The organism is Streptomyces sp. NBC_01283 (genome assembly GCF_041435335.1).
Taxonomy (GTDB): domain Bacteria; phylum Actinomycetota; class Actinomycetes; order Streptomycetales; family Streptomycetaceae; genus Streptomyces.
This window is the reverse complement of record NZ_CP108430.1, coordinates 4135198-4191643: the sequence shown is the minus strand read 5'-3', so window position 1 is coordinate 4191643 and position 56446 is coordinate 4135198. Positions and strand designations below refer to the sequence as shown.

Sequence of the window (56446 nt, the reverse complement as noted above, 5' to 3'; positions counted from 1 at the left end):
TCGACGGCTCGAAGGTCTACCTGATCGGCCAGGGCTACGCGCCGACCGTCACCGTCCGGGACGGCAAGGGCAAGGTCGTCTCCAAGATGTCCGTGCCGCTGCTGCCCATCGACTCCAATGGCACGGCCACCGGCGCCATCAAGGTGCTCGACGGCTACCGCGACAAGAACGGCAAGAAGGAACAGCTCGGCTTCAACGCCTTCTTCGTGCCGACGTTCGCCGGCGAGGGCCAGGGCCAGATGTTCTCCCAGTTCCCCGCGCTGGACTACCCCGTGCTCGCGCTCTCCGCGTACCACGGAAGCCTCGGTGTGGACTCCGGTCTGCCGCAGAACGTCTATCAGCTGGACACCAGCAAGATGGAAAAGTTCAAGGACTCCAAGGGCGAGCTCCTCAAGCAGCGGATGCGGCCCGGCGAGACGATGAAGCTGCCCGGCGGTGCCGGCTCGATCACCTTCGAGAAGGACATCAAGCGCTGGGCGACCTTCCAGGTCTCCCAGCAGCCCGGCTCCATGTGGGCGCTCGTCGGGGCGGTCTCCGCCATCGTCGGCCTCGCCGGATCGCTGTTCATCCAGCGCCGCCGCGTGTGGGTGCGGGCCGTCCGTGGCGCCGACGGCGTCACCGTCGTCGAGATGGCCGGGCTCGGCCGCAGCGAGTCCGCCAAGTTGCCCGAAGAGCTGGGCGACCTCGCCGCGCACCTCTACGAGAAGGCGCCGAGCGCGTCCGAAACAGACCCCGCCGATCAAGCCGATCATGCCGTTCCCGCAGCTCAAGCAACTGCCGCGCATGGCGACTCCACCCCCCAAGATGTTCCTGCCGAAGGGGCTGAGAAGTGAATCTCGCCACCACCCTCGCCGCCGAACCGAACGAGAACCTCGCGCACATCAGCAATGTGCTGGTCTACTCCGCGATGGCCGTCTATCTCCTTGCCTTCTTCGCGCACATGGCGGAGTGGATCCTCGGCAGCCGCAGCAAGGTCGGCCGCACGGCCGCCGCGCTGACCCCCCGGACCGAGGCCGCCGCCAAGGCGCCCGCCGTCACCGTCAAGGCCAAGAACGGCACCGGCACCGCGGTTCTCGACCGCCCCGCGTCGGCCCCCAAGGTCGTCACCCGCTCCGTCACCGGCACGCGCGACGTGCCGGACGGCCCCGGCGCCTCGGGCGGTGACGAGAAGGGGGACCTCTACGGCCGTATCGCCGTGTCCCTCACCGTGCTCGCGTTCCTCGTCGAGGCCGGTGGTGTGCTCACCCGCGCGCTGTCGGTGCAGCGGGCGCCGTGGGGCAACATGTACGAATTCAACCTGACGTTCTCCACCATGGCCGTCGGGGTGTACCTCGTGCTCATGGCGCTGAAGAAGAACGTCGGCTGGCTCGGCCTTCCGCTGGTCACCACGGTCCTCCTCGATCTCGGTCTCGCCGTCACTGTCTTGTACACCGCCAGTGACCAGTTGGTTCCCGCCCTTCACTCGTACTGGCTGTGGATCCACGTCTCCACCGCGATCTTCTGCGGGGCGACGTTCTACCTGGCCGGCGTCGCGACGATCCTCTACCTCTTCCGCGACTCCTACGAGAACAAGCTGGCCGCGGGCGGCAAGCCCGGCCGCTTCGCCTCCTCCGTCCTGGAGCGCCTGCCCGCCGCGGCCACCCTCGACAAGTTCTCGTACCGCGTGAACGCCGCCGTCTTCCCGCTGTGGACGTTCACGATCATCGCGGGCGCGATCTGGGCGGGCGACGCATGGGGCCGCTACTGGGGCTGGGACCCCAAGGAGGTCTGGTCCTTCATCACCTGGGTCGCCTACGCCTGCTACCTCCACGCCCGCGCGACGGCAGGCTGGAAGGGCCGCAAGGCCGCCTACCTGGCCCTGATCGCCTTCGGCTGCTGGCTGTTCAACTACTACGGCGTGAACATCTTCGTCACCGGCAAGCACTCGTACGCCGGGGTCTGACCCGCAGCGCCCGTAAGCACCCGCCGGGAGTGCGGAGTGGTCCGTGTCGGGTGAGGGTTGTGGCATGACCGCGTTGATCGGGCAGGGTACGAGCTGGACGGACGGCTCCACGCAGCATCTCCGTTACGCACTTCACCTTCCCCACCCTGTGGAAAAGGTCTGGGCGGCGGCGGCCACCCCGGAGGGGCTTCCGGGGTGGCTGGCCGCCGCCGACGTGTTCGAGCCGAGGCTCGGCGGAGCCGTCACGCTGCGGTGGCTCAACGGCGACGAGTCGGCCTCCCACTCCGGGCACATCACGGAGTGGGACCCGGAGCGGGTCGCCGAGTACACGATCGACCTGCACGGGCGGTGCCGCTTCCACCTGGAGGCGGCCGACGGGAAGACCGGCACCACCCTCCGCTTCACCAACGAGTTCGACGGCGACGACGCGCTGCGACTCGACTGCCTCGCCGGCTGGCACAACCACTTCGAGTTCCTCGTCGATGCCCTCGACGGGCGGCCCAAGGACTGGTCGACGTGGAGCCTGGAACCGTGGCGGGAACTGCGCGAGACGTACCGGAAGCAGTGACCGGACGGCCGGGCGCGAGTCAGCTGTAGTCAGGCTGCGGTGACCCTCAGAAGCAGCTTTCCCGTGCTCGTGCGGTTGCCCATCAGGCGGTGTGCCCCGGCGGCATCGGCCAGCGGGAACTCCGCCGTCACCGGCAGCGTCACCGTCCCGTCGGCCACCTTCGCGTAGGCCCGTGCGGCGATCTCGCGCAGGGACTGCGGCGCCGACGCGGCGAGCGACAGGATCGAGAAGCCGAAGACGCCGAGGCCCGCCGGGTACAGCTCGGGCTGGCCCACCCGCCACGGCTCGGCCGAGCTCGCGTTGCCGAAGGAGACGAGCCGCCCGAAGACGGCGAGCGCGTCGAGGCCCCCGCGCAAGGCGTCGCCGCCGACCGGGTCGAGAGCGAGGTCGACGCCGCGTCCGCCGGTGGCGGCACGGACCTCGGCGGCGAAGCCGTCGCCGGAGTCCCCGACGAACACCTCGTCGTATCCGTGTTCCAGGGCGTACTTCGCCTTGGCCCCGCTCGACACGACGCCGTACACCGCGCCCGCGCCCGCCGCCTTGGCCAACTGGCCCACCACCGTGCCGACCCCGCCCGCCGCGCCCTGCACGAGGACGCTCTCGCCCGCGCGCAGCCTGCCCACCTCGTGGAGCAGGGCGTGCGCGGTGGGCAGGACCGTGGGCAGGGTGGCCGCCGTGCGCAGGTCCACGCCGTCCGGCAGGGGGAACACCGTCGCCGCCGCGGCGACCACGACCTCCGCGTACGCGCCGCCCTCGGTGAGCGCGACGACCTCCTGTCCGGCCGTGAACCCCTCGACGCCCGCGCCGACTTCCCGGACGCGCCCGGAGACCTCAAGGCCGGGTACGTAGGGGAGCGAGGGCACGCGGTAGCCCTCGGAGCGGGCCTTCAGGTCGGCGAAGTTCACGCCGGTGTACGCGACGTCGATGCTGATCTGGCCCGCCGCGGGCGCGGGGACGGGAGCCTCCGTCACCGTGAGGACCTCGGGGCCGCCGTACTCCTGGAACTGGATCGCGCGCATGGTGGGCATGGCTGTGCACCCTTCGAGTGGCCAGACAGGTGTCCGATGGAGTGTTCAACAGAAAGCGAACACTCAGGAGTGTATGGTTTTCATCGAACACTCGGCAAGGGTCGAGCGGAAACCCGGCAAGGGCCGAGGTGAAGGGAGTCCGGTCGTGGCGAACACGCACCACCGCGCGGCGCCGGTGCACGTCCATCCCGACGAGGTGTCCGTGCTGGCCGCGCTCACCGCGCTCGGCGACCCCGTACGCCTGGAACTGGTACGGGAGTTGGCCTCGTCCCCCGACTGGGCCCGCAGCTGCGGCAGCTTCGACGTGCCCGTCGGCAAGGCCGCGCTGAGCCATCACTTCGGGGTACTGCGGGGAGCGGGGCTCGTCGAGCAGCGGGACGAGGGGCCCAAGCGGGTCAACCGGCTGCGCCGGGAGGAGTTCGAGGCGCGCTTCCCCGGACTGCTCGCCCTGGTCCTGCGGCCGGACCGGCCGGACTCCTCGGCAGCCGGGCAGGCCGGGCAGGCCGGCTAGTCGAGGCCGATGTCCTCGTGCCACAGCTCCGGCCGTGCCGCGACGAAGTCCCGCATCATCGTCGCGCACGCCGGATCGTCGAGGATCACGACCTCCACGCCGTGCTCCGCCAGCCAGTCGTGTCCGCCCTGGAACGTCCGCGCCTCGCCGACGACCACCCGCGAGATCCCGAACTGCCGCACCAGGCCGCTGCAGTACCAGCACGGGGAGAGCGTCGTGACCATCGTCGTCCCGCGGTACGTGCGCTGCCGTCCCGCGGCCCGGAACGCCGATGTCTCCGCGTGCAGGGACGGATCACCCTCCTGGACGCGGCGGTTGCGCCCGCGCCCCCACAGGGCCCCGTCCGTTCCGTACAGCGCGGCGCCGACCGGAACGCCGCCCTCCGCGAGGCTCAGCCGTGCTTCGTCGACGGCGGTCGCGAGCCATGCGCGGGCCTGTGCCTGATCCACCGGTGTCTGATCCATCCGAGCACCTTTCGTCAGGGGCCATCGTCCCCGCCGATGAGCCCATCGGCAGGACGCCCCACTGGCTCGTGGACCAGCGCATACGCCCGCTCGTAGCTTCATGGGCATGACCTCAGAGAACAAGGGCACGGCCCAGCTCACCGCCGCGATGGTGCTCTCCGGCACCCTCGGGATCTTCGTCGTCGAGTCAGGCGCCTCGGCCTTCAACGTGGTGTTCTTCCGCGTACTCTTCGGTGCCCTCGCCCTGGGGGCCTACGCCTTCGTCCGCGGCTACTTCCGCGACCACGGCCTCACCCCCAAGAAGCTCGGACTCGCCGCGCTCGGCGGCGCGTTCATCGTCTTCAACTGGGTGTTCCTCTTCAAGGCGTACGAGGCGACCTCGATCTCCCTGGCCACCGTCGTCTACCACACGCAGCCGTTCCTGCTCGTGCTGCTCAGCGCGGTCATCTTCCGCGAACGCCTGACCAGGCATCAACTCCTGTGGCTCGGCACCGCGTTCGCCGGGCTCGTCCTGGTCTCCGGTGTACGGCCCGGTGACCTCGGCTCGCTCACCGGCATCGGCCTCGCACTCGTCGCCGCGCTGCTCTACGGCCTCTCCACGCTCGTCACCAAGCGCATCACCGGCGTACGCCCACATCTCATCGCCCTCGTCCAGGTCCTCGTCGGCATCCCGCTGCTGCTGCCCTTCGCGAACTTCGGTGCGATGAGCGGAACGGGCGCCGGCTGGGGCTGGCTCGTCGGGCTCGGCGTCATCCACACCGGCCTGATGTACGTCCTGATGTACGCGGCGTACGCGAAGCTGCCCACCGCCAAGATCGCCGTACTCGCCTTCACCTATCCGGCGGTCGCGATGGTCGCCGACTGGGCCGTCTACGGGCACCACATCGGCTTCGTCCAGGCGCTCGGCGTGCCGCTGATCGTCCTCGCGAGCCTGAAGGTCAACCGCGCCAAGTCACAGAGGACCGTGGCTACTTCGACGCCTCCGCTGCCTGCTCCCGCACCAGCCGCACAGACTGCTCGATGAAGAGCCGCACATGGGCCGCGAGCCGCTTGCCCGACCGCCACGCGAGCTGCGTGTGCAGGATGAACGGTGGCTCCCACGGCAGCGCGACGAGCACCCCCGAGGCCAGCTCCTCGCGCACCGCCATCCGCGGAAGCAGCGCCACCCCGAGGCCACCGGCGACACCCCGCTTGGTGGCCTCGATCGTGCCGAACTCCATGAAGGGCGGCGGGGTGCCGTTCCGCACCCGCAGCTCCTCCTCGAACAGATCCCGGTAGGGGCAGCCCGGCTCCGTACCGACCAGCTGCACCGACGCCAGATCGCCCGTGGCGAGCGAGTCCGCCCCGTGCGCGGCGGCCAGCGGATGCGTCGGCGCGCAGACAAGGACCAGCGGCTCCTCGGCGAGGACCTCGGTCTCCAGGCCCGCGTGCTCGGTCTCCCGCTCCATCAGGAACCCGACGTCGTACGCCCCCTGCCGCAGCGCGTGGCGGGTCTCGTCGCCCAGGGTGGGGCGCAGGGAGAGCTGCACCTTCGGGTAGCGGTGGTGGAAGAGTTCGAGCAGCGGGGGCAGGCGGTAGGAGGTCAGCGATTCCATCGTGCCGACCGCGATGGCGCCGCTCGGCTCCCCGGCACCGACGACCGCGGAACGTGCCTCGTCCGTCAGCTCGATGATCTGCCGGGCGTAGGGGAGCAGGCGCTCACCGGCCTCCGTCAGGCGGATGCGGCTGCCGAGCCGGTCGAAGAGTTCGGTGCCGAGCGAGGACTCCAGGGAGCGGACCTGGCTGGTGACGCTGGACTGGGCGTACTTCAGCTCGGCCGCGGCCTGAGTGAAGCTGAGTACGGACGCGACCTTTTCGAACGTGACGAGCAGCCGCAGTTCCATCATCAGCTCTCCGTGCCCTTGTCCCGCTTCTTGTCGTCGGGGTCCTCGTCCCTGAGGGACTTCAGGAACTCCGGGTTGTCGTCCGGCGCCACCCACTGCCCGCCGCGCACGCCGCGCGGACCGCCTCCGGCGGGAGCGTGGCGCACCTTGCCCGTGACGAACCAGGCGATCGGACCGAGCAGAACCTCGCCGAAGAGCAGCACGATGATGACCCAGACCACCTTCGGCAGATGCCTGATCTCCTTCTCCGGAGTGTTCAGGACATCGATGAAGGCATAGATCCACACGGCCAGGACCAGCAGGAACGGCAGATACCTGAGCATGGTGGCGCGATTCCCCAAAGGACGAAGGGAGGGCGGCGTGCGAACCCCGGTGACCCGGCCAGGGTAGCCCGTGACCGATACTGGAACGCATGGCTTATGACGATCTTCGCTCCCTGCTCCGTGCACTGGAGCGCGAGGGCGATCTCAAGCGCATCAAGGCCGAGGTCGATCCGTATCTGGAGGTCGGCGAGATCACCGACCGGGTGCAGAAGTCCGGCGGCCCCGCGCTCCTCTTCGAGAACGTCAAGGGCTCGGCGATGCCCCTCGCGATGAACGTGTACGGGACGGACCGGCGCCTCCTGAAGGCGCTCGGCCTGAAGTCGTACAGCCAGATCAGCGAGAAGATCGGCGGCCTCCTCAAGCCGGAGCTGCCGCACGGCTTCGTCGGCGTGCGCGAGGCCTTCGGGAAGCTCGGCGCGATGACGCACGTACCGCCGAAGAAGGTGAAGTCCGACAACGCGCCCGTGCAGGAGGTCGTCCTCACCGGCGACGACGTCGACCTGGAGAAGCTGCCCGCGCTCTTCACCTGGCCCGAGGACGGCGGCTCCTTCTTCAACCTGGGCCTGACCCACACCAAGGACCCGGACACCGGCGTCCGCAACCTCGGCCTGTACCGCCTCCAGCGCCACGACAAGCGCACCATCGGCATGCACTGGCAGATCCACAAGGACAGCCGCAACCACTACCAGGTGGCCGCCCGCAGGGGCGAGAAGCTGCCGGTCGCGATCGCCTTCGGCTGTCCGCCCGCCGTGACGTACGCGTCGACCGCGCCGCTGCCCGGCGACATGGACGAGTACATGCTGGCCGGGTTCATCCAGGGCAAGCGCGTCGAGATGGTCGACTGCAAGACGGTCCCGCTCCAGGTCCCGGCGCACGCCGAGGTCGTCATCGAGGGCTGGCTGGAGCCGGGCGAGATGCTCCCGGAGGGCCCCTTCGGCGACCACACCGGTTTCTACACGCCGCAGGAGCCGTTCCCCGCCCTGAAGATCGACTGCGTGACGATGCGGAAGCGTCCGCTGCTCCAGTCGATCGTGGTCGGCCGCCCGCCGACGGAGGACGGCCCCCTCGGCCGCGCCACCGAGCGCTTCTTCCTGCCCCTGCTCAAGGTGATCGTCCCGGACATCGTGGACTACCACCTGCCGGAGTCCGGCGGCTTCCACAACTGCGCGATCGTCTCGATCGACAAGAAGTATCCGAAGCACGCGCAGAAGGTCATGCACGCCATCTGGGGCGCCCACATGATGTCGCTGACCAAACTGATCGTGGTCGTGGACAAGGATTGCGACGTCCACGATCTGCACGAAGTGTCCTGGCGCGCGCTCGGCAACACCGACTACGCGCGCGACCTGACGGTGGCCGAAGGTCCCGTCGACCACCTCGACCATGCCTCCTACCAGCAGTTCTGGGGCGGCAAGGCGGGCATCGACGCGACGAAGAAGCTGCCCGAAGAGGGATACACCCGGGACGGGGGCTGGCCGAACATGGTCGAGTCCGACCCGGAGACGGCGTCGAAGGTCGACCGCCGCTGGAAGGAGTACGGGCTCTAAAGATGAGTGCTGATTCAGCGACTCCGGAACTCTTCGGGCCCGAGCCCGCCCCGCCCGGCAAGGTCAAGGCGTTCCTGCGCCTCGTCATGATCGAGCACTCGGTGTTCGCCCTGCCCTTCGCCTACATCGCCGCGCTGACCGCGATGTTCCAGCTGGACGAGAACATCCACTGGGGGCGGCTGCTCCTGGTCACCATCTGCATGGTGGGCCTGCGCACGTTCGCCATGGCCGCCAACCGCATCATCGACCGGGAGATCGACGCCCGTAACCCGAGGACCGCCCACCGCGAGCTCGTCACGGGCGCGGTCTCGGTGAAGTCCGCCTGGACCGGCGCGCTCATCGCGCTCGTCGTGTTCCTCGGCTCGGCCGCCCTGCTCAACCCGCTCTGCCTGGCGCTGGCGCCCATCGCGGTGATCCCGATGGTCGTCTATCCCTACGGCAAGCGGTTCACGAACTTCCCGCAGGCGATCCTCGGCATCGCCCAGGCCATGGGCCCGGTCGGCGCCTGGATCGCCGTCACCGGCGAGTGGTCGGGGCAGGCCGTCATCCTCGGGCTCGCGGTCGGCGTCTGGATCGGCGGCTTCGACCTGATCTACGCCTGCCAGGACGTGGAGACGGACCGCGAGGTCGGCGTGCTCTCGGTGCCCGCCCGCTTCGGCATCCCCGCCGCGATCCGGGGCGCGCGCGGCTGCCATCTGGTGACCACGCTGCTGCTCGTCTGGTACGCGGCGTCCACCGGCGCGGGCGTCTTCTTCTGGCTCGGCCTCGCGGTCGTCGCCGGCGCGTTCGTCTACGAGCACTCCATCGTGAAGCCGCACGACCTCACGCGCCTCAACCGGGCCTTCTTCCAGGTCAACGGCTTCATCGGCATCGCGCTGTTCGTCTGCGCCCTCCTCGACCTGCTGGTGCGCGGACTGACCGTCTAGGCTCACAGCGTGAAGCCAGGAGATACGCAGCGTAAGCCTTGGATCGTGGGGGTGTCGGGGGCCTCGGGTACTCCGTACGCCACCGCCGTGCTGCGGGCGCTGCTCGCGGCGGGGGAGAGCGTCGACCTGGTGGTCTCGCGGGCCTCACGCCTGACGATCCTCGACGAGACGGGCATCTCCTTCCGGGACGCGCACTGGCAGGAGGACCTGCGGGAGTGGCTCGGGCGGGGTGCCGACGGCAAGCCGGCGGCCTTCGACGTGCCGGTGGACGACGTGCGGTACTGGGCGGCCGGGGATCTGGCCGCCGGTCCTTCGTCGGGGTCGTACGCGACCAAGGGGATGCTGATCGTGCCCGCGTCCACGGCGTGCGTGGCCGGGGTGGCGCTGGGGCTCTCGAAGGATCTGCTGCAGCGGTCGGCGAGCGTGACGCTCAAGGAAGGCCGGAAGCTGGTCGTCTGCGTACGCGAGACACCGCTCAACGGACAGACGCTGAAGCACTTGGTGACGCTGGACGAGGCGGGCGCGATCGTGCTGCCCGCCTCTCCGGCGTTCTACGCGGGGGCGACGCACATCCAGGATCTGGTGGACTTCGTCGCCGGGCGGACGCTCGACGCGGCGGAAGTGCCGCATCGGCTGTACCGCCGCTGGAAGGGAGAGCTCGGTGGAGGCTCTGCCCCTTCGGGGGGTTAGCGCTTCTTGGCGGCGCGCTTCGTGCGGCGCTCGGCCTGGTGCGCGGTGGTCTGGTGGGCACGCGAGCGGTTGGCCAGGTCCTGCAGCTCGCGCATCCGGGCGTAGGCCATCTCGATCGAGTACACGGGGTGTCTCACTCCTGAGGTGTCGTTTGAAACGCAGTGTGGTTTGAAGAATCGACGCCAAGTGGCGGAGATTCCGAAAGATTCACAGGGCTTGGACCCTGTTGCACCTTAGATTCTACACATAGACTCGCGGTATCGCTGAATAATGAAAGGCATCGCACCTATGGACGCCGTGGACAGGCAGCTCATCCAGGCCCTGCGCGAGAACGGCAGGGCCTCGTACGCCGAACTCGGCCGGCTCGTCGGCCTCTCGGGACCGAGCGTCACGGACCGGATCAACCGCCTCGAAGCGGCGGGTGTCATCACCGGCTACCGCGCGACCGTGGACTCCGCCTCGCTCGGCCTGGGCGTGATCGCCCTCATCGGCATCTCCCTCTCGGACGCCGCCGACCACGAGGACGTGGCGCGGCGCCTCAAGGACCTGCACGAGATCGAGGACTGCTGGTTCATCGCGGGCGACGACTCGTACATGCTCAAGATCCGGGCCACCGACGTGGACGGCCTGGAGAAGACGATCCGCAGGCTGAGCGGCACGAAGGGCGTCTCCAGGACGCGTACGACGATCGTGCTCTCCACGAAGTGGGAGAACCGCGTCGGGGAGCTGCCCGAGGAGTCGCAGGGGTAGAGGCGTACCGTTGGCGAGGCTCGATTTACGCAGGCATATAGACATGGAGAGGCGGCCGGGGTATGGACGCTGGGCTCAAGCGCGAGCTGGAGCAGAAGGTCCGGGACGGTGAGCGGCTGTCCCGCGAGGACGGCATCGCCCTCTACGACTCGGACGACCTGGCCTGGCTCGGCGGTCTCGCCCACGAGGTGCGCACGCGCAAGAACGGCGACGTCGTGCACTTCAACGTCAACCGCCACCTCAACATGACGAACGTGTGCACCGCCTCGTGCGCGTACTGCTCGTTCCAGCGCAAGCCGGGCGAGAAGGACGCGTACACGATGCGCATCGAGGAGGCCGTCCGCCTCGCCAAGGCGATGGAGGGCGAGAACCTCACCGAGCTGCACATCGTCAACGGCCTGCACCCCAACCTGCCGTGGCGCTACTACCCGCGTTCGCTGAGCGAGCTCAAGAAGGCGCTCCCGGACGTGTCCCTGAAGGCGTTCACGGCCACGGAGATCCACCACTTCGAGACGATCTCGGGGATGTCGGCGTCCGACATCCTCGACGAGCTGATCGAGGCCGGTCTTGAGTCGCTGACCGGCGGCGGTGCGGAGATCTTCGACTGGGAGGTCCGCCAGCACATCGTCGACCACCGCACCCACTGGGAGGACTGGTCGCGCATCCACCGCCTCGCGCACGAGAAGGGTCTCAAGACCCCGTGCACGATGCTGTACGGCCACATCGAGGAGCCCCGGCACCGGGTCGACCACGTGCTGCGGCTGCGTGAACTGCAGGACGAGACCGGCGGGTTCCAGGTCTTCATCCCGCTGCGCTACCAGCACGACTTCGTGGACATGAAGGACGGCAAGGTCCGCAACAAGCTCCAGGCGCGCACCACCATGGCGTCCGGCGCCGAGGCCCTGAAGACCTTCGCGGTCTCGCGCCTCCTCTTCGACAACGTCCCGCACGTCAAGGTCTTCTGGGTCATGCACGGCCTGCAGACCACGCAGCTCGCGCTGCAGCACGGCGCGGACGACATGGACGGCTCGGTCGTCGAGTACAAGATCACGCACGACGCGGACAACTTCGGCACGCCGAACAAGCTGACCCGCGAGGACCTGCTCGACCTCATCCGCGAGGCGGGCTTCCGGCCCGTCGAGCGCAACACGCGCTACGAGTCGATCCGTGAGTACGAGGGGCCGGACCTCTCGCTCCGGGAGACCCCGCAGGCGATGCGGGTCTGACCGCCCGCCGTGCACCACGCGCGAGCCCCGGCCCCATGGGCCGGGGCTCGCTGCGTCACGGGTGCTGTCCGGGATGCGGAACGCGGTTGAGGCCCGGTAGATGTAATGGTTAGCCTTCGGCTATGACACTTACCTTCCGCCTGGACCCCGAGATCGATCCCGCTCTGCGCGACGGCGTGCTCGCGCTCTGGGCGGACGTGTCCAACGCCGGCGGAGCCGTCGGTTTCGTGCCGCCCGTGACGGTCGACGACATCCGTCCCGAGTGGGTCAAGCGCCTGACGCAACTGAGCGAGGGGCACACCCGGCTCCTCGTCGGGTACGACGAGGACGGCACCGTCGCCGCGACCGCCTTCCTCGCGTACAACACCCACCGGCTGATGAGGCACTGGATCTGGCTGTACGTGGTGATGGTGCACCCCAGGCATCAGGGCAAGGGGTACGGGCGCGACCTGATGGCCGCCGCGGCGGACGCCGCCCGCGGGCTCGACGGCATCGAGGCGATCCGGCTCACCTGCCGGGGCGGCACGGGAGTCGACCGGTTCTACGAGTCCTGCGGATACAAGGAGGTCGGACGCGTGCCCGGCGCGATCCGGGTGGCCCCCGGTGACGACCGCGACGACATCACGATGCTGCTCCCGCTCGGCTGACGGTTCACCGGAGGGCTCACCCCCTTGCTGAGCGCGCCCCCTCCCATGCTTCACTGGAGGGGCTCGTCCTACTCGGGCCCATTTCGGAACGGAAGAGTGGATTGACATGCTCCGCTACACGCTGATGCGCCTCGGGGTCTTCGTGGGCTGCTTTTTCGCGGTCTGGGGACTTGTCTACGCCGGGATCCTGCCGAAGGGGCTCGGGGACTCCAACCTCCTCTGGGTGATGCTGCTCGCGCTCGTCATCTCCGCGCCCATCAGCTTCGTGCTGCTGCGGGGGGAGCGGGACCGGGCGTCGATCCAGGTCGTCGAGCGCGTGGAGCGCACCAAGGCCAACCTGGAGGCGAACCGCACCCAGGAGGACCTCGCGGACGACGCCGCTCGCGCGAAGTCGTAGCCTTCGTCCGCGAAGCCGTCGTCTTCGTCACACACGTAACTCGACCCCGGCACCGGAGCACCTGCTCCAGTGCCGGGGTTTCGTGCGTTTCATGGGTTCCTGTGGCATCTCTGCCTCGGATTGGCCCCGTCTACCTCAAACAAGACCTTTGATGTTCCCAAAGTTCAAGTGTTAACGTGTTCGACATGAAGACAGCAGCCGCGCACCGCATCCCCATGAGCGTCCCGCTCGTGGCGCGCCTGCATGTCGATCTCTGCCGCTGCATGTCCGCGGCCTGTCGTCGCCGTCTCTGAGTTCTCCCGAGTTCTCCGCGAACAGCGCGAACGACAAGCACCAAGTGACATCTGCACTGCGGCGGCACCGTCAAGGCCGTTCCGTCTGACCCCCTCGCGGTCGCCGCTCCCTCACGTCCCCCGCCATTACCCGGAGTGTGTCCGTGTCCGCGAACTCCCCCGTATCCCCGGCCCCCACGGCCGAGCAGCCGAAGTCCGGCTCCCGGATACCCGCGTTCCTCAAGCTGCCCTTCTGGGCCCAGATCCTCGGCGGTCTGGTCCTCGGTGTCCTGCTCGGCTGGCTGGCCCGCAGCCAGGACGTGTCCTGGCTCGTCACCACCCTGGACAAGGTCGGAAGCACCTTCATCGGCCTGCTGAAGCTGGCGGTCGCCCCGCTCGTCTTCTTCGCCATCCTGGTGTCGATCACCAACCTGCGTAAGGTCAACAACGCCGCCCGGCTCGCCACGCAGACGCTGATCTGGTTCATGATCACGTCGCTGATCGCGGTCGTCATCGGCCTCGCCATCGGGCTCATCACGAACCCGGGCGCCGGCACCGGCCTGACCCCGAAGGACGGCTCCAAGCCGGAGACCTCGGGCTCCTGGCTCGACTTCCTCACCGGGATCATCCCGACGGACGTCGTCACGCCGTTCACCGAGCTCAACGTCCTGCAGATCGTCTTCATGGCCGCCGTCGCCGGTATCGCCGTACTGAAGATCGGCGAGAAGGCGCAGCCCATCCTGGAGCTCAGCGAGTCCGTTCTCGCCCTCCTCCAGAAGGCCCTGTGGTGGGTCATCAAGCTCTCGCCGATCGGCACCATCGGCCTCATCGGCTTCGCCATCGCCGACTACGGCTGGGACCTGATCAGCAAGTACGCGACGTTCACCGCCGACATCTACGTCGGCTGCGCCCTGGTGATGTTCGGCGTCTACCCGCTGCTGCTCTCCACGGTCGCCAAGGTCAACCCGCTCCAGTTCTTCAAGGCCGCCTGGCCCGCGATCCAGCTGGCCTTCGTCTCGCGCTCCTCGGTCGGCACGATGCCGGTCACCCAGAAGGTCACCGAGCGCCTCGGCGTGCCGAAGGAGTACACGTCCTTCGCGGTGCCGTTCGGCTCGACCACGAAGATGGACGGCTGCGCCGCGATCTACCCGGCGATCGCCGCGATCTTCGTCGCGCAGATCTTCGACGTGCAGATGGGCATCAAGGAGTACGTCCTCATCGCCTTCGTGTCGGTCGTCGGCTCGGCCGCCACGGCCGGTCTGACCGGCGCCACGGTCATGCTGACGCTGACCCTCTCCACCCTGGGTCTCCCGATGGAGGGCGTGGGCCTGCTGCTCGCCATCGACCCGATCCTGGACATGATGCGCACCGCCACGAACGTGGCCGGCCAGGTCGCGACGCCGTTGATCGTGGCCGCGCGGGAGAACATCCTCGACCGCGACAAGTACGCGAAGGCCACGTCGTCCCCGCTCGACGGGTACGACGAGGAGCCCGCCGACGAGCGGCAGCCGGTGCCCGTCGCCGCCTGACGTCCCCCCGCTCGTGACGAGCGTGCCCCGCACCTGGATTCGTTCCGGGTGCGGGGCACGCTCGTTTCTTGGCCGGGTGGCTTCATGACTGGGTGGTGGCGACCGGTGTCGGGGGCTACTTCGGGTCGCGGTTGAAGACCTTCTTCGACCAGTGGTAGCCGAGGGCGGAGAGTCCGAGGCACCAGGCGAGGGTGATCCAGCCGTTGTTGCCGATGTCGGTGCCGAGGAGGAGGCCGCGGAGGGTTTCGATGGCGGGGGTGAAGGGCTGGTATTCGGCGATGGGCTGGAACCAGGTGGGCATGGAGTCGACGGGGACGAAGGCGCTGGAGAAGAGCGGCAGCAGGATCATGGGCAGGGCGTTGTTGCTGGCGGCCTCGGCGTTGGGGCTGACCAGGCCCATGCCGACGGCGATCCAGGTCAGGGCGGTGGCGAAGAGGACCAGGAGGGCGAAGGCGGCGAGCCATTCCAGGACGGTGGCGTCGGTGGAGCGGAAGCCGATGGCCACGCCGACGGCGCCGACGAGGACGACGCTGGCCACTGATTGCAGGACGCTGCCGATGACGTGTCCGATGATGACCGAGCCGCGGTGGATGTTCATGGTGCGGAAGCGGGCGATGATGCCTTCGGCCATGTCGGTGGAGACGGAGACGGCGGTGCCCACGACGGTGCCGCCGATGGTCATGAGCAGGATGCCGGGGACGATGTAGGCGATGTACTGGGCGCGGTCGGCGCCGCCGCCGCCGATGCCCGCGCTCATCACGTCGCCGAAGAGGTAGACGAAGAGCAGTAGCAGCATGATCGGTGTGAGCAGCAGGTTCAGGGTCAGCGAGGGGTAGCGGCGGGCGTGCAGGAGGTTGCGGCGCAGCATCGTGGACGAGTCGCGCACGGTGAGGGAGAGGGAGCTCATCGGACGTTCTCCTTGGGCTGGTTGGGGACGGCGGCCGGGCCGGTGAGGGCGAAGAAGACGTCGTCGAGGTCGGGGGTGTGCACGGTCAGTTCGTCGGCTTCGATGCCTGCGGAGTCCAGCCAGTCGAGGAGGGAGCGCAGTTCGCGCTGGGTGCCGTCGCTGGGGATCTGCAGGGCCAGTGCTTCGTCGTCGCGGGTGACTTCGCGCAGGGTGGTGGCGGCGGACTGGTAGGCGTCCGGGTCGTCGAAGCGCAGGCGTACGTGGCCGCCGGGGATGAGCCGTTTGAGCTCTTCCGCGGTGCCTTCGGCGGCGATCTTTCCGTCGTTGAGTACGGCGATGTGGTCGGCGAGTTCGTCGGCCTCTTCAAGGTACTGGGTGGTGAGGAAGACGGTGACGCCGTCCGTGACGAGCTCGCGGATGATGGTCCACATGTTGTGCCGGGAGCGCGGGTCCAGGCCGGTGGTGGGCTCGTCGAGGAAGATGATGCGCGGGCTGCCGACCAGGGTCATGGCGATGTCCAGGCGGCGCTTCATGCCGCCGGAGTAGGTCGAGGCGGGCTTCTTCGCCGCTTCCACCAGGTCGAAGCGCTCCAGGAGTTCGGCGGCGACCCGGCGGCCCTCCTGCTTGGGCAGGTGGTGCAGGTCGGCCATGAGGAGCATGTTCTCCTCGCCGGTGATCAGGCCGTCGACGGCGGAGAACTGCCCGGTGACACCGATCGCGGCGCGCACCTTCTGGGGGTGTGTGGTGAGGTCGTGGCCCGCGACCTGGGCCTGTCCGCCGTCGGCGGTGATGAGCGTGGAGAGGATCTTGACGGCGGTGGTCTTGCCGGCGCCGTTCGGGCCGAGCAGCGCGTACACGGAACCGGTGGGGATGCGGATGTCGACGCCGTCGAGGACGGTCCTGTCGCCGTAGGACTTGCGCAGCCCGACGGCGGAGACGGCGGTCGATGCGGGGTGACCGTTGTTCTGGTTGGATGTGGACATGACAGATGAAGGCATGGGGCCCTCCCGATAGAAGGCTGAGGTGATGGGGGGAAGAGGCTTGCGGGGCTCCGGTCCCGGCCGCGGCCGGGGCGCGGTCAGGCGCGGGGGCGGCGGAGGTCGATGTTGCCGTGCTTGGTGCGGGCGCGGATCTTGACGGTGTCCTCGGTCTCCGCCGGGCCCTCGGCCGCGGTGAGCGTGTTGCGCACCTGCCCCTTGTCGGAGCTGACGTCCAGCCAGGCGGCCGTGCCCTCGCGGATGCCCACCTCGATGGCGCCGTAGTTGGTCTCCAGCTGCACCGTGCCGCGGGCGACTTCGCCGACCCGCAGGGTGCCGTGAGCGTTCGTCGCGGTGACCGAGCCCTCGGCGCGCAGGATGTCGATGTCGCCGTTGGCGCCGCTCACCCGCAGGTCGCCGGTGACGGCGCCGATGGTCGTGCTGCCGTGCGAGTTCTTCAGTACCGCGGGGCCGTCGACGAGGCCGACGCGCATGCTGCCGGAGCTGGTGGTGATCTCGGCCAGGCCCTCGACCCGGTCGACGGTGATCGAGCCGTGCGAGACGGTCAGCTGGAGCGGGCCGGTCGTGTCGAGGCGTACGTCACCGACCGAGGCCTTCACGTGGGCCTTGCCGAGCCGGCCCTCGCCGTACACCTGGGTCCAGGAGCCGGTCACCTCGACGTGCGAGCCCGTGGGCAGCTCGACCGTCACGTCGACGGCGCCCGCGGGGCCGATGAGGAAGCGGTCCTTCGTCCTGATGGTCAGGACGCCGCTGCTGTACGTGACCTCGGTCTGCTCGGCGGCCCGTGCGTCCTTGTCCTTCTTCGGGTCGTGCGGCTTGACCTCGACGACCGTGTCGGGCCGGTCGCCCGCGACGAACTGGATGGAGCCCGCGCCCACGTGCGCCGTGGCCGAGATCGGTTCGGGAGTGTCGAAAGAAGGCATGGCTGTCCCGTCCTCTTGGGTCTTGGGGGCGTCCCCGCTGGTGGGACGTGGTGTCGGTGACGTGCTGGGTGGGGCGGGGCGTGGCTAGCGCACCCAGCCCGTGATGCTCTGTCCGGTCGTGCGGGCCTTCTGCGGCGTACGCGGCCGGGCGTCACCGTCGACCGCGGCCGACACGGCGCGGATCAGCCATGCGTTGACCGAGAGGCCCTCGCGGTTGGCCGCCTCCTCGGCGCGGGCCTTGAGGTGGGCCGGCAGGCGCAGGTTGACGCGGGCGGTGCCGCCCTCGTCGCCGTCGGCGGGGGCCTGTGACTTGAACGGTTCGGCGGGGGCGTACGAGGGCGCGTGTGCGGGTGCGTCGTTCGGGTCGGTGGTGCCACTGTCGGTGGGCGGCAGCGTCACCACGAAGTCGGGGTCGAGCCCGCGCAGCCGTACGTCGACCGAGCCCGGGGCGAGCTCGCGGGTGATCTCGTCCATCGCGGCCGAGAGCACGTTCAGCATGGTCAGCCGGGTCGCCGACTCCAGGGGAGCGGTGAGCCGGTCGGCCAGCTCGCGAGCGTCTTCCCCGCCGGCTTCGGCGGCCACCGCGAGTTCGCGGCGGAGGGTGTCGACATACGGGGTGAGGTCCATGACGTCATCATGGCACCATCGTGGCGCCACCCGCAAGCCCGCTGGCGCCTTGGGTGGGGTGGGTGATGGGGGTGGTTTGGGTTCTGGGTGCTTGACCTGCAGAAATGAAGATCTGGTGTGCCGGGTCATGGTGGCGCCAGGGTCTGGCGCCAGTTGGTGCCATGTGGTGTCGGGGGCGCTGGCTGCCGTGGGGGTTCGAGGGGCTGGTCGTAGGCTGGCCCTTCTGTGCACAGGCTGTGGGGAAGGGGGCGCCGGGGTGGGCGACGGGGCGGGTGACGTGAAGGTCGGGACGGCCGGTGGTGCCGCCGGCCGTGCGGCGGGGAAGCGGCAGAAGCGGATGCCGCGGGCCGTGCGGGAGCAGCAGATGCTGGACGCGGCCGTGCGGATCTTCGGGCAGCGGGGGTACCGGGCGGCTTCCATGGATGAGATCGCGGAGGTCGCGGGGGTCTCGAAGCCGCTGGTCTACCTGTATCTGAACTCCAAGGAAGAGCTTTTCACCGCGTGCATCCGGCGGGAGTCCGCGGCATTGGTCGCGGCGGTGCGGGGCGGGGTGAGCGGGAGCGGGTCCGCCGACCGGCAGCTCTGGGCCGGCCTGCAGGCCTTCTTCACGCATACCGCGGAGCGCCCCGACGCGTGGGTGGTCCTGCATCACCAGGCGCGGACGCAGGGGGAGCCGTTCGCCGCCGAGGTCACCGTGATGCGCGAGGAGATCGTGGCGTTCGTGACGTCCTTGATCGCGGAGGCGGCACGGGAGGCGCACCGGAAGCCGGAGCTCGCGGAGCGTGAGGTCGCAGGGCTCGCCCAGGCGTTGGTGGGAGCCGCGGAGTCGCTCGCGGGCTGGGCGAACGGCGACGCTTCGGTGTCCGCGAAGGAGTCTGCGGCGACGCTGATGAACTTCGCGTGGGCGGGACTCGGGAAGCTGATGGAGGGGCGGCGCTGGGCGCCGTGACGGTGGGCCTTGCCGCCTAGCTGGTGCTGAGGGGGCGGAGGGTTCCGGTGATGTGGGTGGTGCCGCTGCGGGCGTCACGGAGCTGGAAGTCCGGCCCGTCGGCCGCGTAGGTGACGGTGCCGGGGAGCAGTACGGGGGCCTTGAAGTCGGCCTGTACGTAGGCGGATTCGGGCGTGCCGTACTCCGCAAGGCAGCGGGCCACGGTCCACATGCCGTGCGCGATGGCTCGGGGGAAGCCGAGGAGGCGTGCGGTGAGGGGGTACAGGTGGATGGGGTTGCGGTCGCCGGAGACGGCGCCGTAGCGACGGCCGAGGTCGCGGGCGATGGGCCACTCGGCGAGGGCGGGGAGCGGGGCACTGTCGGGCTGCGCCCGGGGGCTTGTGGGGGTGGCGGTTCGGTGGCGGGCCAGGTAGGTGCTGCTGGACGTCCATACGATGCTGCCGTCGACGCGGGCCTCGGTGACGAGGGTGGCTTCGGTGCCGCGCCGGTGGGGCGCCAACCGGGATGCGTGCACGGAGAGTTCGAGGGTGTCGGCGGTCGTCGGGGCGCGATGCTGGGTGATCTCGATGGACGTGTGGACGAGACCGAGCAGCGGCAGCGGGAAGGCGCGGGTGGTCATGAGCCGCATGGCCAGGGGGAAGCTGAGGACGTGGGGGTAGGTGAGGGGGAGGGTGTGCGGGGCGGTGCGGAACCCGCAGAGGCGGGAGTAGACGGCGAGGTGTTCCGCGCTGGGGCGTACGTCGCTGAGGGTGGGGCGTGAGGTGGGGAGGGGGGCGTCGGAGCGGGCCCGCTTGAACGGGGAGAGGATCGCGCCGCGGAGGAGCAGGGGGGCGAGCATGGGGGTCGTCCTTTCGGGGTTCCGTGTTGCGGGGGCTGCGGGGCCCTGCGGGGCTTGGCGGGGGCTGCGGGGCTGGTTCGTGTGTGGGTGCGAGGCCGGTTCGGTTGGGGCGCCTTGCCCTTCGGCGGGCCAGGCCTGCGGGCCGTGCTTCGGGCGGGCGTCCCGCCGTGCCTGCGGCTGCGGGGCCGGCTCGTCTGTGGGTGCGGTGCCGCGCCGGTATGTCCGTCCTCGCTATCGTCCGGTGGCCGCGGGGTTGCTTCGGGGCTGGAGTGCCGCGAGCCGTGCTCCGGGCGGACATACCGCCATGTCCCCTCGGGTCTCGATGCCGACTGCGGGTGCTTGCCGGTGCGGTGCGGTGCGGTCCGGTTGTGGGTGCGGTGCCGTGCCGGTATGTCCGTCCTCGCTATCGTCCGGTGGCCGGTGGGTTGCTTCGGGGCTGGAGTGCTGGGAACCGTGCTCCGGGCGGACATACCGGCACGTCCCCTCGGGTCTCGATGCCGACTGCGGGTCCTGCCCGGTTGAGGTCCCCGCCCGCCCTCGCCTTTGGTGCGCGGAGCTAGCGGCGCGTCCCCCTCGCGAGCGTTGCCGATTGCGGCCGCTCGTTGGCTGATCGATGGTGCTGCGGGGTAATCGGGTGGGTGGGCGGGAAATTCTTGTTCGCTCGGGGCTGGATGCGGGGCAATCGGGCGGGTGGGTGGGGAAGGCTTGTTCGGGGAGGGGCCGGTGCCGGGCCACCGGAGGCTCGTTGGGGCGAGGCTATGCGCCGAGAAGGCTCTGGCCGCAGACCCGGATCGTCTGGGCGTTCACGGCCGCTGAGGCCGGGGAGGAGAGCCACGCCGTGGTCTCGGCCACGTCCACCGGAAGACCCCCCTGCCCAAGGGAGTTCATCCTGCGGCCGGCCTCGCGGATGAAGAGCGGGACCGCCGCCGTCATCTTCGTCTCGATGAACCCGGGGGCCACCGCGTTGACGGTCACCCCGTACTCCGCGAGCGCCCCCGGCGCCAGAGCCCGCACCAGGCCGATGATCCCCGCCTTGCTGGCGGCGTAGTTCGTCTGCCCGGCATTCCCCGCGATCCCCGCGATCGACGCCGTGGCCACGACGCTCCCGCCCCGGTTGAGCGTCCCGGACGTGAGCAACGCGTCCGTCGTGCGCAGCACGCTCGTCAGGTTCACGTCCAGGACCGGGTTCCAGCGGTCCGCCGGCATGTTCGCCAGTCTGCGGTCCCGCGTGATCCCCGCGTTGTGGACGAGGACGTCCAGGCCCCCGGGGGCGAGCGCCGACGCCATGCGTTCCCCGGCGTCGTCCGCCGTGATGTCCAGCGGCAGCGCCGTACCGCCCAGCCGTTCCGCGACCCGCGCCAACTCCCCCTGCGCGGACGGCACATCGAGTACGACCACATGCGCCCCGTCCCGGGCAAGGATCTCGGCCACCGCCTCGCCGATCCCCCGCGCCGCCCCGGTCACGAGCGCCGTGCGGCCCGCGAGGGGGCGGGCCCAGTCGAAGGGCTCCTGTGCCGCGGGCTCCCCCACCTCGATCACCTGGCCGCTCACATACGCCGACCTCGGCGACAGCAGGAAACGCAGCGTCGATTCAGCGGCCGCCGCCGACCGCATCCGGACCAGCGTCGCCGTGCGGCCCTTGCCCAGCTCCTTGCCCAGGGAACGTACGAAACCCTCCAACGCCTGTTGCGCCGCCGCCTGGTGGTGGTCCGACGGCGAGATGGGGGCGCCGAGCACCACCACGCGGCCGTTCTCCGCCACCGAACGCACCACGGGGTGCAGCGCCGCATGCACGAGGGCGAGGTCAGGGGTGTCGCCAATGCCCGTTGCGTCCAGTATCACCGCCGTCGGGTGGGTGGACTCGGACACGAGCTTGAGGGGCGTTCGCGCCAGCGTCGATGCCAGTTCCGGCTGGTGAGGGGAGGTACCGCCTGTCGTCAGGTGCAGCAACTCGCCCTCCAGGAAGGGGCTCTCCGGGGTCCAGCGGCGCAGCGTGGACGGCTGGGGCAGGCCGAGCCTCCGGGTGAGGAAGCGGCCGGGTGCGGTGCCCGTGAAGTTCAGATAGCGGTCGGCCATTGTCCAACTCCCAGCTCGGTCGTAAATTTACTTCAGAGTAAGGTTACTCAAGGGTCAGGAGCTGGTCGAGACATGAAACTGCCCACCACCCGCCGCGTGGCGGTCATCGGCGGCAGCCGCATCCCCTTCGCGCGCTCCGACGGTCCATACGCGACCGCTTCCAACCAGGAGATGCTGACCGCCGCGCTCGACGGACTCGTCGAGCGGTACGGGCTCGACGGCGAAGGCGCCGTGGGCGAGTTCGTCGCCGGTGCCGTGCTCAAGCACAGCCGGGACTTCAACCTCGCCCGCGAGACCGTCCTCGGATCGCGGCTCGCGCCGACCACACCCGCGTACGACATCCAGCAGGCCTGCGGCACCGGGCTGCAGGCCGTCATCGCCGCCGCCAACAAGATCACGCTGGGGCAGACGGAGTCCGCCGTGGCGGGCGGCGCCGACACCGCGAGCGACGCCCCGCTCGGTCTCAACGACTCCCTGCGGAAGATCCTCCTGTCCGCCCGCCGCGCCAAGTCCGCCGGAGGCCGCGTCAAGGCGCTCGCCCGCATCCGGCCCTCGCACCTCGTGCCCGACATCCCGCGCAACGCGGAGCCCCGCACCGGGCTTTCGATGGGCGAGCACGCCGCCGTGACCGCCCAGAAGTGGGGCGTCACGCGCGAGGCGCAGGACGAGCTGGCCGCCGCCAGCCATCAGCGGCTCGCCGCCGCGTACGACAGGGGGCTCCTGGACGGGCTCGTCGTGCCGTTCCGCGGTCTTGAGCGGGACCAGAACCTGCGGCCCGGGTCGACCGTCGAGAAGCTGGCGAAGCTTCGGCCCGTCTTCGGGATGAAGGGGCCCAACCCCACCATGACCGCGGGGAATTCGACCCCGCTGACCGATGGCGCCGCCGTCGCCCTGCTCGCCGGTGAGGAGTGGGCCGAGGCGCGCGGGCTCGAACCGCTGGCCTATCTGACCGCGTACGAGACCGCCGCCGTCGACTTCGTCGGCGGCGATGTCTCGGGCGGCGAGGACGGGCTCCTGATGGCGCCCGCGTACGCCGTGCCGCGGATGCTGGAGCGGGCCGGACTCGGGCTCGCGGACTTCGACTTCGTCGAGATCCACGAGGCGTTCGCCTCGCAGGTGCTCGCCACGCTGGCCGCCTGGGAGAAGCGGGGACTCGGGACCGTCGACCGGGACCGGCTCAACGTCGCCGGGTCCTCGCTCGCCACGGGGCACCCCTTCGCCGCCACCGGCGCGCGGATCGTCGCCACCCTGGCGAAGCTGCTCGCCGAACGGGGCACCCCCGGGCGCGGGCTGATCTCGGTCTGCGCGGCGGGCGGACAGGGGGTGACGGCGATCCTGGAGCGGTACTGATCCGCCGCGGGCCCTCCCCGACCGGAGTGCCCCGCAGCCGGCTCCCCCCACAGTCGGCAGCCCCTTACTGAACCCCGGGCGCCCCTGAAATCCGCCCGCCCCACACCGACAAGGAGCCGCCACCCATGTCACCCGTCTCGCCCCAGCCCGCCCTGGTGGAACCGCACTTGCGGCACCTCGACGGCGTCGTACGCGAAGTGTCCGTGCCGCCGTTCGCCGCCGCCGTCCGCAGCGGGTCCCTCGCCGACATCCCCTTCGACAACGCCCGCGAGGCACCCGCCGAAGCCGTGCTCTCCCGCAAGGGCGACGACGGGCGGTGGCGGGACGTGTCCGCCGCCCAGTTCGCGGAGGAAGTGCTCGCCGTCGCGAAGGGGCTGATCGCCGAGGGGCTCGCTCCGGGGGACCGGCTCGCCATCATGGCGCGTACGACGTACGAGTGGACGCTCCTCGACTTCGCGGGCTGGGCCGCCGGGCTCGTCACCGTGCCGGTCTATCCGACCTCCTCCGCCTACCAGACCCGGTGGATACTCCAGGACTCCGGCGCCGTCGCACTCGCCGTCGAGACCTCGGCGCTCGCCGCCTCGCTCGGCCCCGAGCGGGACCGGATGCCCGACCTGAAGCACCTGTGGGCCTTCGAGAAGGGGGACGTACGGCGGCTCGCCGAGCTGGGGCGGAAGGCGGGAATCTCCGACGTGGAAGTGGCGGGCAGGCGGGCCGAGCTCGGGCCCGACTCCGTGGCCACGCTCATCTACACCTCCGGCACCACCGGGCGGCCCAAGGGCTGCGTCCTGACCCACGGCAACTTCTTCGCCGAGGTCGACAACGCGATCGAGCTGCTCCACCCCGTCTTCAAGTCCGTCAGCAAGGAGCCCGCCTCCACGCTGCTCTTCCTGCCGCTGTCCCACGTCTTCGGGCGCATGGTCGCCGTCGGCTGCCTGCGCGCGCGGGTACGGCTCGGGCACGCGCCCAGCATCCAGACCGAGGACCTCCTGACGGATCTGAGCGGCTTCCGGCCCACCTTCCTGCTCGCCATCCCGTACGTCCTGGAGAAGGTCTTCAACACCGGGCGCGCCACCGCCGAGAAGATGGGCCGCGCCTCCTCCTTCGACCGTGCCGCCCGCATCGCCGTCCGCTACGGCGAGGCCGTCGAGGCGCGGCAGCACGGCACGGGACCCGGCCCGGCGTTCGGGCTCCGGCTGGCCCGCGCGCTGTACGACCCGCTCGTCTACCGGCGGATCCGCGCGGCCCTCGGCGGCAAGGTGCGGTACGCGATCTGCGGCGGTTCACCGCTGGGGCGCCGCCTCGCCGCGTTCTACGCGGGGGCGGGCATCGAGATCTTCGAGGGGTACGGCCTGACCGAGACCACCGCGGCGGCGACCGTGACCCCGCCGCTGAAGCCGAGGCTCGGCACGGTGGGCTGGCCGCTGCCGGGCACGCGCGTGCGGATCGCGGACGACGGCGAGGTGCTGCTCGCCGGGGGCCAGGTCTTCGGCGGCTACTGGGACGGGCAGGCCCGGCGCGTGGTGCCCGCGAGGGCGGAGTGGTTCGCGACGGGGGACATCGGCGCCCTCGACGCCGACGGATACCTCTCCATCACCGGGCGCAAGAAGGACATCCTCATCACCACCGGCGGCAAGAACGTGGCGCCCGCCCCGCTGGAGGACTGGCTGCGCGCCCACCCGCTGGTCGGCCAGTGCATGGTCGTCGGCGACGACCGGCCGTACATCACCGCGCTGATCACGCTGGAGCCGGACGGCATCGCGCACTGGTGCCGCATGAAGAAGAAGGCGCACACGGGCCCGGGCCTGGCGGACGACCCCGACCTGCGCGAGACCCTGCAGCGCGCCGTGGACGAGGCCAACAAGCTCGTGTCGCGGGCCGAGTCCATCCGGCGGTTCGCCGTGCTGCCGGTGGATTTCACGGAGGAGAGCGGCCATCTGACCCCGTCCCTGAAGCTGAAGCGGGACGCCGTCGAGCGGGACTTCGCGGCGGAGATCGAGGGCCTCTACGGACACGCACGGTAGCCGGTGTCACGCACGGTCACCTGAACGGGCGGGGTCGCCGCCCCGCGCTTAGGGTGATCGAGGGGCAGACCCAGGGAGGTTGCCGTGCGTGGAGCTGTGGCACTCGCCGGCGTGACAGCGCTGGCCGTCGTGGGGACAGGAGCCTGGCTGCCGGGCGAGCGCGCGGCGGCCGGGCGCGCGGTGGCCAAGCCCGCACCGGACCCGTCGTCATCCTCCTCATCCTCGTCGCCGTCGTCGCCGTCCGCGCCGTCGTCCTCGCACTCGCCCGACCTGTCCCGGTACTACACGCAGAAGATCAAATGGGGGGCCTGTGAGGGGGCAGGGGCGGACCTCATGTCCGACTCCGACGCCACCGCCGTGCCCAAGGACAAGAGCATCCAGTGCGGCAGGATCACCGTCCCCCTCGACTACGCGAAGCCGGGGCGCGGCAAGGTCAAGCTCGCCATGATCCGCATCAAGTCCAGCGGCAAGCCCCGGGGTTCGCTCCTGCTGAACTTCGGCGGCCCCGGCGGCGCGGGGGTGTCCGGGCTGCTCGCCGCGCAGAAGGAGTTCGAGTATCTCGGCAAGGGGTACGACGTCGTCTCCTTCGATCCCCGCGGTGTGGGCGAGAGTTCGCCCGTGAGCTGCGGCGACGCCGGTGAGCGGGAGCCGGAGATGGAGGGGGACTCCGACGACCCGGGTGCCGTGCTGGACGAGATGCGCAAGATATCCGAGGAGTGCAGGAAGAAGTCGGGGCCCGTCCTCCCCTACGTCGGAACCGTCAACGTCTCGCGCGACATGGACGTCATGCGCGAGGTGCTCGGCGACAAGAAGCTCAATTACCTCGGCTTCTCGTACGGGACGCGGCTCGGTGCCGTGTACACCGCCCAGTTCCCCAAGAACGTCGGACGGATGGTCCTCGACGGCGTGGACACGCTGACCGAGGACGTCGCGGAGCAGGCCCTGGTGAGCGCGGAGGGCCGGCAGACCGCCCTCGACAACTTCATCAAGTGGTGCACGGGAAACGCCGGTTGTGTCCTCGGCACCGACTCGCGCGCGGCACGCGGCAACATGACCGAGCTGATCAAGGGCCTCGACACGTACCCGCTCCAGTCATCGGACGGCGCGGAGTTCACCGGCCAGGACGTCGTCGACGTACTCGGGCAGGCGCTCTACAGCAGGCAGTCGTGGCCCGCGCTCTCGCAGGCGCTCGGCGCGCTCCTCGCGGACGGGGACCCCAGGGCGATGCTGCGGATGAGCGGATCCCTGGCCGAGCAGACCCGCGGCGGCGGGGTCGCGAGGGTGCGTGGGCGGGCGCCGCAGGACGTGCCCGCCGACAACATGGCTGCCGCGCTCATGGCCGTGAACTGCGCGGACGACCCGGACCGCCCCGACGAGGACAGCATCGAGAAGGAAGTCGGCAAGCTCCAGGAGGAGTTCGAGTCGACGTCCGCCATCTTCGGGCGTTCGATGCTGATGCCGGTGCTGTTCTGCTTCGGGCGGCCCGCGGGCACGGACTACATCCGTGACGACGTACGCGACGTGAAGAGCCCCGACTTCCTCCTCGTCGGCACCCGCGGCGACCCGGCCACGCCGTACCGCTGGACCGAGGAGACCGCGAAGCGGCTCGGCTCGGCGGCGGTCGTCCTGGACAACAAGGGAGACGGCCACACCGGTTACGCCGGGTCGAAGTGCGTGCGGGACAAGGTGGACGGGTTCCTGCTGTACGGGGAGATGCCCCGGAACGGGAGCTCGTGCGGGGTGGACGAGGAGGATTAGGGGGGATCGGGAGACCAGGAGGGCTACGAGCGGGCCGCCGGGTCAAGCCGGAGCATCGCGTCCTCGGTCTCGGTGCCGACCGGGGCCTGGTAGCTGACCAGGCGCTGGCCGCCCGTCCTGGCGAGCTGCATCGTCTCGTACGTCAGGGTCATCGTGCCGACCTTGGGGTGCGCGAAGGTCTTGACGCCGCCGCCCCGCTCCTTCACGTCGTACCGCTCCCACAGGCGGGCGAAGTCCGGTGACTTCAGGAGCAGTTCGCCCACCAGGGCGGCGAGCTCGGGCGAGTCCGTGTCGAGCCCGCCGACCGCGCGCAGATGCGCAACCGAGTTGGCGACGGTCTCCTCCCAGGGCACGTAGAGGGCGCGGCCCACGGGATGCAGGAACAGATAGCGCGTGATGTTGCGCTTCTCCGGCGGCCAGTCCCAGAGACCGGGCAGGAGGTTGCGGCCGGGCGCGTTGGCGGCGAGCAGGTCGTTGTGGCGGCTGACCACGTACGCGGGGAGCGGACGCAGGGCCTCCAGCATCCGCAGGATGGAGTCGCGGACGGTGCGGTCGGTGGTCGGGCGGGGCTCCGTGAGGCGGCCCGACGCGAGTTCCGCCAGGTCGTGCAGCCGCTCGTGGGCGTCGCCGCTCAGGCGCAGGGCGCGGGCCAGGGCGTCGATGACGGAGGCGGAGGGGTTCGTCTCGCGGCCCCGCTCCAGGCGCGTGTAGTAGTCGACGCTGACCCCGGCGAGGGTCGCGAGCTCCTCGCGGCGCAGCCCGGGGGTGCGGCGCAGGCCGGTGCCGACCGGCAGCCCCGCGTCGCTGGGGCTGATCTGCGCCCGCCGCGCGCGCAGGTACCGGCCGAGCTCTGTTCCCTCTGGTGCTGCCATGCGTCCATTCTCCCCGGTGGGCGGCGCGCGTGGGGGGCCGTGTCAGGGCCAGGAACGGTGCGGTCTGCCGGGGCGGCGGCAAGGGGCGGAGTCTTTGGTGTGCGTCCGGTGCCGCCGGTGCCGCCGGTGCCGCCGGTTCTTCGCCCCGCCCCGACCTTCCCCCCGCTTACACGACTCGCAGGAGTAATCCCATGCCGCTCACGGACAACGCAACCGTCACCACTGCTGCCTCTGCCGCCACCGCACGGCCCGCCCGCGGCGCACACGTCCCAAGCCCCGCCCGAAGCGACAGAAGCACCCGAGATACCGGTACCGGCCCCGGCCCCGGGCCCGGCCCCACCCGCTCCCGGACCGCCGCTCTCCTCGCGTCCCTGCTCGGCTTCACCGTCATCACCGTCGACGTGTCCGCCGTGAACATCGCGCTGCCCGCCATCCGCACCTCCCTGCACGGCGGCATGGCAGGCCTGCAGTGGGTAGTCGACGCGTACACGCTGATGTTCGCCGCCCTCATGCTCTCCGCGGGCGCCCTCGCCGACCGGGCGGGAGCGCGCCGCGCCTACGTATGGGGCGTCGGGCTCTTCACCCTCGCCTCGCTCGCCTGCGCACTGGCCCCCGGCATCGGCGCGCTCATCGCCGCCCGCGTCGCGCAGGGCGGGGCCGCGGCCATCGTCATGCCCGCCTCGCTCGCGCTGATCCGGCAGGCGTACGACGACCCGCGCCGCCGCGCACGTGCCATCGCGCTGTGGACGGTGGGCGGTTCGGTCGCCATGGCCGCCGGGCCCGTACTGGGCGGAGTGCTCACCGAAGCAGCAGGCTGGCGGGCGGTGTTCCTGCTCAACCTGCCCGTCGGGGCCGTGATCCTGGCCCTCCTCGCCCGCACCGCCCCGTCCACGCGCCGCCCCGCACCCATCGACCTCGCGGGTCAGGCCACCGCCGTGCTCACCCTCGCGGGCCTTGCCTTCGCCGTGATCGAGGGCGGGCACCTGGGGTGGACCAGCGCGCCGGTGCTCGGCGCGGTCGCCGTGGCCGTCGTGGCGGGCCTCGGCTTCTACGTCACCGAGAAGCGGCACCGCGCGCCGATGGTCCCGCTCGGCATGCTGCGGGACCGCCGGGTCAGCGTCTCGCTGGCGATCGGCTTCGCCGTCAACGCGGGCTTCTACGGGGTCGTCTTCCTGCTGGGCCTCTACTTCCAGCAGCTGCGCGGGATGTCGGCGATCGCCGCCGGTCTGATGTTCGTGCCCCTGGCCGCCATCATCACGTCGACGAACCTCGTCTCGCCGCGCATGGCGGAGCGGATCGGCCGCCGCCGGGTCATCGTGGCCGGGCAGGCGGTGCTCGCCCTCGCGATGTTCGTGCTCCTGCCGCTCGCCGCCGACACCCCGCTCTGGCTGGTGCTCGTACTGCTGATCCCCACCGGAATGGGCGGCGCGTTCGCGGTCCCCGCGCTGACGGCGCTGCTGATGGACGCGGTCCCCGCCGAGCGTGCGGGCACGGCGTCCGGGCTGCTCAACTCCCTGCGCCAGACGGGCGGTGCCATGTCCGTGGCCCTGTTCGGCGCACTCCTGGTCTCCGACGGTACGACGGGCTTCTCGGTCGGCGGGATGCGGGAAGCGCTGCTCGCGGTGGGCCTGCTGCTGTGCGCGACGGCGGCACTGGCAGCCTGGCTGCTGCCGAGGGACGGCCGCTGAGGCGCTGACGGGGCGGGGCGTTGCAGGAAAATCCCGGGGGGAGTGCGGTGGTGAGGGGCGGTGGGGGGTGGGTGACGGCTCGTGGGTGGGAGTTTCTTGCAGCGGGCGAGCGGGTGAGCGGGTGAGCGGGCGAGCGCGGCAGAGGGTGAGCGGGCGTGCGGGCCAGTGCGGCAGCGGGAGAGAGGGCATGCGGGCCATTGAGCCGGCGCGCCCACGCGCCAGCAGCCCGCGCGTCAGCGGCCCACGGGGTGAGCGGGTCACCGCGCCCCATGTGCTCACGTGACAGTGGCCCATGAGGTGAGCGGGCGTGCGGGTCGCCGTGTCTAGGTGCCAGCGGCCCACGGGCCATCAGGCGAGCGGGCCTCCGCGCTTCCGCGCCCACGCGTCAGCGGCCCCGGAGGTGAGCGGGTCACCGCGCCCATGTGCTCACGTGACGGTGGCCCATGAGGTGAGCGGGCGAGCGGGTCGCCGTGTCTACGTGCTAGCGGCCCACGGGCCGCCAGGCGAGCGGGCCCCCGCGCTTCCGCACCTCCGCGCCCGCGCGTCAGCGGCCCACGGGGTGAGCGGGTCACCGCGCCCATGTGCTCACGCGACAGTGGCCCATGAGGTGAGCGGGCGAGCGGGTCGCCGTGTCTTCGTGCCAGCGGCCCACGGGCCATCAGGCGAGCGGGCCCCCGCGCCCCGGGGCGAGCCGCCCCCCGGCCGGCCCCCACCGCGAGCCGGAAAAGACGGTGGGGTCCGAGCCGGTCCGCGGTTACCGTTCCCGGATGCGCCGACAAGCCGAACAAGATGCCGCCAGCCCCGGCCCCGTAACTCCCGACGACCTCGACCAGGTCGTCCAGCTTGCCCTTGTCGCTCTCCGTGAAGCGCCCCCGGACGCCTGGGGCGGCAAGGCGGGGGCGTTGGAGTGGGACTGTTGGGAGACCGTGGAGCATCTCGCGGATGATCTCTTCGCGTACGCCGCTCAACTCGGCCCGCGGCAGCCGCCCATGGACAGTGAGGTCCCGTTCGTCTGGGAGCCGCGCAGGCCGGGCGGCCCGTCCAACGCCATCCACGCGGACCGTGCCGCCGGCCCCGCCGGGCTGCTCCAGGTCCTGGAGGCGAGCGGGGCCCTGCTGATCGCCATGGTGCGCACGACGCCGCCGACGACCCGCGCGTACCACGGCTTCGGGGTCTCGGACCCGGAGGGCTTCGCCGCGATGGGGGTCGTCGAGACGCTGGTCCACACCTACGACCTCGCCGAGGGCCTGGGGCTGAAGTGGGCCCCGCCCGCCGACGTGTGCGCCCGGGTTCTCCACCGCCTGTTCCCCGATGTCCCTTCCGGCGACGACCCCTGGCCGACGCTGCTGTGGGCCACGGGCCGCGGCGAGCTCCCTGGGCAGGCGCGGCGTACGTCGTGGCGCTGGTACGGGGAGCCCCGCGGGTAAGGCGACGTGCTGAAGGGGTCCGGGAAACCGGGTGCGGCTTCCCGGACCCCCTCCGCCTGGCTCAGGCGGTCGGCGTGGCCGACACCTCGGGGGAGAGGGCGGACTCAAGGTCGTCCTCGTTGACGGTGGCGACGGCGTAGTAGTACTTCGTGCCGCCCGTCAGGCCGCGGTCCACGTACTCCGAATCGGTCGTGAAATGCGTGAACTCGGCGTTCTCCTTCGTCACGCCGGGCTTGGTGGAGCGGTAGACGCGGTAGCCGGCCACGGGTGAATCGCCGTTGCCGTACGGGGCGATGTACCAGCTGAGCCGCACACTGCCCGCACCCGGCGTGACGTCATAGATCTGCGTGGCGCCCGGCGGCTTCGGCTCCGAGTACGTCGGCCTGACCGATGCGGAGGCGGGCGAGGCGACGGAGTGCTGGGACGTGGCGACGACGGCGTAGTAGTAGCCCCGCTCGCCCTCGTCCTCGCCCACGGTGGCCGTGTACTCGGTGCGCGTCACGTCGGCCACGCGGTTGGCCGGGTCGGTGATGTCGACCGGCGAGGTCTTGGAGCGGTAGACGGTGTAGGAGGAAACCGGCACGTACGGGCTCTGCGACCACGACAACGTGAGCCGCTTGCCCACGAGTTGGGCGTTGCCGAGGGCGGGGGCCATGGGCGCGGTGGCGTCGGTGACGGTCTTGGTGCCGTTCACGATCTCCGACGACCCGGACTCGTTCCCGACGGCGTCGACGCCCCGCACCTCGTAGAAGTACATGCGGCCCGGGTCGCCCTTCGTGTCCCGGAAGGTCAGCGACGTCGTCGAACCGACCTTGACGCGGTGGGCGTTGGGGGATTCGGCGCGGTACACCACGTACTTCACCGAGTCCGAGTCGCCGGTGCGCCACGTCAGCGTCACACCGCGCTCGTCCTCGCGGACGCGGGTGAGGTCGCGCGGCGCGAAGGGCGCGACCGTGTCCCGGGTGCCGCGGACGGACTCGGTGTACGGCGAGACGTGACCGGCGTCGTCCAGGGCGCGGACCTTGTAGGCGTACGCGACGTCGGGGTCGGCGCCGCTGTCCACGTACGAACTCGCGGGCCCGGTGCCGAGCAGCTCGTAGGGGCCGACCTCGTCCGGGTCCGTCCCCTCGGCCTCGGCGCGGTACACCTCGTAGGCGGTGGCCGCGGAGAGCGGGCTCCAGGAGAGGGATATGGACTCGCGCCCGGATTCGACGCGGAAACCCTCGGGGGCGTCGTACAGGGGGTTGTCGGGCTGGTCCGGGTCGTCGCCGACGCCTCGGTCGGCGGAGCTGGGGGCCGTGGCGGACGCGGCGGCGTGGGCGGTGCCGGTTAACCCGAGGGCGAGGACGACGACGGCGGCCGCGGAGGCGACGGCTGCGGGTCGGAGATGACGGCGTTGAGACACGGCTTGCGTTCCCTTTCCGGTGGAACCACGTACGGACGTACGGGGGTACGGGATGCACTCGTGGGGGGAGTTGGTGGCGCTGTGGTGGTGCTGTGGCGCTGTCGCTCTGTGGTGCCGTGGGGGCAGGAAACTGTAGCCGCACATGACCGGTGGCCGGGAGGCGGCTCACCGTCAGCGCGACCCGGTCCGGACGGTGCGACCTGACCGGCCCGACCCGATCAGCCTGCCTCGACCCGACCCGACCGGGCACAGGATGTCGGGTCCGGCAGGGTGTGGTCTTCCTAGCGTGAGGCGTGAAAGGGAAGGAGTCCGGGGTGCTTGAGCGGTTGAACCAGGCCATGGAGCACATCGAGGCCCGCCTCGACCAGCGGATCGACGTGGCCGAGCTCGCGCGGATGGCGGTGACGTCGGAGTACCACTTCCGGCGGCTGTTCTCCGCGCTGGCGGGGATGCCGCTGTCGGAGTACATCCGGCGCAGGCGGCTGACCGTCGCGGGAGCCGAGGTGATCGCCGGGGAGCGGACGCTCCTGGAGGTCGCCGTGCGCTACGGCTACTCGTCCGGCGAGGCCTTCGCGCGGGCGTTCCGCGGGATGCACGGCGTCGGGCCCGGCGAGGCGAGGCGGGGCGGCGCGACCCTGCGCTCCCAGCCGCGGATGTCCTTCCGCCTCATCGTCGAAGGGAGCAGCAGCATGCGGTACAAGGTCGTCGAGAAGGACGAGTTCCGGGTCGTCGGCAGGAAGGCGCGTGTCCCGCTCGTGCACGAGGGCATGAACCCGGACATCGCCGAGTTCATCCGGGGGATCGGGCGGGAGACGCTGCAACGCATCGAGAGCCTGTCGGACCAGGAGCCGCAGGGAATCATCTCGGTGAGCGACAACCTGGACGAGAGCCGCGCCGAAGGGACCGAACTCGACTACTACCACGGTGTGGTGACCGGCGCGGCGGTGCCCGACGACATGGACGCGCTCACCGTGCCCGCCGGGTCCTGGGCCGTTTTCGAGAGCGCGGGGCCGTTCCCGCAGACGCTCCAGTACATGTGGCGGGACGTGTTCACGCAGTGGTTCCCGTCGAACCCGTACCAGAGCAGGCCGGGACCGGAGATCCTGCGGACCCGCCTCTCGGACGACGGCACGCGGGCGGACGCGGAGCTGTGGATCCCTGTGGAGCGGACGGTGGTCTGAGCGATGGTGCGCGGCGGCTTCCCGAAGCCGCCGCGCACCAATGAACTCGGTCCGGTCGGTCAGCAGTTGCCCCGCGCCGACTTGCCCGCGAACCGCTCCGCGAGCCAGTTCGCCGCCAGCGGCGACTGCGTGATCACCCCGGAGACGTGCTCGCCCAGCGGAACCGTGTGCCACTCGACGTTCGCACCCTTGGCGCACCAGTCCGTGCGGACCTGCTTGCCCACGCCGTACGGGATCAGCTCGTCGGTGATCACGTGGTACTGGTACACCGGCGCGTCCGGAGCCCGCGTGCCGACCGTCGACTCGCGAAGACGCTGCTGCCAGTCCGGCTGGTCGAGGGGGTTCCGCACCGTCATGTCGGAGATCTTCTTGAAGGAGCCGAGGACCGCGCCGTCCGCCACACAGCTGTCGCGCAGCGTGCCGATCAGCTTCTTGCCCGTCGGGTTCAGGTACGACTCCAGGTTCAGTTCGGGGAAGGCCGCGTCCTGGCCGATCGCTGCCATGAAGACCAGGCCCGAGCCGTACGAACCGTCGTTGAAGGCCGCCACCTTCTTCAGGTCGCCGGGGATGCCGCCGGCCGCCGTGCCCTTGACCTTCAGGTCGGGGGCGTACGAACCGTGCAGCTCGGCCGCCCAGCTTGCGGCCTGGCCGCCCTGCGAGTAGCCCATGATGCCGACCGGGGTGTCCTCGCCGAGCCCCGCTTCCGGGAGACGGATCGCGGCGCGGGCCGCGTCGAGCATGGCCTGCCCCTCGGCCCTGCCGACGGTGTAGGTGTGGTCGCCCGGGGTGCCGAGACCCTCGTAGTCCGTCACGGCGACCGCCCAGCCGCGCAGGGTGAGTTGCTGGATCAGATTGGCTTCCATGGTCGTCCCCTTGGGGAAGCCGGCGCTCGGGGCGCAGTGGTCGCCCATGCCGATCGTCCCGACGGCGTACGTGATGAGGGGGCGGGGTCCCTTCCGGCCGTCCTGCGGCACGATGACCGTGCCGGAGACGGTGTTCGGCTCGCCCTTCGCCGTCGTCGACCGGTAGTCGATCTTCCAGGCCTTGGTGTTCGTCGGCTGGCCCGGCAGCGGGTGGAAGCTGCTCGGTGCGGAGCTGACGATGTCTCCGGGGGCGGCGGCGTCCGACGGTGCGGCCTGCGCCGTCACCGGGGTGACGGCCGACAGGCCGAGCGCGGCCACCACGGCCAGGGCTCTTGCGCTGGAACGAACGTGCATGCGGCTCTCCCGACTGTGCTCAGTGGGTGGGGTCACTGTCCTCAGGGGCTGGGGCGTCATTCTGTGTGCGCCGTGCAGGCGTTGACGGTAGTGACGCGCGAGCGGGTCGAGCGCTGACGGGAGCGCTCACCTTTGTTGACTCCGGAGAATCCCCCCCGGGTCTGGGGCATACGTGAGTGGGCCCTACGCCAGCTCGGACCCCAGCTCCCACGACTCGTCGTAGGGGTGCGCCACCCGATAGGCCCCCGGCGTCGTGCCCGTCCAGCGCCGGAACGCACGGTGGAAGGCCGTGTCCTCCGAGAAGCCGAGCCGCGCGGCGAGCTCGGCGATGGGCTCGGCACCCTCCGCGAGTCCGGCGATCGCCGCGTCACGCCGGACGGCGTCCTTCAACTGCTGGTACGACGTGGACTCCTGGGCCAGCCGGCGGCGCAGCGTCGCGGGACTCACGGCGAGGCGGGCGGCGATCTCGCCCAGGGAGGGCAGGCGGGGAGAGGTGCGCAGCGCGCGGGCGAGGGCGCGCCGCACCTGTTCGGCGACCGTCGTCCCGTACTCGCGCCGCGAGAGGAGGTCGAACGGCGCACGGCTCAGCATCCCCTCAAGGGCCTCCTCGTCCCGGATCAGCGGCGCGGCCAGCCAGCGCTCGTCGAACCCGGCGCCGGTACGCGGCGCACCGAAGCGGACCGGACAGCCGAAGAGAAGTCCGTACTCATCCTTGTGCGGGGGTGGCGGATGCCCGAACTCGGCCCAGTGCAACGGGATGCGGCGCCCGATCAGCCAGCTGCACAGGCGGTGCCAGATGATGACGAGGCACTCGGCGAGGAAGTAGTCGCGTTCGAGGTCGTTGCGTACGGCGAAGACGGCGCTGCCCGTCCCGCGGTGCTCAAGGGTGAGGTCGGGGCCGCCGGGGAACAGCCCGTAGAAGGTGACGCCCCGCTCCATGGCGGCGCCGAGATCACGGCAGCCGAGGGACGCGTGGCACATCATCGCGAAGGTGCCGGGCCTGCTGACGGCCGCGCCGAGGCCGAGGAACTCGTCGCCGGTGGCGCGGTACAGCTCCCGGAAGAGGCGGGCGAACTGGACCTCGGTGATGCGGGACCGGTCGTCGCCGAGCAGGAGCGGGGGGATCTGGGCGGTGCGGAGCAGCGGGACGGTGTCGATTCCGCGGCGCTCGGCGCCGTGCAGCATGGCACGGACGTGGTGGACGGTGATGGTCCGGCTCGACATGGGGTTTCCTTGCCCCGGCCCGCCCCTTGCCGAAACGGCACCGCCCGATCCGGCCGGCCACCTGAGGCGGGTCATGACGTCGCGGGCCGACCACCCCCCTGAGCTCCGCGGCCAACCCCGCTGACGCTTCCCGTCATCCCTGGACGGCCCGCACTGTCCCTAGCGTCGTACGCATGCAGCCGACGGAGCGCCCCGAGACCCTGGCCGTCCTCACCGAGTGGGCGGCCGACCGCCACGGCAAGCTGCCGGCCCTGCGCTTCAGGTCCGCGGCGGGCGGGACGTGGGAGGAGGTCTCGTACGAGCAACTCCGGGAGCGTGTGCGGGGCTTGGGTCAGGAACTGCTCGCGCTCGGCGTCCGCCCGGACGACCGCGTGGCGATCCTCGCCGAGACCCGCCCCGAGTGGACCTACGCCCACTTCGCCGTCTTCGCGGCGGGCGCGGTGGTCGTCCCCGTCTACCCGACGGCGGGCGACGAGGAGGTCGAGTGGGTCACCGGGGACTCCGGCACCTCGGTGGTGATCTGCGAGGACGCCGCACAGGCGGCGAAGATCGAGCGCCTGCGGCAACGGCTGCCCGGTGTCCGGCACGTGCTGCTCATGACGGACCGCGAGGAGGACGCCCCGCTGGAGGCCCCACCGGAAGCCCGGCTGAACGACCCCCTGGACACCCTGCTGGACCGCGCCCGGACCCGCACCCCCGCCGACCTGGCCACCATCATCTACACCTCCGGCACCACCGGCCTGCCCAAGGGCTGTCTCCTCACCCACGGCAACCTGGGCGCCGTCCAGTCCGCCACCCTCCCGCTGATCCAGGGCGGCCCGGGCGACTCCACGTACCTCTACCTCCCGCTCGCCCACCTCCTCGCCCAGCTCATCGAGTTCACGACCCTCATCGAGGGCGGCGAGCTCTGCTTCTTCGGCGGGAGGATCGAGAACGTCGTCGCCGAACTGGCCGAGGCGCGGCCCACGCATCTGCCGTCCGTGCCGCGCCTGTTCGAGAAGGTGTACTCCGTGGTCCTCTCCCTGGCGGAGTCCCAGGAGGGCGGCCGGGAGCGGTTCGAGGAGGCGGTACGCATCGGGGTCCTCGCGGCGGACGGCGCCTTGCCGCCCGACCTCCGGGACGCGTACGAGGCCGCCGACAAGGCCCTTTACGGTCTGGTCCGACAGGCGCTCGGAGGGCGGGTCCGGTGGGCGCTTACCGGCGGCGCGCCCATCGCGCCGCACGTCGTCGACTTCCTGCGGGCCTGCGGGATCGCGGTCTACGAGGGGTACGGGATGACCGAGTCGGCCGGTGTCATCAGCCTCAACCACCCCGGCGCCGTCCGGTACGGCACGGTCGGCCGCCCCGTCGAGGGCTGCGAGGTCCGTATCGCCGACGACGGAGAGGTCCTTGCCCGGGGCGAGATGGTCTTCCCCGGCTACCACGCGGATCCGGCCGCCACCCGCGACGCCCTGGACGACGAGGGCTGGCTGCACACCGGCGACCTGGGAGCCCTCGACGCCGACGGCTACCTCAGCATCACCGGCCGCAAGAAGGACCTGATCATCACCTCCGGCGGCAAGAACCTCACCCCGTCCATCATCGAACTGGCCCTCCAGCGCTCGCGCTTCGTGTCGCGCGCGGTGATGGTCGGCGACAAGCGTCCCTACCCGGTGGCCCTGATCACTCTGGACGCGGAGGAGATCAGCGGCTGGGCAGGGCGCGAGGGCGTGGCGCTCGCCGAACCGCCCTCGCGGGACCCCCGCGTCCGCGCGCTCGTGGGCGAGGTGGTGGAGGCGGCGAACGCGACGGTCTCGCGCCCGGCCCGCATCCGCGATTTCGCCCTGCTGGACGAGGACTTCACGGTGGAGGACGGCCTGCTCACACCGAGCCTGAAGGTACGCAGGCGGGCGGTCACCGAGCGGTATGCGGGGCTGGTGGAGGGGCTGTACGAGAAAGGCGGGCCGACGCCCGAGTCGTCCCCTACTGCACCCCCGCCAGCCGCAACAGCGCCGTAGTCGCCGCCGCGCCGACCACGACCACGGCGAAGGGCGCCTTCCGCCAGGCGAGCACCCCACCGGCCAGCACGCCGAGGGGCCGGGCCCATCCGGCGAAGCCGTGCCCTTCGGTGAGCGCGCCGGTGGCGAGCAGCGCGACGAGCAGGACGGTCGCCCCGACGGTCAGCAACTCCTGCATGCGGGCCGGGAGTTCGATCCTCCCGTGCAGCAGCGGGCCCGCGAGCCGGAAGGCGTACGTCCCCACGGCGAGGACGAGGACGCAGGCGAGGTAGGTGTTCACGAGGCGTTCCCCTGGGTGACGGGACGGTCGGGGTCTTCGGGCAGGGCGGGCCCGGAGGCGGGGCGGCCCGGTCCGCGCCGCGCCGCGAGGAGCCCGAGGAGCGCGAGCAGCACCGGCACCCCGGCGGGCAGCCACGGAGCCGCGGCGACCGCGATGACGGCACCGGTGGCCGCGGCCCGCCGCGTCATGCTGTCGGCGCGCAGGGCGGGCAGCACGAGCGCGAGGAGCACCGCGGGGAACGCGGCGTCGAGGCCGAAGCGATCGGTGTCACCGATGACGGACCCGGCGAGCGCGCCCCCGAGAACGCTGACGTTCCATACGGCGAACAGGCCGAGCCCGGATATCCAGAACGCGGCCCTGCGCCGCTTCTGGTCGGGCTGGGCGAGCACGAAGGCGGCCGTCTCGTCGGTGATCAGGTGCGCGCCGAGGAACCGCGCGGCCCAGGACCGGCCCAGGCTGTCGGCGACGGCCAGGCTGAACGCCGCCGTACGGGAGTTGAGCAGCAGGCCGGTGGCCGCGGCGGCAGCGGGGCCGCCGCCCGCCGCGAGGATCCCGACCGCGCTGAACTGGGCGGAGCCCGCGTACACGAGCAGCGACATCAGGACCGGCACCCAGACGGGCAGCCCGCCCGCGACGGCGATCGCGCCGAAGGAGACACCGACGACGGCGTCGGCGAGCCAGACGAGGGCGATGTCGCGCAGGACGCCGCGAGGGAGGTGGGAAGGGCGGACGAACCCCTCGTTCGTTCGGTGGGGTGGGCTATCTGTTCGGTGTGGCGAACGCATACGTCGTAGGATGGGCAGAGTGGTCGCCGTTCGTCAAGGCGAACGAATGGGCCGCTGCACCGAACGGCTGCCGAGGGATGGCGAGGAACACGGACATGACGCGGGACATGGCGGACGGGCGCGGGCCCGCGGGGCGCGGCGGACCGCGGCCCGAACCGGATACGGCTTCGACGTCCGCCCCGGCCGCACCCTCCCGCCTTCCGCGGGAATGGATCGCCGCCGCCCTGCGCCGCGAGCGCGCCAAGGCGGGGATCTCGCTCTCCGAGCTGGCCAAGCGGGCCGGGATCGCGAAGTCGACGCTGTCCCAGCTGGAGGCGGCGACCGGCAACCCCGGGATCGAGACGGTGTGGGCCCTCGCCGTGGCCCTCGGCGTGCCCTTCAGCGTCCTCGTGGAGTCACCGGCCCCCGCCGTGACGGTGATCCGGGCGGGGGAGGGGCCGACCATGCACGCCGAACAGGCCTCGTACGCGGGGACGTTGCTCTCCGCGGGTCCTGCCGGTGTCCGGCGCGACATCTATCACGGCGCGCTGGAGCCCGGCTCGGTGCGGGAGTCCGAACCGCACATTCCGGGGTCGGTGGAGCACCTCGTCGTCTCCACGGGACGGCTCGTCGCGGGCCCGAGCGACGAGACGGTGGAGCTGGCGGCCGGTGACTACATGTCGTACCGGGGCGATGTCCCGCATCTGTACGAGGCGCTGGAGGCGGGCACGACCTTCGTGCTGGTGATGCAGCACGTGTAGGCGGCGGGGGATGCGCCGGTCAGCGCCTCCGTCGTGATGCCGGTCGGCGTGTGCGGGGAACTGCGCGCTCAGCCCCCACTGACCCGCGGTGAAGGGAGGCCCCAAGGCCCAGGGGCCGGAAAAAGGCAGGAGCCCCGCCTCTCCGCGTGAACGGGGAGGCAGGGCTCCTTGGGTACTGCTATCCATGTCCGGATCAAGTCACCGGAACTGTCACACGTCCCACTTGCGTGGGACGCCCCACTACATGGGGGTGACGTTCTCCGCCTGCGGACCCTTCGGGCCCTGCGTGACGTCGAAGCTCACGGCCTGGTTCTCCTCAAGGGAGCGGAAGCCGTTTGCGTTGATCGCGGAGTAGTGGACGAAGACGTCGGGGCCTCCGCCTTCCTGGGCGATGAATCCAAAGCCCTTTTCGGCGTTGAACCACTTCACGGTTCCGGTAGCCATAAGCCCTCCTTGGGCCAAAGGGTTGCCCTGCTCCAGAACCTGCGATTGTTGAAACAACTGCATAAGTCTGAAAACGACGAGAGCCCGCGGGTCACATGCTCCGCAGGCTCTGTACTGCAAGGGAAACCAAACTGCAACTTGCGGCGAGCTTAGCACGCAGGCAGCCGAATGCAATAGGGGGCAAGATCACGTCACCCGGATGTTTGACGGACCCCCCAGAGGGGTTGACGGACCAGGTCGAAAGCTCTTGACAAGAGCGGGATCGGGGCCCCGCTTTCTGCACCGTACCGCACGGGGGCTAGCCTCCCCGATGTGGACAATTCTCCCGTTGACACCCTCACCGGGGAGGGCTCAGATCAGCTCCCCGGCCATCGCCGCACCCCCCGGCCGCGCGTCGGTCACATTCAGTTCCTGAACTGCATGCCCCTGTACTGGGGTCTCGCGCGTACCGGAACGCTGCTCGACTTCGAGCTCACGAAGGACACCCCGGAGAAGCTCAGTGAGCAGTTGGTGCGGGGCGATCTCGATATCGCGCCCGTCACCCTCGTCGAGTTCCTCAAGAACGCCGACGACCTCGTGGCTTTCCCCGACCTCGCGGTCGGCTGCGACGGCCCGGTGATGTCCTGCGTGATCGTCTCGCAGGTACCCCTCGACCAGCTCGACGGCGCCCGGGTCGCGCTCGGCTCCACCTCGCGCACCTCCGTACGCCTGGCGCAGCTGCTGCTCGCCGAGCGCCACGGCGTACGCCCCGACTACTACACGTGTCCGCCCGACCTCGGTCTGATGATGCGGGAGGCGGACGCCGCCGTCCTCATCGGGGACGCGGCGCTGCGGGCCAACCTCATCGACGGCCCGCGCCTCGGCCTCGACGTATACGACCTGGGCCAGATGTGGAAGGACTGGACGGGCCTGCCGTTCGTCTTCGCCGTCTGGGCGGCGCGCAAGGACTACGCGGCGCGCGAGCCGGCCGTGGTGCGCGAGGTGCACAAGGCGTTCCTGTCCTCGCGTGACCTCTCCCTTGAGGAGGTCGGCAAGGTCTCCGAGCAGGCCGCGCGCTGGGAGGCCTTCGACGCGGAGATTCTCGAGCAGTACTTCACGACGCTGGACTTCCGTTTCGGGAGCGCGCAGTTGGAGGGCGTCGCGGAGTTCGCGCGCCGAGTGGGCGAGACGACCGGTTTCCCCGCGGACGTACGGGTGGAGCTGCTGGGGTCGCAGCCCTAGTACGCGAACGCCGCGCCACACGTCCGGAGCGGGCAGGGGGAATGCCCGCTCCGCCGGGCCTGCCCGCGCACTACCCTGAGCTGCAGACAATGCGCGCGGCCCGGGGGCCGCGGCCGTGCGGCGCGTCCGGGGGAGGTCTTCGTCATGCACCCGCTCGATCCCGGCGAACCGACCGCCATCGGGCCCTACCGGCTGCTCGGCCGGCTGGGCTCGGGCGGCATGGGCCGGGTCTACCTGGGGCGCAGCTCGGGCGGTCGTACGGTCGCGGTGAAGGTCGTCCATCCGCACTTCGCGCTCGACGAGGAGTTCCGCGCCCGCTTCCGGCGCGAGGTGGACGCGGCGCGGCGGGTGGGCGGTGACTGGACCGCGCCGGTCCTCGACGCGGACCCGGAGGCGTCGGTGCCGTGGGTGGCCACGGGGTACGCGGCGGGCCCTTCGCTCGCGGACGCGGTGCGCGACCTCTCCCCTCTCCCCGCCCATTCCGTACGCGTGCTCGTGGCGGGGCTGGCCGAGGCGCTCGCCCATGTGCACGGGCTCGGGCTCGTCCACCGCGACGTCAAGCCGTCGAACGTGATGCTCACGATGGACGGACCGCGCCTCATCGACTTCGGCATCGCACGGGCGACGGACGGCACGGCTTCGCTCACGTCGACCGGGGTCTCGGTCGGCTCGCCCGGCTACATGTCGCCGGAGCAGATCCTCGGCAGGGGGGTCGCCGGTCCCGCGGACGTCTTCTCGCTGGGTGCGGTCCTGGTGTTCGCGGCGACGGGGACGGCGCCGTTCCCGGGTGACTCGTCCGCCTCGCTGCTCTACAAGGTCGTACACGAAGAGCCGGAACTCGGTGCGCTGGACGGGGAGCTGCGGGAGCTCGCCGGAGCCTGCCTGGCCAAGGAGCCGGGCGCGCGCCCCTCGCCGGAGGAGATCGCCCGGAGGCTCGCCCCCGCGGGCGCGAACAGTCTGGTGGCGGCCGGGTGGCTGCCGGGTCCGCTGGTCGAGCGGGTCAGCCGGAGCGCGGTGCGGATCCTGGACCTGGAGACGGACGGGGCGGGGGCCGCGGAACAGCCTTCGGGGCCGGTGCCGTTCGGCAGCTCGGTGGTGGGCGGGTCCGTGTCGGTGGTGGGCTCATCCGCGGGAGGGGCCCCGGGGCGTGAAGTGCCGCAGGGCAGCGGCGGCTTCGGCCCGCCGGACCCCTCGTACGCGCCGGTGCCGGCTGTCTCCTCGCCCTCGGCCGCGTACGTCCCCACACAGACGTCAGGCCCGTCGGGGCCGCCCGGCCGGGTGACCTTCTCGGCCGCCGCGACCTCCACGCCCAGTGGCCCCGATGGGCGGGGACGCAAGGTCAGCTGCACGCTCGTCCTGGGAGTCGCGGGCGCGCTCGCCGCCGTGACGGTCGGGTCCGTCTTCGTGTTCGGCCTGCTGCCGGGGAACGACGACAAGTCGAGCGACGCGGGCGCGCAGCCCCCGGCCGCGACGTCGAGCGGACAGCAGCCCGGGGACGGGGCGGACCAGGCGGGCGACGAGGTCCCCGCCTCCTACCGCGGCAGCTGGGAGGGCCAGGCGGTCGCGGCGAACGGCGCCGTCCCGATGGGCACGTTCAGGCTGGAGGTCGGGCGGGGCAAGGTCGGCGAACGCTTCGCGGTGATGACGCAGACCGACCAGCTGGGCGGAGTCTGCGCGGTCGACCTCGTCCTGAAGTCGGTGTCGGGCAAGGAGATCGTGGCCCGGGGCAAGGGCAAGGCGGACAGCGCCGCACAGTGCACGAAGAACACGCACACGGTGCGGCTGCGCCCGAAGGGCGACGATCTCCTCTACCTCTCCGAGAACGCCGAGTCGGGCAATCCGGAGGCCCGCCTCTCCCGCGCGGACTGACCTCCGGCGCCCGTCACATCGGAGTCCCGTCACATCGGCGTCGTGACCGTGACCGGCTCCCCGCTGCCCGTGTACAGCAGTCCCTTGCCCGGTGCGATCGGCCCGCCGACCATGCTCCGGGTCGTACGAATGCCGATCAGTTCGCCGCTGGAGGAGTCCTGCGGGGAGAGCAGGATGCCGCGGCGGCCCTTCTTCGCCTCGACCTGCCAGCCGGAGAAGCCACCGCACACCTCCTCCTCGTCGCCGCCGATGATGAGCCCGAGGCCCCGCTCGGAGCCCCGCTGCACGAGGCGCTTGAACTCGCGCTCGGCGTCGCAGTCCTCCAGGACCTCGCCGTCGTCGACGATCCACACGATCGGGTCCTCGGGCGACGCGTCCTCGACGACCTCCTTGAAGTCGTCGCTCTCGATGTCGTCGTCCTTGAAGACCTTCAGGACACCTTCCTGGCCCTCGAGCTCACGCAGCGGAGACGGCCGCGGGGCGGCGATGACGAGCCGTACGCCCTGGGTGAGATAGGACCGGGCCAGGTTCATCAGCGTCGTGCTGCGGCCGGACTTGGCGGGGCCCGCGACGACGAACGTCGGGACGCCCTGCGCGAGGTCGGGGCCGAAGCCCATGATGTCGTCGCCGCCGATGCCGGCGAGCGCCCAGAGCTTGGAGCGCGAGGCGTCCGGGTCGCGCATCTCCCACGCGTCGGCGAAGTTGATGCGGCTGGGCAGGCTGTCCACGCGGAACGGCTTGCGCGAGCGCGGCACGTCCGCGTCCCGGGCGGCGGCGGCCTCGCCGATCTCGGAGATCGCCGCGGCCTGGCCCTGGCCCGTGGAGTCCTCGGCGAGCAGCGCGAACTGCGTCTCCGTGCCGTGCTCGTTCTTGAAGCCGCGGCCCGGGGGGATCTCCTCCGGCACCTTGCGGGCGTTCATGCCGAGCATCGAGAAGTCCGAGCGGTCGGCGAGCCGCAGGCCGTACTTGTCCTCGGTGAGCGAGGCCATGCGGCCGATGAGGACCTGGCGGTCACCGGTGATGACCAGGTGGATGCCGACGCTCGCGCCCTCGCGCATCATCGCCTGCAGTTCGTCGGTCAGCTCGCCGTGGTCGTACTCGCCGAGGGTGGGCAGCCAGCCCTCCCAGCGGTCGAGGAGCACGACGATGTGCGCGAGCCGCTCCTCCTCGGGCGCGGCGGCCCGCTGCTCGCCGATGTCGGCGAAGCCCTTGTCGGCAAGCAGATCTTGACGGCGGGTCAGTTCGCCCTTGAGGCGGGTGACCAGACGCACCGCGCGCTCGGTCTGGTTACGGCTGACGACGGCGCCGCAGTGCGGAAGCCGGGTCAGGGCGTTGAGCGCGCCGTTGCCGCAGTCGATGCCGTAGAGGTGCACGTCGGCGGAGGAGTGCGTGCGGGCGATGGAGCCCGCGATCGTCCGCAGGATCTGCGAGCGGCCACTGCGCGGGGCGCCGCCGATGAGCAGGTGCCCGAAGGTCTCGAAGTTGACCACGACCGGGCGGCGCGCCTGGTCGGAGGGGATGTCCTCCAGGCCGTACGGAGCCGGGGCGAGGGCGCCCGGCTTGTCGCTCGCCGGGGGCAGCGGGATCTCGTCGAGCTGGAGCGTCTCGGAGAGCGCGGGCAGCCACGGGCTGTGCTGGGCGGGGATGCCCATCGTCGCGTTCGCGTCGCGCACGGCGTCCACGAGGACCTTGAGGTCGGTGATCTCCTCCTCCTCGCGCGCCTCTGCCTTGGGCTTCACCAGCGCGGCACGGCCCAGGTCCTCCCACCCGAGCGGACCCGCCCACGGCGCGAGCAGCGCCGGGTCGGTGGCGCCGGGCCTGCGGCCACCGACGCGGCCGGACTGGAAGGGGACCAGGGAGGCGTGGCCGAGGCGTACGTAGGCGCGTCCTGGCGTGCTCTTGGAGATGTGGCCGGCCTCGGGGGAGTCGATGACGTCGCTGGACTCCGCGCCGTCCGTCACGCGCAGGGCGATGCGGAGGTTGGTGTTGGCGCGGATCTCGGGTGACACGACACCGCTCGGGCGCTGGGTGGCGAGCAGCAGGTGAATGCCGAGCGAACGGCCTCGCTGGGCGATGTTCACCAGGCCCGTCACGAAGTCGGGCAGGTCACGCACCATGGAGGCGAACTCGTCGATGACGATGAGGAGCCGGGGCACGGGCGGGTGCGAGGGATCACGGCGTACGAGGTCCTGGTAGTCCTCGATGTCCTTCGCGTCGGCGGCGGCCAGGATGTGCTCGCGCCGCTTCAGCTCGGCACCCAGCGACTCCAGGGCCCGCTCCACGAGGTGGGCGTCGAGGTCGGTCACCATGCCGACGGTGTGCGGCAGCTTCACGCAGTCCTTGAACGCCGAACCGCCCTTGTAGTCCACGAGGACGAAGGTCATGTTCTCGGGCGTATTGGCGACGGCAAGGGCCGCCACGATGGTCTGCAGCAGCTCCGACTTACCGGAACCGGTCGTACCGGCGATCAGGCCGTGCGGTCCGTCGCGCCGCATGTCGATGCCGAAGGGACCGTCGTACGACTCACCGATGACGGCCATCGTCGACTGGCCGCTCACCTGCCAGCGCGCGGTGATCTGGTCGGCCGTCGGCGGCTCCAGCTGGAGCACGTCGAGCAGCCGGCTGGAGCCGGGCAGCGCCGAGTCCTCGGTCTCGCCGCTGATGTCCCGCAGCGGCGAGAGGGCGCGGGCGAGCCGCCCGCACCAGGCGGGCGAGACGAAGTCGGGGCGTACGGAACGGATGCGGGCGGCGCCGGTCTGCTCGACGCGGAGCCGCAGTTCGAGGGGCTTCTCGGCGTTCTGCTCGCTGTCGTCGGGCTCGGCGGAGTGCCAGGCCTGGAAGGAGGGGAAGCCGCCGGGGGCGGGCGGGACGGGGGCCTGGCCGCCGCCGGGCGCGGGCCGGGCCGGGAGGCTGATCTCCTCGGGCCGCGGCTCGGCGATCACGACGGCCTGGCACTCGCCGGGCAGGAACCGTTCCTCGGCGTCGAGGCAGAGCGCGAACATGGACACGGCGGGTCCTTCGCGCAGCAGCTTCACCACACCGGGCATGGACCGCAGGCGCCGTGAGCCGTCCCAGACCACCACGATGTCGGGGTCGCCGAAGGAGGCACCGCCCTGCCGGTTGTTGTTCTCCTTGGCGGCCTTCTGGCGGGCGGCGAGGATCTGGGTCAGCTCGCCGATGCGGGAGCCGACGGTCTCGGCGTCCGTCCCGATCAGCACGTTGGCGTCCTGCGCACCGGAGGGCCGCGCGTGCGGCAGCCAGCGCGTCCAGTCCCAGGTCTCGCGCGCGGAGTTCTCCGTCAGCACATAGAACTGGACGTCCAGCGGGCTGTGCAGCACCGCGGACTGCGCGACCGCCCAGCGGCCGAGCGCCTGCGCGGAGTCGCCGGGCCCGGCCATGCCGATGACGCCGAGCTTGCGCAGCGAGAGCGCGACGGGGGCGTCCTCGATCTTCCAGGTGACCTCGCGCTTGTGGTCGTCCTGCTCGGGGTCGTCGAGGACGACCTCGGAGTCGAGCCGCCCGGTGCCGACGCGAAGCAGCAGATGGTCCTCGTCGGTGCGCCGCCGCTCCCACAGCCGCGTACGGGGCCCGGTGCTCAGGGAGAGGATCCCCGCCGGGCTGAGGATGGCCTGCCGCTTGTCGAGCCGCTCGGCGACGAGGGCTTCCTGGGCGTCCCTCTCGATCCGCTCCTTGTGCTCGTTGTACTCCTTGACCTGTTTGGCATGGGACTTGCGCCCGTGCTTCTTGTCCATGAAGTAGTTGCCGAAGAGGATCAGCGGGCTCAGCGCCGCCATGATCAGGTAGTACCAGCGCTGGAAGATCATCACCGATACGAGCGCACCGACGAGCGGTGTGAGCGCCATCAGCCAGGGCAGCGGCCTGGCCTCGAAATCACGTACCGGATTGGGCAGCTTGAATTTGGTCTGCCGCTCGGGCGGGCGCAGTCGGGGCGGCCGGTTGTAATCGAGACCGGATCCGTCCTCGGACCACTTCAGTGCGGCATTGGGCGGGGCATAACGGTCGAGTTCGAGAAGGGTATTGCCGATGGCGATCTGAGCACCGAGCGGCCATTCGCCTTTGTCACGGGGATTGTCGCGCTTATTGCCCCGTTCCCCGCGATTGCCGCCGCCCCGCTTCTCGCTCTTCTTGCCCTTCTTACCCTTATTGCTCTTCCTGCTCTTCTTGCCCTTCGCGCCGTTGTCACCATTGTCGCCGCTTTCGCGGCTTTCGGTCGAATCGACTTCGCCGAAGGGTTTGCCCTCGATGGTCACGCCGTCTATGTCCCCATGTACGGCGACTTGGCAGGTGCCATCGGTTGCAACTGACAACGTCAGGGCGCGCGCGGGCAGTTCCGGATCATCGATGCGGATGTACGAGGCGGGTCCGCTGCCGATGTCGTAGCGGCCGATCCCGAGGCGGTGCACTGCGCCGGCCACGGGCCCGCCCGCGACGCGCAGCTCGACCAGGCCGGTGGGTTCGCCGGGCAGGCAGCCGGCCGGATCGTGCAGGCTGACGACGGCGCCCTCGCGCAGCGGGGAGGTGCCGATGGTCGCGGCGGCATCGATGGGATACCCGTCCACGAAGACGATCGGCGCACCGCCCTGGCCGGTGCCTGGCTGGAGCTGATGCCCGCCGATGGGGATGATCTGGGCGTCGCCGCCGCTGTACCCCACGTGCGAGGCCAGCTCCTTGGCGATGTCCCCCACGGAGGACTCAGGATCGGCGTCGAGCACGACATCGGCGTTGGCGCCGCCGAGCGGATCGACGACGGTCAGAGTCAGGCGCACGATCGTCCTCCCCATAAGCCCCTTTTCGACCGCTTCCGGAACGCGGTCGCAGCGGCAAATCCACAGTGCCTGTGAGGCTGTCCACAGTGCCTGTGACGATAGCCGCTCCACCCTTCCCGCAGGCAACGGGCTGTGCATGAGCTCATAGCAGAGCTGTGACTCAACCGGGGTGTGCTCACTTCTGCCCCACCCGTAAGCTGCTGACCCAAGAGCGGAAGATCGCACGAACGGCCACACGGCCTTCGAGCGGCCCGCACTGAGGAGCCAAGGGGGATGGCCCTGCGGCGAGTTGGATTGGATGTGAAGCCACATGGCCAAAGACGCCGATATCACATATGAGGAGATGCGGACCGCGGCGGGCAAGCTGAACGACGCCAAGGACAAGATCGATGAGAAGCTCGACGCTCTTGAGCGCTTCATCGAGAACCTGGTGAAGAACGGCTACACGACTCGCAAGGGCTCGCAGGCCTTCGAGGACTCCTTCAAGGAGTTCAAGAAGGGCGCCAAGGACACCATCGAGGGCCTCACGGGCATGGGCAAGTTCCTGACCAGCGCCGCGAAGGCGTACGAGGACCTGGACGACGACCTCGCGAGGGGCGTCAAGGGCAAGGGCTGAGCCCTCGGCCTGTGACCCGGCCCCCGTCGCGACGGTTTCGTCGCGACGGGGGCCGGGTCGTTCTGTTCCGGCCGCCTACCCACGCCCCCGCGAGAAGTCCCCCCGCCCCACGCGCCCCGCGAGCCCGGTGTCGGCCGTGCCGCTCGTGCCACTCGCCTCGCTTGTTCCGCTCGTGTCGCTCAGCAGCGAGCCGTAGCCCGTGGCCGCCCACACGCTCCGGTCGGCCGGTACCTCGAAGTACGGGACGGTGCGTCCGTCGAGGTCGTCCGTGAGTACCTCGGGTGCGCGGCGGGTCCGTACCGCCGCCACGCACGCCTCGCAGGCGGCCACGTGCAGCTGGTCGCGGCGGCCCAGTGGGCGCCAGCGGATGCGGAGTTCGGCGCGGCCGTGCAGGGGGTTGAAGAAGCAGAGGGGGAGGGGCGAGACCGTGCCCTCCAGGGCGTCGCGGCCCGACGTGACGAGGGCGAGCACTCCTGCCAGGTCGGGCAGTCCGCGCGCGGCGTCGAGTACCGTGCCCGCAGCCGCGTACGCATCAAGTGCGCTCTGCATGCCGGGACTTGACGTGTCGGCCGCCTGGATCGCCTCGCCGAGCGCGAGCACTTCCGCTTCCGTCTGGCGTCGCAGTGCCGTCTCGTCGGCGGTACGCGCCGCCGCGAACACCGCCTGGGGGTGGGCGAAGGGGGAGCCGGTCGCGCTGGGGTACCGGTTCGGCCGGCCGCGCCCCCGGCGACGTACGCCCACGAAGAGACCGGCGGCGGCCAGCGCGACAGCGACCGCGATGCCGGCCGGCAGCAGCCAGGAGGGACCGCTCTCCTCGTCCGAGCCCGCCGGGCGGTGGGGCAGGCTCCCGCTCCCGTTGTCGTCACCGTCGTCGCCGTCCCGCAGATGCTCCGTGGCGTCCTCGTACGCCTTCGTGCCGTCGCCCTCCGCGATCAGCTCGATCGCCTTCTCCGTCTGCGCCGCGAGCCCCGCGTCCTTGAACTCGTCCAGGAAGCCGACCGTGCCCACCGCGTCGCGGGCCTGCTGCTTGTCGTCCGGCCACTCGTAGCCGTTGAGGTTCCCGCTCCACCTGTCCCCGCCGGTGACCAGGATGAGCTCGCGCCGGTCGACACGGTCGCGCACGACCTCCGCGAAGGCATCCGCCTCGCCGTCGTACGCGTCGCCCTGGACGATCGGCACCAGGGCGACCTTGATGGGCAGCCCGGTCTTCTCGATCTGCCGTACCAGTTGCTTCTGGCGGGCGGGAGGCACCGAACCGGCGTACGCGGGATCGACGTACACCGGTGACTCGCGCAACGCGTCGGCGACCTTCTCGCCCGGGGTCGGTGTCGGCGCTCCGGGTGCCTGCGCGGCGGCCGGGAGCGCCGTGGTCACGAGGGCGGCGAGGGCCGTGAGGGCGACGCACGCCGTCGTGAGGGCGCGCTTCGCGTCACTGGACACCGGCGTACTCCCTTACCTTGCGGATGAGTTGAGGGATCCCGTCGCGGGCGGCGGACAGCGGCCCCGACACCTCCTCGTACGGCACACGCTCGCCGCGCCCCGCACCGCTTCCCGTACCGGGGATCGTCAGCCGGAGCGTGTACGCGAGGCGCGGCTGCACCCCGACGAGGACGCGGCACTCCGCGCACACCGGGATGGTGCGAAGCCGCTGGTCCTCCGGCGCCCACAGGGCGTCGCGCCACCCCGTGGCAGGCCCGTGCAGCGGATTGAGAGCGCAGCAGGGCTTGTCGGGCTTGTCGATGCCGGCGAGCGCGGCCCGGCCCGCCCGCGCGAGGACGACGGCCGCCGCGAGGTCGGCGGGCGTGGCGTCGTCGTCGACGTGACCGTCGGGGTCGCGGTCGACGAGCAGGGTCGCGGTGTCGAGGCAGTCCCACACGCGGGTGCGCACGGACGACCGGATCGCGGCGTCCGGGTCGAACTCCCGCCCAAGGGCGTCGAGTTCGTCGCGTGCCGTGCGGCGCAGGTAGTCGCGGGAGGGGTCCGGCGGAGCCTGGAAGGAGGTGTCGGCGGACGGGGGCGCCGCCGCCGCACGCGACCGCCGCAGGCTTGGCACGGCGCGACCCAGGATGCCGAGCAGCGCGGCGACGAGCCCGAAGGCCAGACCGGCCACCACCGCGCCGACCATGAGCCCCGGCCAGAAGTCACCGGAGAAGAGCGGCGAGAGCCCGTTCTCCTCCACGGGGTCGGCCGCGTCGTCCATGCCGAGCGAGGAGGTCTCCGGCTGGTCGGTGCGCGGCGCCTTGTCGAGCAGCGTCATGAGGGCGTCGAGCCGTTTGCCGAGCTGGTGGTCGGTGGAGCGGTCGTCGTCATCGCCGTAGCGGATCGCGTCGGAGAGGTCGAAGCCGACGAGGTCCGCGTCGACGCGTACGTCGTACGTGACGACGTCGATCGTGCCGCCCAGCGGATCGGCGACCACGTAGACACCGCGCTCGCCCTTGGCCCCGATCTTCTGCCGGACGGCTTCCAGGAAGAGTTCGGGCTCACCCTCGGACTCGTCCTCGGTGAGTTGCGGGACGAGGGCGACGAACACGGGCCCACGGTCGAACTTCTTGATCCGGTCGCTGAGTTCACGGGTCTGCGCGCTGTCCAGCGGGTGCGGGCTCTCGGGATCGCTGTAGATGGGGCCGCTCTCGCGCAGTCCGTCGGCGACACGTTCGACGCGGCTCGACAGGTCTGAGGCGATGGGTGCCGGGGCGGCGCTGGACGTCTTCTGGTCGAAGACGAGGGTGGCGCCGAGGGCGATCGCCGCCGCGGCGAGGACGGCGGCGGCGGCTTCGAGGCGACGGGGGGTGGGGCGGCGCGGAGCCGACCCCTGCCTGTCGGCCTCGACGGGCACCTCGCGGTCGACGACTGCCGCCGATGCCGGCGACGCTGCGGGGTGACCCCGACGACGCCGCCACCAGCGACGAGCGTACGGACTGACACAGACGATCAGCAGTGGTACGCCGGTGAGGGTGATCCCGGTGACGAACGACTGGTTGTCACGGTCGACGGGATCGATGTGCATCTCCGGCACGTCGTCGCCGGCGCGTTCGTGTTCCTCGCGGGCCGTGTCCGCGCGCTCGGCGGCCTTCTTGCCGCCCAGGGCGATGACGTCGGTGAACCGCTCGAAGCTGAGCAACGGGCCCGCGTCGTAAGGAAGTTCATAGAGCGCCACGGTCGACGCGTCATCGGCGGGTGCCCGCACTCCGAAGGCGGTGGCACCCGCGACGCCCATGTCGTCGACGAGGACGTACAACCCGTCACGCCCCAGCCGGTCATGCACGGCCGCGAGCAGCCGCTCGGGGTCGGCCCCCTGATCGGGCAGTACGAGGACGTAGGTCGGCACACCGGTCCGCTTGGCGAGCTTCGCGAACTCGGGGGCGGAGGACCGGGGGATTTCGCGGGGGAGCTGGTCGGTGACGTAGACCGGGTTGCCGCGGAGGAGTTCGGCGAGGGAGGAGGCTTGGGTGGGGGCGCTGGTGCGGTCCTGTGGTGGTACGTCCCGGGAGGCCGGGGTGGCCACCGACGCTCGCCCGGCGGCGTTGGCTGAAGCCGAGCCGAAGCCGCCGCCGATGAGAAGAAGAGAGAAACAGAGGGCGCCGAGCAGCGCGAGGAGGCGAGGCCCGCGAGAGCTCGCGCGAGATACGTCCACGTAGCTGGCACGAGACGCATCCACGTAGCTCACCCGAGATACGTGCACGCCCACAGCAGCCGCTCCCTGGCCCGCCCGTCCCGCCCCGTCACTCATTGGGCGCACTTTACTGTCGCGACGGTGGCGTTTCCATGGGGGGCGTGGCGGTGCTGTTGCGGGGCGGGACGAGGGAGCCGGCCATCCGCGGGTCCTTGATCTCCTGGCCGTCGGGCCCCATGACCATGTCGCGCAAGCCCTGGCAGAGTCCGTGATCCGGGCTGACGCCGTCCGACGACCGGATCGCGACGTGGAAATCACCGCCGGGCCGCCGGCTCACGAGAGGCGTACCGGCGGCCGAGTGTGCGGCGGCGAAGGGCATGACCGCCATCCGCTGGGCGGTGGTCAAGGACTCCAGGGAGACGATTTCGGGCAGCTCACCGAGGTGCTGGACGAACTCGCTCATCGGTCTTCGTCCTCAGCGTTGAGCCGGGCCACGAGCTTCGCTGCGTCGCCGGTCTTCCAGCGTGTCCAGGAGCCGTCCCTGAACCTGACCCTGACATCGGCGCCGCCTTCGGAGAAGGTCATCCGCTCGGCTCCAGCCACCCTCTCCCTGGGCAGGTCCCACAGCTCCCGGGCCGGGGCCAGGCCGGCCGAGGGCTCCACGCCGAGTACGACGAGGCGGCGGTCGGTCAGCACGATTTCGGTTCGGTACCCCTTGGGGCGCCGTGCGGGGTCCAGTTGCCAGGGCAGTGTTCGCGCCGTGGTGTCCGGCGCGGCCCAGATGACGGGGAAGTCCTCGACCTCGTTCTCCGGTTCCTGCGGCTTCCCCGCGCCCTGCGGATCACCGAGGGGCGCGCCGCTCGGGCCGCCTGCGTTCGCGACCATGTTGAGCAGTCGTGGGATGCCGAGCAAGGCGATGTCCACGGCGCGTACACCCGCCCTGTCGGCCTTCCCCCGTACGGCGAAGGCGGGGCCCGACGGCCAGCCCTGGGCCGCCAGTTCGCCCTCGATGTCCTGCCTTTCGGCACCCCGGAAGGAACGCAGTCCCGCGACCTTCGGGGCGCACCCAGTGGCGAAGGCGACGTTGACACGCATGAGCAGCGTCTCGCCCTGGGGTGGATACCAGTCCACAGCCCTCAAGTCCTCTCAGGTCACGGCCGCTCCGTGCGGCGCGGCTGCCTCGTACACCGGCGCTCAGTGCGCTGCCGCGTCGGACCACCCGCCCAGCTCCAACTCCGGTTGGTGTGATCTCGGCGACCGGGGTCCACTCAGGCAGTCGTTTCAGAGGTCACCGTTCGCTCAGAGGCCGCCGGCTACTCAGAGGTCACCGGGAAGCGGCTCCGCCGGGCTGCCCGCGTCATCCATCAAGATCGAGTGGGTCTCGAAGATCCCCGACCCCGCCCGGACCGAGACGCGGGACTCCACCAGGACGATGCCGCTGCGCAGCACCGTGCAGGTGGGGGGGTGCGCGGTCTTGGGAAGGTCGGCCATGAACCGCGCCACTCGTTCCCGCTGCCCTTCGGAGAGCGCGCTCTCGGCCAGGAGCTTGACCTTGCCGCTGAGTACTTGGTCGAGGCGCTCGGCGCTGTCGGGCGTTCCCGTGAAGAGCCGCACCCATGAGCCGTCGGTGAAGGTGAGGCGGACGTCGGCGTTGATCTCGCTGAACTTCATCTGCCGTGCCTCGGCGATGGAGTCCCGGGGAAACTCGGCAAGCTCCTCGGCCTTTTCGAGGGTGCCCCACCGGGTGCCCAGGAAGAGCAGCCGCCGGTCGGTCAGGACCAGGTCGGTGGCGTACCCCTCAGGGCGACGTGCGGGGTCCAGCTGCCAGGGGACGGTGCGGGCGAGGGTGCCGGGGGCGGCCCACATGACGGGAAAGTCCTGCACCTCGTTCTCCGGCTCCTGGGGCCTGCCCCGGACGGGGACCTCACCGAGGGGCGTGCCCGCGGCTCCGCCGAAGTTCGCGATGATGTTCGCCACCATGGGGATGCCGACCAGCAGTGCGCGGCCCGTGCGGCGGGCCGCCTTGTCCCCGGCGGAGCGCAGTTCGTAGGCGGGGCCCGGGGGCCAGCCCTGCAACTCCTCCTGGATGTCCTTGCGCTCGGGGTCGCGGAACCAGCGAGAGCCGGAGACGGCCGGCGCCATACCTGTGGCGAACTTGGCCGCCGTGCGGAGGAGTACGTCCTCTTCGGGGCTGGGGTACCAGTCCATCAGTACGTCGTCTTTCCATTGAGGAAGTCGGCCTTGCCGGGCGGTGGCTCGGCCGGGCACTCGATTCTTCAGACGGGCTGCGATTCCGCGTCCGACAGTTCGGGGAATTCCACCGATCCGACGATGCCCGCCATGCCGTGCGTGAACTCCTCCCACTGTTCCACGGAGGCTGTGTCCAGGGTGATGACCGCCGTATAGGGGCCGGTCGAGAAGGGGATGTGCACCTGGATCTGGCCCATCACCAGCTCTTCGTCCCGGCCGCTCTTCGTGTACCGGCTGTCGATCAGCAGCTGACGGAAGGTGATCGCCGATACCGCGGGCCCGCAGGGCAGATCGAGCCAGGTCACGTCACGCATGGGATCGGGTTCGAGCGTGGCCAGGATGCCCTGGGCGACCACGTCCGGATTCGTTTCACCGGACTCGAAGGCCGCCATGGTCAGTGAGCAGTGCGCTACGCCGCCCCCGTCCTCGATCTCGTACAGACCGATGCCGAAGAAGGAGACACCTCCCGCCAGCATGTCGTCCGCGGTGGCGCCGTAGAGGGCGCCCATCATCTCCCACAGCTGTGGCTCCCCGTTGGGATAGATGTCCTTGACCAGCTGATCCACGGCTTGGGCGCGTTCATCCGCGTCCAGAGCCACTTCGATGGCATGCATGCCGTCGGGGAGACGGATGTTCATGGGAGGCAGCACGGCTGCTTGTACGCCCGCTGCTTGTACGCCCGGGGAATCGGGGTGTTCCGTGCCTGTGTTTCCGGCGTCGTACATGCGGTCTGCCCTTAATTCCCGTAGTCGGTGTGAGCGATGGTGTGGGCCTTGTAACCGGTGAGACCGGTCTTGATGGCGCTGTCCAGGGCACGCCCGGCGTTGCTCATGGGCGCTATCAACTCGTCGCTCTTGAGGAAGGGGAGCTTGGACCCGATGCTGTTGATCGACTTGGTGCCGATCAGCTGCCCGCCGCGGAAGTTCTGCAGCCCGCTTTCCGCGGCCAGCTTCAGGCGGCTGCCCCCTTCACCGAGCTTCACCATGGGGGTGGCCTTCAACGGTCCGAAGAGCTTGAACGACTTGCCGACGCTCGTCACCGCCCGATAGCCCGAGCCCAGCTTGGTGGCGCGGGCGGCGGCGCTTGTGCCCTTGGCGAGAGCCGCGCTTCCCGTCAGGCCCTTGACGCCGGGGAGGACACCGAATGCGTCGAACGTGATCGAGACCCAACTGACGTCGGCGCCGGCCGCTTTGGCGGCCAGATGAGTGAGCAGTGCCGCGCCACTGGTCACCATGGCCGCGGCCGCGAATATCGCCCCGATCGGCTCGAAGGGAGCCGTGATGATGGCCAGCACGCCCAAGGCACTGCTGATCAGGCTCAGTACGTCGCCGATCTCCTTGATCATGTCGGCGTGGTCCTTGATCCACTGGCCCGTGGCGTCCCACGCGTCAGCGACCCCCTTGGTGAGCTTGTCCCAGAAGCCGGGCTCGTCCGGCGCGATGTCGCCCGCCTTGTCCAGCTCCTTGCTGATGGCCGCGGCGGCGCGGCTGTAGCGATCCTCCAGATCGTGCACCTGCTGGATGACCCCGTCGACGTCCCCCGACGCCTTGCCGGATTCCTCACTGTTGGGCTTGGCCTCCGCCCGGGCATCCAGCTTCTGCCCGGCGGACTTGTTGAGCCGGTCCGCCTCGTCCTGGAAGTCCTGCAGCTCACCCGCCCACCTGTGCAGCGCCCGCG

51 protein-coding genes (2 of these 51 running past the window's edge) are annotated in these 56446 nt (G+C 70.8%); 25 read left to right on the top strand and 26 right to left on the bottom strand.

Annotated elements, in window-relative coordinates; genetic code table 11:
* The 3 genes from OG302_RS19035 to OG302_RS19025 form a co-directional block, all read left to right on the top strand.
* Positions 1–833, top strand: partial view of a cytochrome c biogenesis protein ResB gene (locus OG302_RS19035; protein ID WP_371527879.1) — the 3' portion only. The gene continues 982 nt to the left of window position 1, outside the view; 833 of the gene's 1815 nt are visible here — the last part of the coding sequence; its start codon lies off the left edge, out of view; it ends in the stop codon at positions 831–833.
* Complete coding sequence (gene ccsB / locus OG302_RS19030) at positions 830–1942, top strand: c-type cytochrome biogenesis protein CcsB (protein ID WP_371527878.1); 1113 nt, start codon at positions 830–832, stop codon at positions 1940–1942. Before OG302_RS19035 ends, ccsB begins: the two co-directional genes overlap by 4 nt.
* A gap of 64 nt (positions 1943–2006) precedes the next feature.
* Complete coding sequence (locus OG302_RS19025; protein ID WP_371527877.1) at positions 2007–2510, top strand: SRPBCC domain-containing protein; 504 nt, start codon at positions 2007–2009, stop codon at positions 2508–2510.
* 29 nt (positions 2511–2539) lie between these two features.
* Here OG302_RS19025 and OG302_RS19020 read toward each other — a convergent pair whose 3' ends face one another.
* On the bottom strand, positions 2540–3529 hold the full coding sequence (locus tag OG302_RS19020; RefSeq protein ID WP_371750164.1) for a zinc-binding alcohol dehydrogenase family protein: 990 nt from the start codon (positions 3527–3529) through the stop codon (positions 2540–2542).
* 154 nt (positions 3530–3683) lie between these two features.
* Here OG302_RS19020 and OG302_RS19015 point away from each other — a divergent pair, with 154 nt between their 5' ends.
* Positions 3684–4049 carry an ArsR/SmtB family transcription factor gene (locus tag OG302_RS19015; protein ID WP_371527876.1) on the top strand — a complete coding sequence of 122 codons (366 nt, stop codon included), beginning with the start codon at positions 3684–3686 and terminating at the stop codon, positions 4047–4049.
* Here the strand turns inward: OG302_RS19015 and OG302_RS19010 are convergent.
* Positions 4046–4513 carry a nucleoside deaminase gene (locus OG302_RS19010; protein ID WP_371527875.1) on the bottom strand — a complete coding sequence of 156 codons (468 nt, stop codon included), beginning with the start codon at positions 4511–4513 and terminating at the stop codon, positions 4046–4048. The two genes, OG302_RS19015 and OG302_RS19010, sit on opposite strands and share 4 nt — an antisense overlap.
* 106 nt (positions 4514–4619) lie before the next feature.
* Between OG302_RS19010 and OG302_RS19005 the strand changes: the two genes are divergently transcribed.
* On the top strand, positions 4620–5537 hold the full coding sequence (locus OG302_RS19005) for a DMT family transporter (protein ID WP_371527874.1): 918 nt from the start codon (positions 4620–4622) through the stop codon (positions 5535–5537).
* On the opposite strand, the gene OG302_RS19000 is transcribed toward OG302_RS19005, so the two are convergent.
* The gene (locus OG302_RS19000; RefSeq protein WP_371750163.1) at positions 5482–6396 is read right to left on the bottom strand and encodes a LysR family transcriptional regulator; all 915 of its coding nucleotides are present in this window, start codon (positions 6394–6396) and stop codon (positions 5482–5484) included. The genes OG302_RS19005 and OG302_RS19000 overlap by 56 nt on opposite strands.
* A gap of 2 nt (positions 6397–6398) precedes the next feature.
* Complete coding sequence (locus tag OG302_RS18995) at positions 6399–6719, bottom strand: PLD nuclease N-terminal domain-containing protein (protein WP_371527873.1); 321 nt, start codon at positions 6717–6719, stop codon at positions 6399–6401.
* A gap of 89 nt (positions 6720–6808) precedes the next feature.
* On the opposite strand from OG302_RS18995, the gene OG302_RS18990 reads away from it, so the two are divergent.
* The 3 genes from OG302_RS18990 to OG302_RS18980 are packed head-to-tail and all read left to right on the top strand — an operon-like array spanning position 6809 to position 9882.
* Positions 6809–8266 carry a menaquinone biosynthesis decarboxylase gene (locus OG302_RS18990; RefSeq protein WP_371527872.1) on the top strand — a complete coding sequence of 486 codons (1458 nt, stop codon included), beginning with the start codon at positions 6809–6811 and terminating at the stop codon, positions 8264–8266.
* 2 nt (positions 8267–8268) lie between these two features.
* Positions 8269–9192, top strand: coding sequence for a menaquinone biosynthesis prenyltransferase MqnP (mqnP, locus tag OG302_RS18985; RefSeq protein WP_371527871.1), 924 nt, complete (start codon positions 8269–8271; stop codon positions 9190–9192).
* A 9-nt stretch (positions 9193–9201) separates the two neighbouring features.
* On the top strand, positions 9202–9882 hold the full coding sequence (locus tag OG302_RS18980) for a UbiX family flavin prenyltransferase (RefSeq protein ID WP_371527870.1): 681 nt from the start codon (positions 9202–9204) through the stop codon (positions 9880–9882).
* On the opposite strand, the gene OG302_RS18975 is transcribed toward OG302_RS18980, so the two are convergent.
* Positions 9879–10007 carry a hypothetical protein gene (locus tag OG302_RS18975; RefSeq protein WP_371527869.1) on the bottom strand — a complete coding sequence of 43 codons (129 nt, stop codon included), beginning with the start codon at positions 10005–10007 and terminating at the stop codon, positions 9879–9881. The genes OG302_RS18980 and OG302_RS18975 overlap by 4 nt on opposite strands.
* Positions 10008–10170: 163 nt before the next feature.
* Here OG302_RS18975 and OG302_RS18970 point away from each other — a divergent pair, with 163 nt between their 5' ends.
* The 5 genes from OG302_RS18970 to OG302_RS18950 all read left to right on the top strand — a co-directional run bounded on the left by OG302_RS18970 (position 10171) and on the right by OG302_RS18950 (position 14703).
* Complete coding sequence (locus tag OG302_RS18970; RefSeq protein ID WP_361844486.1) at positions 10171–10632, top strand: Lrp/AsnC family transcriptional regulator; 462 nt, start codon at positions 10171–10173, stop codon at positions 10630–10632.
* Positions 10633–10694: 62 nt separating this feature from the next.
* Entirely contained in the window at positions 10695–11858 is a 1164-nt protein-coding gene (gene mqnE / locus OG302_RS18965; RefSeq protein ID WP_371527868.1) for an aminofutalosine synthase MqnE, read from the top strand.
* 122 nt (positions 11859–11980) lie between these two features.
* Positions 11981–12505 carry an N-acetyltransferase family protein gene (locus OG302_RS18960; RefSeq protein WP_371527867.1) on the top strand — a complete coding sequence of 175 codons (525 nt, stop codon included), beginning with the start codon at positions 11981–11983 and terminating at the stop codon, positions 12503–12505.
* A gap of 106 nt (positions 12506–12611) precedes the next feature.
* The gene (locus OG302_RS18955) at positions 12612–12902 is read left to right on the top strand and encodes a DUF4229 domain-containing protein (protein ID WP_371527866.1); all 291 of its coding nucleotides are present in this window, start codon (positions 12612–12614) and stop codon (positions 12900–12902) included.
* Between the two features lie 436 nt (positions 12903–13338).
* Positions 13339–14703 (top strand): dicarboxylate/amino acid:cation symporter, encoded by a 1365-nt coding sequence (locus OG302_RS18950; protein ID WP_371527865.1) that lies wholly within the window; start codon positions 13339–13341, stop codon positions 14701–14703.
* Between the two features lie 115 nt (positions 14704–14818).
* Here the strand turns inward: OG302_RS18950 and OG302_RS18945 are convergent, their stop codons facing one another.
* The 4 genes from OG302_RS18945 to OG302_RS18930 form a co-directional block, all read right to left on the bottom strand.
* The gene (locus tag OG302_RS18945; protein ID WP_371527864.1) at positions 14819–15610 is read right to left on the bottom strand and encodes an ABC transporter permease; all 792 of its coding nucleotides are present in this window, start codon (positions 15608–15610) and stop codon (positions 14819–14821) included.
* Positions 15607–16608 carry an ATP-binding cassette domain-containing protein gene (locus tag OG302_RS18940; protein ID WP_371527863.1) on the bottom strand — a complete coding sequence of 334 codons (1002 nt, stop codon included), beginning with the start codon at positions 16606–16608 and terminating at the stop codon, positions 15607–15609. The genes OG302_RS18945 and OG302_RS18940 overlap by 4 nt, the downstream gene beginning before the upstream one ends.
* Positions 16609–16688: 80 nt before the next feature.
* Complete coding sequence (locus OG302_RS18935; RefSeq protein ID WP_371527862.1) at positions 16689–17531, bottom strand: DUF4097 domain-containing protein; 843 nt, start codon at positions 17529–17531, stop codon at positions 16689–16691.
* An 84-nt stretch (positions 17532–17615) separates the two neighbouring features.
* Positions 17616–18158, bottom strand: coding sequence for a toxin-antitoxin system HicB family antitoxin (locus OG302_RS18930; RefSeq protein ID WP_371527861.1), 543 nt, complete (start codon positions 18156–18158; stop codon positions 17616–17618).
* A gap of 337 nt (positions 18159–18495) precedes the next feature.
* Between OG302_RS18930 and OG302_RS18925 the strand changes: the two genes are divergently transcribed.
* Positions 18496–19107 carry a TetR/AcrR family transcriptional regulator gene (locus OG302_RS18925; protein WP_371750162.1) on the top strand — a complete coding sequence of 204 codons (612 nt, stop codon included), beginning with the start codon at positions 18496–18498 and terminating at the stop codon, positions 19105–19107.
* A gap of 16 nt (positions 19108–19123) precedes the next feature.
* Here the strand turns inward: OG302_RS18925 and OG302_RS18920 are convergent, their stop codons facing one another.
* Positions 19124–19945 carry a MaoC/PaaZ C-terminal domain-containing protein gene (locus tag OG302_RS18920; RefSeq protein WP_371527860.1) on the bottom strand — a complete coding sequence of 274 codons (822 nt, stop codon included), beginning with the start codon at positions 19943–19945 and terminating at the stop codon, positions 19124–19126.
* A 756-nt stretch (positions 19946–20701) separates the two neighbouring features.
* Positions 20702–22021, bottom strand: a complete 1320-nt coding sequence (locus tag OG302_RS18915) for a 3-oxoacyl-ACP reductase (protein ID WP_371527859.1) — start codon at positions 22019–22021, stop codon at positions 20702–20704.
* A 72-nt stretch (positions 22022–22093) separates the two neighbouring features.
* On the opposite strand from OG302_RS18915, the gene OG302_RS18910 reads away from it, so the two are divergent.
* The 3 genes from OG302_RS18910 (at position 22094) to OG302_RS18900 (ending at position 27153) form a co-directional block, all read left to right on the top strand.
* Positions 22094–23371 (top strand): acetyl-CoA C-acetyltransferase, encoded by a 1278-nt coding sequence (locus OG302_RS18910; RefSeq protein WP_371527858.1) that lies wholly within the window; start codon positions 22094–22096, stop codon positions 23369–23371.
* A 125-nt stretch (positions 23372–23496) separates the two neighbouring features.
* Positions 23497–25395: a long-chain fatty acid--CoA ligase gene (locus OG302_RS18905; RefSeq protein WP_371527857.1), complete on the top strand. Its 1899-nt coding sequence runs from the start codon at positions 23497–23499 to the stop codon at positions 25393–25395.
* A gap of 84 nt (positions 25396–25479) precedes the next feature.
* Positions 25480–27153 carry an alpha/beta hydrolase gene (locus OG302_RS18900; protein WP_371527856.1) on the top strand — a complete coding sequence of 558 codons (1674 nt, stop codon included), beginning with the start codon at positions 25480–25482 and terminating at the stop codon, positions 27151–27153.
* Positions 27154–27176: 23 nt separating this feature from the next.
* Here the strand turns inward: OG302_RS18900 and OG302_RS18895 are convergent, their stop codons facing one another.
* A complete protein-coding gene (locus OG302_RS18895) occupies positions 27177–28025 on the bottom strand; it encodes a helix-turn-helix domain-containing protein (protein WP_371527855.1) in 849 nt (282 codons plus the stop codon).
* A 191-nt stretch (positions 28026–28216) separates the two neighbouring features.
* Between OG302_RS18895 and OG302_RS18890 the strand changes: the two genes are divergently transcribed.
* Together OG302_RS18890 and OG302_RS18885 are read left to right on the top strand one after the other, a co-directional pair.
* The gene (locus tag OG302_RS18890) at positions 28217–29713 is read left to right on the top strand and encodes an MFS transporter (protein WP_371527854.1); all 1497 of its coding nucleotides are present in this window, start codon (positions 28217–28219) and stop codon (positions 29711–29713) included.
* 767 nt (positions 29714–30480) lie between these two features.
* The gene (locus tag OG302_RS18885) at positions 30481–31140 is read left to right on the top strand and encodes a maleylpyruvate isomerase N-terminal domain-containing protein (protein WP_371527853.1); all 660 of its coding nucleotides are present in this window, start codon (positions 30481–30483) and stop codon (positions 31138–31140) included.
* A gap of 61 nt (positions 31141–31201) precedes the next feature.
* Here OG302_RS18885 and OG302_RS18880 read toward each other — a convergent pair whose 3' ends face one another.
* Positions 31202–32545, bottom strand: coding sequence for a fibronectin type III domain-containing protein (locus tag OG302_RS18880; RefSeq protein ID WP_371527852.1), 1344 nt, complete (start codon positions 32543–32545; stop codon positions 31202–31204).
* Positions 32546–32859: 314 nt separating this feature from the next.
* On the opposite strand from OG302_RS18880, the gene OG302_RS18875 reads away from it, so the two are divergent.
* Positions 32860–33726 (top strand): GyrI-like domain-containing protein, encoded by an 867-nt coding sequence (locus OG302_RS18875; protein WP_371527851.1) that lies wholly within the window; start codon positions 32860–32862, stop codon positions 33724–33726.
* Positions 33727–33785: 59 nt separating this feature from the next.
* Here OG302_RS18875 and OG302_RS18870 read toward each other — a convergent pair whose 3' ends face one another.
* Complete coding sequence (locus OG302_RS18870) at positions 33786–34943, bottom strand: lipase family protein (RefSeq protein ID WP_371527850.1); 1158 nt, start codon at positions 34941–34943, stop codon at positions 33786–33788.
* Between the two features lie 183 nt (positions 34944–35126).
* Positions 35127–36167 carry an AraC family transcriptional regulator gene (locus OG302_RS18865; protein WP_371527849.1) on the bottom strand — a complete coding sequence of 347 codons (1041 nt, stop codon included), beginning with the start codon at positions 36165–36167 and terminating at the stop codon, positions 35127–35129.
* Between the two features lie 173 nt (positions 36168–36340).
* Here OG302_RS18865 and OG302_RS18860 point away from each other — a divergent pair, with 173 nt between their 5' ends.
* On the top strand, positions 36341–38164 hold the full coding sequence (locus OG302_RS18860; protein ID WP_371527848.1) for a long-chain fatty acid--CoA ligase: 1824 nt from the start codon (positions 36341–36343) through the stop codon (positions 38162–38164).
* Here OG302_RS18860 and OG302_RS18855 read toward each other — a convergent pair.
* Together OG302_RS18855 and OG302_RS18850 are read right to left on the bottom strand one after the other, a co-directional pair.
* Complete coding sequence (locus tag OG302_RS18855; RefSeq protein WP_371527847.1) at positions 38130–38444, bottom strand: AzlD domain-containing protein; 315 nt, start codon at positions 38442–38444, stop codon at positions 38130–38132. The two genes, OG302_RS18860 and OG302_RS18855, sit on opposite strands and share 35 nt — an antisense overlap.
* Complete coding sequence (locus OG302_RS18850) at positions 38441–39229, bottom strand: AzlC family ABC transporter permease (RefSeq protein ID WP_371527846.1); 789 nt, start codon at positions 39227–39229, stop codon at positions 38441–38443. Before OG302_RS18850 ends, OG302_RS18855 begins: the two co-directional genes overlap by 4 nt.
* Positions 39230–39324: 95 nt before the next feature.
* On the opposite strand from OG302_RS18850, the gene OG302_RS18845 reads away from it, so the two are divergent.
* The gene (locus tag OG302_RS18845; RefSeq protein ID WP_371527845.1) at positions 39325–39969 is read left to right on the top strand and encodes a helix-turn-helix domain-containing protein; all 645 of its coding nucleotides are present in this window, start codon (positions 39325–39327) and stop codon (positions 39967–39969) included.
* Between the two features lie 240 nt (positions 39970–40209).
* On the opposite strand, the gene OG302_RS18840 is transcribed toward OG302_RS18845, so the two are convergent.
* Positions 40210–40413 (bottom strand): cold-shock protein, encoded by a 204-nt coding sequence (locus tag OG302_RS18840; RefSeq protein WP_006138897.1) that lies wholly within the window; start codon positions 40411–40413, stop codon positions 40210–40212.
* A gap of 402 nt (positions 40414–40815) precedes the next feature.
* On the opposite strand from OG302_RS18840, the gene OG302_RS18835 reads away from it, so the two are divergent.
* Positions 40816–41634 carry a menaquinone biosynthesis protein gene (locus OG302_RS18835; protein WP_361837734.1) on the top strand — a complete coding sequence of 273 codons (819 nt, stop codon included), beginning with the start codon at positions 40816–40818 and terminating at the stop codon, positions 41632–41634.
* A 144-nt stretch (positions 41635–41778) separates the two neighbouring features.
* Positions 41779–43503 (top strand): serine/threonine-protein kinase, encoded by a 1725-nt coding sequence (locus tag OG302_RS18830; RefSeq protein ID WP_371527844.1) that lies wholly within the window; start codon positions 41779–41781, stop codon positions 43501–43503.
* A 29-nt stretch (positions 43504–43532) separates the two neighbouring features.
* Here OG302_RS18830 and OG302_RS18825 read toward each other — a convergent pair whose 3' ends face one another.
* Positions 43533–48290, bottom strand: a complete 4758-nt coding sequence (locus tag OG302_RS18825) for an FtsK/SpoIIIE domain-containing protein (RefSeq protein WP_371527843.1) — start codon at positions 48288–48290, stop codon at positions 43533–43535.
* A gap of 310 nt (positions 48291–48600) precedes the next feature.
* On the opposite strand from OG302_RS18825, the gene OG302_RS18820 reads away from it, so the two are divergent.
* The gene (locus tag OG302_RS18820) at positions 48601–48906 is read left to right on the top strand and encodes a WXG100 family type VII secretion target (RefSeq protein WP_361836889.1); all 306 of its coding nucleotides are present in this window, start codon (positions 48601–48603) and stop codon (positions 48904–48906) included.
* A 75-nt stretch (positions 48907–48981) separates the two neighbouring features.
* Here the strand turns inward: OG302_RS18820 and OG302_RS18815 are convergent, their stop codons facing one another.
* From OG302_RS18815 to OG302_RS18785, 7 genes are all read right to left on the bottom strand, one after another.
* Positions 48982–50346 carry a hypothetical protein gene (locus tag OG302_RS18815; protein ID WP_371527842.1) on the bottom strand — a complete coding sequence of 455 codons (1365 nt, stop codon included), beginning with the start codon at positions 50344–50346 and terminating at the stop codon, positions 48982–48984.
* Positions 50336–52540, bottom strand: a complete 2205-nt coding sequence (locus tag OG302_RS18810; RefSeq protein ID WP_371527841.1) for a hypothetical protein — start codon at positions 52538–52540, stop codon at positions 50336–50338. The genes OG302_RS18815 and OG302_RS18810 overlap by 11 nt, the downstream gene beginning before the upstream one ends.
* A 106-nt stretch (positions 52541–52646) precedes the next feature.
* Positions 52647–52982, bottom strand: coding sequence for a hypothetical protein (locus OG302_RS18805; protein ID WP_371527840.1), 336 nt, complete (start codon positions 52980–52982; stop codon positions 52647–52649).
* Positions 52979–53650, bottom strand: coding sequence for a hypothetical protein (locus tag OG302_RS18800; RefSeq protein WP_371527839.1), 672 nt, complete (start codon positions 53648–53650; stop codon positions 52979–52981). The genes OG302_RS18805 and OG302_RS18800 overlap by 4 nt, the downstream gene beginning before the upstream one ends.
* Before the next feature lie 186 nt (positions 53651–53836).
* Positions 53837–54727: a hypothetical protein gene (locus OG302_RS18795; protein ID WP_371527838.1), complete on the bottom strand. Its 891-nt coding sequence runs from the start codon at positions 54725–54727 to the stop codon at positions 53837–53839.
* 68 nt (positions 54728–54795) lie between these two features.
* Entirely contained in the window at positions 54796–55407 is a 612-nt protein-coding gene (locus tag OG302_RS18790; RefSeq protein WP_371527837.1) for a hypothetical protein, read from the bottom strand.
* A gap of 98 nt (positions 55408–55505) precedes the next feature.
* On the bottom strand, positions 55506–56446 hold the 3' portion of the coding sequence (locus tag OG302_RS18785; RefSeq protein ID WP_371527836.1) for an enoyl-CoA hydratase/isomerase family protein. 244 nt of this gene lie beyond the right edge of the window; only the last 941 of its 1185 coding nucleotides appear in the window; its start codon lies off the right edge, out of view; the stop codon is at positions 55506–55508.

Coding starts and splice junctions, on each gene's coding strand:
- OG302_RS19000 (WP_371750163.1), bottom strand. CDS start 6,396: ATGGAACTGCGGCTGCTCGTCACGTTCGAAAAGGTCGCGTCCGTACTC.
- OG302_RS18805 (WP_371527840.1), bottom strand. CDS start 52,982: ATGAGCGAGTTCGTCCAGCACCTCGGTGAGCTGCCCGAAATCGTCTCC.
- OG302_RS18970 (WP_361844486.1), top strand. CDS start 10,171: ATGGACGCCGTGGACAGGCAGCTCATCCAGGCCCTGCGCGAGAACGGC.
- OG302_RS18915 (WP_371527859.1), bottom strand. CDS start 22,021: ATGGCCGACCGCTATCTGAACTTCACGGGCACCGCACCCGGCCGCTTC.
- OG302_RS18935 (WP_371527862.1), bottom strand. CDS start 17,531: ATGCCTTCTTTCGACACTCCCGAACCGATCTCGGCCACGGCGCACGTG.
- OG302_RS18820 (WP_361836889.1), top strand. CDS start 48,601: ATGGCCAAAGACGCCGATATCACATATGAGGAGATGCGGACCGCGGCG.
- OG302_RS18860 (WP_371527848.1), top strand. CDS start 36,341: ATGCAGCCGACGGAGCGCCCCGAGACCCTGGCCGTCCTCACCGAGTGG.
- OG302_RS18895 (WP_371527855.1), bottom strand. CDS start 28,025: ATGGCAGCACCAGAGGGAACAGAGCTCGGCCGGTACCTGCGCGCGCGG.
- OG302_RS18945 (WP_371527864.1), bottom strand. CDS start 15,610: ATGAGCTCCCTCTCCCTCACCGTGCGCGACTCGTCCACGATGCTGCGC.
- OG302_RS18905 (WP_371527857.1), top strand. CDS start 23,497: ATGTCACCCGTCTCGCCCCAGCCCGCCCTGGTGGAACCGCACTTGCGG.
- OG302_RS18865 (WP_371527849.1), bottom strand. CDS start 36,167: ATGTCGAGCCGGACCATCACCGTCCACCACGTCCGTGCCATGCTGCAC.
- OG302_RS18955 (WP_371527866.1), top strand. CDS start 12,612: ATGCTCCGCTACACGCTGATGCGCCTCGGGGTCTTCGTGGGCTGCTTT.
- mqnP (WP_371527871.1), top strand. CDS start 8,269: ATGAGTGCTGATTCAGCGACTCCGGAACTCTTCGGGCCCGAGCCCGCC.
- OG302_RS18795 (WP_371527838.1), bottom strand. CDS start 54,727: ATGGACTGGTACCCCAGCCCCGAAGAGGACGTACTCCTCCGCACGGCG.
- OG302_RS19025 (WP_371527877.1), top strand. CDS start 2,007: ATGACCGCGTTGATCGGGCAGGGTACGAGCTGGACGGACGGCTCCACG.
- OG302_RS18845 (WP_371527845.1), top strand. CDS start 39,325: ATGACGCGGGACATGGCGGACGGGCGCGGGCCCGCGGGGCGCGGCGGA.
- OG302_RS18925 (WP_371750162.1), top strand. CDS start 18,496: ATGCCGCGGGCCGTGCGGGAGCAGCAGATGCTGGACGCGGCCGTGCGG.
- OG302_RS18990 (WP_371527872.1), top strand. CDS start 6,809: ATGGCTTATGACGATCTTCGCTCCCTGCTCCGTGCACTGGAGCGCGAG.
- OG302_RS19005 (WP_371527874.1), top strand. CDS start 4,620: ATGACCTCAGAGAACAAGGGCACGGCCCAGCTCACCGCCGCGATGGTG.
- mqnE (WP_371527868.1), top strand. CDS start 10,695: ATGGACGCTGGGCTCAAGCGCGAGCTGGAGCAGAAGGTCCGGGACGGT.
- OG302_RS18840 (WP_006138897.1), bottom strand. CDS start 40,413: ATGGCTACCGGAACCGTGAAGTGGTTCAACGCCGAAAAGGGCTTTGGA.
- OG302_RS18940 (WP_371527863.1), bottom strand. CDS start 16,608: ATGCCTTCATCTGTCATGTCCACATCCAACCAGAACAACGGTCACCCC.
- OG302_RS18910 (WP_371527858.1), top strand. CDS start 22,094: ATGAAACTGCCCACCACCCGCCGCGTGGCGGTCATCGGCGGCAGCCGC.
- OG302_RS18890 (WP_371527854.1), top strand. CDS start 28,217: ATGCCGCTCACGGACAACGCAACCGTCACCACTGCTGCCTCTGCCGCC.
- OG302_RS18995 (WP_371527873.1), bottom strand. CDS start 6,719: ATGCTCAGGTATCTGCCGTTCCTGCTGGTCCTGGCCGTGTGGATCTAT.
- OG302_RS18870 (WP_371527850.1), bottom strand. CDS start 34,943: ATGCACGTTCGTTCCAGCGCAAGAGCCCTGGCCGTGGTGGCCGCGCTC.
- OG302_RS19020 (WP_371750164.1), bottom strand. CDS start 3,529: ATGCGCGCGATCCAGTTCCAGGAGTACGGCGGCCCCGAGGTCCTCACG.
- OG302_RS18930 (WP_371527861.1), bottom strand. CDS start 18,158: ATGGACCTCACCCCGTATGTCGACACCCTCCGCCGCGAACTCGCGGTG.
- OG302_RS18960 (WP_371527867.1), top strand. CDS start 11,981: ATGACACTTACCTTCCGCCTGGACCCCGAGATCGATCCCGCTCTGCGC.
- OG302_RS19010 (WP_371527875.1), bottom strand. CDS start 4,513: ATGGATCAGACACCGGTGGATCAGGCACAGGCCCGCGCATGGCTCGCG.
- OG302_RS18790 (WP_371527837.1), bottom strand. CDS start 55,407: ATGAACATCCGTCTCCCCGACGGCATGCATGCCATCGAAGTGGCTCTG.
- OG302_RS18920 (WP_371527860.1), bottom strand. CDS start 19,945: ATGCTCGCCCCCCTGCTCCTCCGCGGCGCGATCCTCTCCCCGTTCAAG.
- OG302_RS18850 (WP_371527846.1), bottom strand. CDS start 39,229: ATGCGTTCGCCACACCGAACAGATAGCCCACCCCACCGAACGAACGAG.
- OG302_RS18830 (WP_371527844.1), top strand. CDS start 41,779: ATGCACCCGCTCGATCCCGGCGAACCGACCGCCATCGGGCCCTACCGG.
- OG302_RS18885 (WP_371527853.1), top strand. CDS start 30,481: ATGCGCCGACAAGCCGAACAAGATGCCGCCAGCCCCGGCCCCGTAACT.